Source organism: Pseudomonas poae, assembly GCA_028869255.1.
In the GTDB taxonomy this organism is placed as follows: Bacteria; Pseudomonadota; Gammaproteobacteria; order Pseudomonadales; family Pseudomonadaceae; genus Aquipseudomonas; species Aquipseudomonas poae_C.
In genome coordinates this window covers 5,005,708-5,055,000 of the sequence record CP110972.1, presented here as the reverse complement: position 1 = coordinate 5,055,000, position 49,293 = coordinate 5,005,708, and the positions used below count along the sequence as shown (strand labels likewise).

Sequence of the window (49,293 nt, the reverse complement as noted above, 5' to 3'; positions counted from 1 at the left end):
AATACTACTGACTGACCGATAGTGAACTAGTACCGTGAGGGAAAGGCGAAAAGAACCCCGGAGAGGGGAGTGAAATAGATCCTGAAACCGTATGCGTACAAGCAGTGGGAGCCCACTTTGTTGGGTGACTGCGTACCTTTTGTATAATGGGTCAGCGACTTATTTTCAGTGGCGAGCTTAACCGAATAGGGGAGGCGTAGCGAAAGCGAGTCTTAATAGGGCGTCTAGTCGCTGGGAATAGACCCGAAACCGGGCGATCTATCCATGGGCAGGTTGAAGGTTGGGTAACACTAACTGGAGGACCGAACCGACTACCGTTGAAAAGTTAGCGGATGACCTGTGGATCGGAGTGAAAGGCTAATCAAGCTCGGAGATAGCTGGTTCTCCTCGAAAGCTATTTAGGTAGCGCCTCATGTATCACTGTAGGGGGTAGAGCACTGTTTCGGCTAGGGGGTCATCCCGACTTACCAAACCGATGCAAACTCCGAATACCTACAAGTGCCGAGCATGGGAGACACACGGCGGGTGCTAACGTCCGTCGTGAAAAGGGAAACAACCCAGACCGTCAGCTAAGGTCCCAAAGTTATGGTTAAGTGGGAAACGATGTGGGAAGGCTTAGACAGCTAGGAGGTTGGCTTAGAAGCAGCCACCCTTTAAAGAAAGCGTAATAGCTCACTAGTCGAGTCGGCCTGCGCGGAAGATGTAACGGGGCTCAAACCATACACCGAAGCTACGGGTATCACGTAAGTGATGCGGTAGAGGAGCGTTCTGTAAGCCTGTGAAGGTGAGTTGAGAAGCTTGCTGGAGGTATCAGAAGTGCGAATGCTGACATGAGTAACGACAATGGGTGTGAAAAACACCCACGCCGAAAGACCAAGGTTTCCTGCGCAACGTTAATCGACGCAGGGTTAGTCGGTCCCTAAGGCGAGGCTGAAAAGCGTAGTCGATGGAAAACAGGTTAATATTCCTGTACTTCTGGTTATTGCGATGGAGGGACGGAGAAGGCTAGGCCAGCTTGGCGTTGGTTGTCCAAGTTTAAGGTGGTAGGCTGAGATCTTAGGTAAATCCGGGATCTTAAGGCCGAGAGCTGATGACGAGTTAACTTTTAGTTAACGAAGTGGTTGATGCCATGCTTCCAAGAAAAGCTTCTAAGCTTCAGGTAACCAGGAACCGTACCCCAAACCGACACAGGTGGTTGGGTAGAGAATACCAAGGCGCTTGAGAGAACTCGGGTGAAGGAACTAGGCAAAATGGCACCGTAACTTCGGGAGAAGGTGCGCCGGTGAGGGTGAAGGACTTGCTCCGTAAGCTCATGCCGGTCGAAGATACCAGGCCGCTGCGACTGTTTATTAAAAACACAGCACTCTGCAAACACGAAAGTGGACGTATAGGGTGTGACGCCTGCCCGGTGCCGGAAGGTTAATTGATGGGGTTAGCTAACGCGAAGCTCTTGATCGAAGCCCCGGTAAACGGCGGCCGTAACTATAACGGTCCTAAGGTAGCGAAATTCCTTGTCGGGTAAGTTCCGACCTGCACGAATGGCGTAACGATGGCGGCGCTGTCTCCACCCGAGACTCAGTGAAATTGAAATCGCTGTGAAGATGCAGTGTATCCGCGGCTAGACGGAAAGACCCCGTGAACCTTTACTATAGCTTTGCACTGGACTTTGAATTTGCTTGTGTAGGATAGGTGGGAGGCTTTGAAGCGTGGACGCCAGTCTGCGTGGAGCCAACCTTGAAATACCACCCTGGCAACTTTGAGGTTCTAACTCAGGTCCGTTATCCGGATCGAGGACAGTGTATGGTGGGTAGTTTGACTGGGGCGGTCTCCTCCTAAAGAGTAACGGAGGAGTACGAAGGTGCGCTCAGACCGGTCGGAAATCGGTCGTAGAGTATAAAGGCAAAAGCGCGCTTGACTGCGAGACAGACACGTCGAGCAGGTACGAAAGTAGGTCTTAGTGATCCGGTGGTTCTGTATGGAAGGGCCATCGCTCAACGGATAAAAGGTACTCCGGGGATAACAGGCTGATACCGCCCAAGAGTTCATATCGACGGCGGTGTTTGGCACCTCGATGTCGGCTCATCACATCCTGGGGCTGAAGCCGGTCCCAAGGGTATGGCTGTTCGCCATTTAAAGTGGTACGCGAGCTGGGTTTAGAACGTCGTGAGACAGTTCGGTCCCTATCTGCCGTGGACGTTTGAGATTTGAGAGGGGCTGCTCCTAGTACGAGAGGACCGGAGTGGACGAACCTCTGGTGTTCCGGTTGTCACGCCAGTGGCATTGCCGGGTAGCTATGTTCGGAATAGATAACCGCTGAAAGCATCTAAGCGGGAAACTAGCCTCAAGATGAGATCTCACTGGAACCTTGAGTTCCCTGAAGGGCCGTCGAAGACTACGACGTTGATAGGTTGGGTGTGTAAGCGCTGTGAGGCGTTGAGCTAACCAATACTAATTGCCCGTGAGGCTTGACCATATAACACCCAAGCAATTTGCTGACCTGAGAAGGCACCAGATTGCGGTGTGTGAAGACGAAATGAACCGAAAGTTCGACGCTTACAAACACCGAAAGCTATCACATACCCAATTTGCTGAAGCGAGGCCAGCTGGTCACGACTCAGTACCCGAATTTCTTGACGACCATAGAGCATTGGAACCACCTGATCCCATCCCGAACTCAGTAGTGAAACGATGCATCGCCGATGGTAGTGTGGGGTTTCCCCATGTGAGAGTAGGTCATCGTCAAGATTAAATTCCAGAACCCCTGTTTGCTAACGCAAACAGGGGTTTTGTTTTGGGCGGTCGGAAAGCCAAACAGCGCCGAATCCGCCGACAAATTTGCACAGTTATTTCTGAACCAGACCACTAGAATAGGCACCTAACCTTTTTTAGAGCCCGAGCCCTATCTATGCCCGATCCGGTTGATGCCCTTGAGGTGTCGGATTTACCACTGGACGATCTGGTGGCGTGCCATGAGTGCGACTTGCTGATGCGCAAACCAACGCTCGCCCTCGGCGAAAAAGCCCAATGCCCACGTTGCGGTTACGAGCTGTACGCTCACCGCCACAATGTCGTTGAGCGCAGCCTTGCCTTGGTACTCGCCGCGCTGTTGCTGTACATCCCCGCGAACTTTTTACCCATCATGCAGCTCAATTTACTCGGGCAGTCCTCGGAGGACACCGTGTGGAGCGGCGTTGTCGGCCTGTTTGATACGGGTATGCAAGGCGTCGCTGCCGTTGTGTTCCTGTGCAGCATGGGGATTCCCTTGCTCAAACTGCTCTGCCAACTGGCCGTACTGCTCAGCATTCGCTGGAAGATTGGCCGCAGCTATGGATTGCTGCTGTACCGCATCTACCATCACATGAAAGATTGGGGGATGTTGGAGGTCTACTTGATGGGCGTACTGGTGGCTATCGTAAAGCTCGCCGACATGGCCTCCATCACGATTGGCCTGGGCTTGGTCTGCTTCGTGAGTCTATTAATGGTTCAGGTACTGCTTGAGGTGGTGATGTCGCCCCACCAGATCTGGCAAGCGCTGTCAGGAGAGGATGATCATGCGGGCGATTGATGCAGGCATTCTGATTTGTACCGAATGCCATGAGTTGAACAAGCAAGAGCCGGACACCGATGAGCAACTCTGCACCCGTTGCGGTGCGCTGATCCATGCCCGCCGTCCTAACAGCCTCACTCGTACCTGGGCGTTGTTGATCACGGCGGCCATTCTGTATATCCCGGCCAATTTGTTACCCATTATGACTATCAACTCCCTTGGCCAGGGCGACCCCAGTACCATCATGGCCGGGGTGATCCAACTGGTGCAGCACGGCATGTTCCCGATTGCCGCAGTCGTGTTCATCGCCAGCATCCTGGTGCCGACCTTCAAGCTGGTGGGCATTGGTCTGCTACTGTTCTCGGTGCAGCGTCATCAGCCGCTGTCCGCGCAACAACGCATTGTGATGTATCGCTTTATCGAATTCATTGGCCGCTGGTCCATGCTGGATATCTTCGTGATCGCCATTCTGGTGGCGGTTGTAAACTTTGGGCGGCTTGCCAGTGTCGAGGCCAACCTCGGCGCTGCGGCGTTCGCCAGTGTGGTCATCTTGACGATGCTTGCCGCAGTAACTTTCGATCCCCGACTGATTTGGGATAACACGGAGTCGGACGACGACCATGAGTGATTTGCCAAAAGCTAAAACCCGCCCGGCCTCCAACTGGTCGGCGATTTGGGTGTTGCCCCTGATTGCGCTGATTATCGGCGGCTGGCTGGGATGGCGCGCCTATTCCCAGCAGGGCATCGAGATCCAGGTCCGCTTTGAAAGCGGCGAAGGTATCCAGGTCAATAAAACCGAGGTGGTTTACAAAGGCATGCCCGTGGGCAAAGTCAAAGCCCTGGCCCTGGACGACGAGGGCAGTAATCGCGGGGTTATTGCCACCATCGAGATGAATAAGGACGTCGACCAGTACCTCAAGACCAATACGCGTTTCTGGCTGGTCAAGCCGAGTGTCAGCCTGGCCGGCATCACCGGCCTGGAAACCCTGGTGTCGGGTAATTACATCGCCGCCAGCCCAGGTGACGGTGAACCCACTCGCAAATTCAAGGCGCTCTCCGAAGAGCCGCCTTTGTCCGACGCCAAGCCCGGCTTGCACCTGACCATCAAGGCTGATCGCCTCGGCTCGCTGAACCGTGGCAGCCCGGTGTTCTACAAACAGATCCAGGTTGGCCAAGTCAAAAGTTACCTGCTCTCCGAAGACCAGAGTACCGTCGAGATCAAGGTCTATATCGAACCGACCTACGCTAATCTGGTGCGCAAACACACACGTTTCTGGAACGCCAGCGGCATCAGCATCGACGCCAACCTGTCCGGTGTGAAGGTGCGCAGCGAATCCCTGTCCAGCATCGTCGCCGGCGGTATCGCTTTCGCCACGCCGGAGAATCGCAAGGACAGCCCGCCGACCGACCCGAGCCTGCCGTTCCGCCTGTACGAAGATTTCGACGCCGCCGCCGCGGGTATCAAGGTCAAGGTCAAACTGACTGACTTCGAAGGTCTGCAAGCCGGGCGCACCCCGGTCATGTACAAAGGCATCCAGGTCGGCAGCCTGAAAACCTTGAAGATCGACCCGGACCTGTCCAGCGCCAATGCCGAGCTGACCCTCGACCCATTGGCCGAAGATTACTCTGGTGCATGACACCCAGTTCTGGGTAGTCAAACCTTCCATCTCCCTGGCCGGTATCACGGGCCTCGAAGCCTTGGTTAAAGGTAACTACATCGCCATTCGCCCCGGCGACAAGGGCAGCGCCCCGCAGCGTGAATTCGTGGCGCGTGCCAAGGCGCCACCGCTTGATCTGCGTTCCCCGGGCCTGCACATGGTGCTGTTCACCGATAATCTCGGCTCCCTGGATGTCGGCAGCCCGATCCTCTACAAGCAGGTCAAGGTCGGCTCGGTACAGAGCTACCAGTTCTCACGCAAAAACAAACAGCTGGTGATCGGCGTTCATATCGAGAAGGAATACGAAAACCTGGTCAACGGCTCGACGCGTTTCTGGAATGCCAGCGGCGTCACCCTGACCGGCGGCCTTACCGGTGGCATTCAGGTAAAAAGTGAGTCCCTGGCGAGCCTGATGGCCGGCGGTATTGCCTTTGAAACCCCGGAGCCGAACGTGCCGCTGAAAAAGCGCATCCCGCGCTTCCGGCTGTTCGCTGACCGCGAGGCTGCCAACCAACATGGCACCCTGGTGACGATCAAGGTCGACCGCGCCGACGGCATGCGCTCCGGCACGCCGGTGCGTTTCAAAGGCTTGGATGTGGGCAAGATCGAGAGCGTCGACCTCAGTGCCGACATGCAGTCGGTGTTGCTAAGTGCCCGTATTACCCAAGTCGCCGACCGCATTGCCCGGGTTGGCAGTCAGTTTTGGGTGGTCAAGCCTGAGCTGGGCCTGATGAAAACCGCCAACCTCGAAACCCTGGTTACCGGGCAATACATCGAAGTGCAACCGGCGGCGAAAAATGCCGGGCCGCAGAAAAGCTTTGTCGCGCTGGACCAGCCACCCGAAGCCGCCCACCAGGAAGCAGGTCTGAGTCTGGTACTCAGCGCCGCACGCCGTGGTTCGCTGAAGGAAGGCGTACCGGTTACCTACCGTGAAGTTACCGTGGGCAAGGTCACCGGTTACGAGTTAGGGCAGACCGCCGACCGCGTACTGATCCACATCCTGATCGAGCCTAAATACGCACCGTTGGTGCGCGGTGGCAGCCGATTCTGGAACACCAGTGGTTTTGGCCTGGACTTCGGCCTGTTCAAGGGCGCGACGGTGCGTACCGAGTCCCTGGAAACCCTGGTCGCCGGTGGTATCGCCTTCGCCACGCCGGATGGCGAGCGCATGGGCAACGCTGCTCGCCCACAGCAGACGTTCCCGCTGTTCGACAAGTTTGAGGATGAGTGGCTGACTTGGGCGCCTAAGATTCCGCTCGGCAAATAGACCGAGGCGCGACCTTCGCGAGCAAGCCCGCTCCCACACTCGACTGCATTCCTGCAGGATAAACGCAGTGACCTGTGCGAGCGGGCTTGCTCGCGAAGAGGTCGGCACAGGCAACACAAAAAAGGCCCCTGGATTCTCACCCAGGGGCCTTTTTACATTTCAGTACAGCCGATCAAACCTCATCCAGCTCCGGCTCGTCCGCCTGTACATTCACCGTGGCTTTCACCACATCATGGCGACGGATGTACTTCCAGTCCGCCTCATCAATGTAGATACCATTCGGCCCGCTGCCGCCTTCCAGGTCGATCGCCACCTGGGCGGACACCTGCGGCTTCACACTGGCCAGGATCGGCACAAAGCCCAGTTGCAAACTGGTTTCCAGCAGGGCTGCCTGGTTCTTCTCGTCGATATCCGCTGCCTCATCGAGGTAGTACGGCAAGCGCACACGCCCGGCCTGGTCACGGTCCATCAAGTGCAGCAACAAATACATGTTGGTCAGCGCCTTGATGGTCATGGTGGTGCCGTTGGACGCGGCGCCATCGATGTCGGTGTGGATCACCGGCTGGCCATGCACCTTGGTGATTTCGAAGGCCAGTTCGAACAGATCCTTGAGGCCCAACTGGTTATGGTTGGCGGCCACCAGGCGGGCCAGGTATTCCTTGGCCTCTTCGTTCTTGTTGTCTTGCTCGGCGCTTTGGCTGAGGTCGAACACCGACAGGGTTTCGCCTTCTTCATACTGACCGGCACTGTGGATGATCTGGTCGATATGCTTGAGGGCTTCCTTGTTCGGTGCCAGCACAATGCGGAAGCTTTGCAGGTTGGACACCTGGCGTTTGTTGATCTCGCGGTTGAACAAGGCCAGCTGGTGTTCCAGGCTGTCGTAGTCGCTGCGGATATTGCGCAGGGTCCGCGCGATATCGGTGACCGCCGCACGGCGCGCCTTGCCGAGGGTCAGGGCTTCATCGGTACGGTGTGCATAGGCATTGATCAGCAGTTGCAGGCGGCGCTCTACATCATCCTCGCTGTCGAACTTGGCAACGCCCTTGAGACGCACCTGGGCGTACAGCGCTTCGATCTGGCCATCGGCACGCAGCAAGCCTTGCCAGCTGTCCTGATAGTCATTGAGCAGCGGCAGCAGGTTGTCCATGGAGTCGTCGACCGGGTCCATGAACGGCGTGCCGAACGGCAGGTCTGCCGGCAGCAACTGACGACGGCGCAACGCGTCATCCAGCGTGCGTTGCTTGGCTTCCATATCGCCGATCTGCCGGCCGACCAGTTGCAGCTTGGCCGACAGTTGTTGGACGCGCTCGGTGAACGCATCGCTGGAGCGCTTCAACTCATCCTGCGCGGCTTCCATCTGCGCCAGGTTTTCCAGCTTCTCGCCTTCTTCGGCGCTCAGGGTTTGGGCGCGGCGGAAGTCTTCGAGGGCTTTTTGCGCGTCCAGCACCTGCTGGTACAGCGCCTCGGTCTGGGTCTTGCTCGCGGCACGGTCAGAGGCTACCGCCTGCTGAGTCTTGAGTTGCTTGAGTTCTTTTTCCAGGCGCTCTTTCTGGTCGCGCAATGCCGCGCGATCCGCCAGCGCCTGCAATGCCGGTGGTTCGATATGGGAGATATCGATGGACAGCCCCGGCACTTCAAAACGCTCGCCTTTGAAGCCGTCGAGGATCTGCTCCAGGGATTTGACCCACTGGCCGTCCTCATCCAGCGTGATGCCATGCTCGCCCAATGGCAGGCTGAACAACGAACTGTTGAACAAACGCATCAGACGCTCTACATCCTGCTGTGAGAATTCTTCGCGCAGTTTGGCGTAGCTGTTGTTGTCCGCGTGGTCGAGCTGTTGCTTGACCGACTTCAGGCGTTTTTCCAGGTCGCGCAGGCGCTCATCCAGGTCCTCGGCGCTGAACTGCCGCGATTGCGCCAGGGCGCCGGCCAATTCATCGTGAGCATCCTTGGCCGCCAGCAGTTGCTGTTCCAGCACCTTCACGTCATCCACCAGCGCAAAGCGGTGCTTGAGCACCGACAGCTCGCCCAGCCAACGCTGGATGCCGCTGATTTCGCGCTCCAGGCGCATCAGCTCCTGGGTACCGCCACGCTGGTCGTTCTGCAGCGCGTCCTGCTCGTTGCGGTAATGCTCGGCCTGAATGGTCAGCTCTTCCTTGCGCGCACTCGCGTAGTCCGACCAAGTGCCGAGCAACGAATCCAGCAGCGGCGACAGGCGATGCAATTTGCCGCGCAATACATCGCGCAGGCGCACGCCATTGGCCAGGGCCTCAACCAACGGCCCGGCGGCTACCAGGAATTGTAGTCCTGCTCCATGCGTCGCACATCGCGGAAGGCTTCTTCGCACGCGGCGATGTAATCCACGCTACCCGAACGCAAGCTGTGCTCGAACGCATCCAGGAACAATTGCTTGAGCTTGGCCGCCGTGATTTCGCGCATGTGCAGCAAGTTGATAAACAGTGCGCGGAAGGTCTTCAGGCTCTGCTCGCTGGTGGAGCGCAGCGGAATCAGAGTCAGGTCCAGCGGGATCGACGTGTGGCCGCCCACCAGCAAGCGGCGCAACTCATCCGGCTTGAGTTCGTAGGCTTTCAGGCCCTCGCGCTCAAGGTTGGTGAACAGCTCTTTCTGACGCAGGCAGGTGTCGTTTTTCTGGTAGTGCGCCAGGTCCAGCTTGCCGGCATAAGCGAAGAACTGGTGACCGAAACCACCGCCCGGGCCGCGCCCGACCACGCCGATCACATGCGGGCCGTGGGGCAGCGAAACTTCCACGAGGATGTAGCTGGTGTCGGTGGCAAAGTAGAAGCGCCGCGATTGTTCCAGGGTGTACTTGCCGAAACTCATGTCCGACATGCGCGCCAGAATCGGGAACTGCAGGGCGTTGATCGACGCGGATTTACCCAGGTTGTTCGCGCCATACACCGACAGCGGCTCTTCCAGCGGGAACAGCCCCAAACTGTAACCAGCGGTGTTCAATAGGGCGAAGCGGCGGATGCCGTAGCGTTCCTTACTCATGCGTCGGTCTCCTGTTCTTCGGCAATGGCGCGGGCCAGGGCGTCTTCCTCGCTTTCGTCCGCGAAGTCACTCAAGTCCAATGGGTCATCGGTCTTCAGCAGTTTTTCATCGCTGTCTTCATCGATGATCACTGGCGCCGGCAATGGCAATACGCTGTGCACGCTGGCCGCGAGGTCGCGGTCTTGCTGCACCGACAGGCACACGTCGAGGAAACGGTGCATCGGCGGCAGGAAACGATAAATGCCGTTGTCTTCGCTGGCAAAACCCAGCTGGGTCATACGGCGCATGATTTTTTCTTCGAGTTCTTCCTGGGTCTGTACTTCGGCCTGGATAAACAGGTCGCGGTACTTTTCCAGCAGGGACGGCAATTCATCGCGGCCCAGGCTGCCACCGTCGAGCACGGCAATCGGGTCACGGCCCTGGTCAGCCAGATGCTCGACGATGATGAAAGTGAACAGCGCCAGGCGCTGGGCGGTCTTGTTCACCTGCGCGCTGGCGATGGCGGAGTCCGGCACGAAGTAGTAGAAACCCCGCGTGTCGCACACCAGCTCAAAGCCCAGGGCCTTGAACAGCGTGCGGTACTGGTCCTGGAAGTTCGACAGTTGCGCGTACAGCTCCGGGTCGCGACGGCTGACGTGGTAACCCTTGAACAGCTCGCGAAAAATCGGCGCCAGCTGGGACAGTTCGGATAGATCAAGATGCATAAGGTGTGCTCGCGGAATTCCCGGCGGCGTCGGAGCCGGCCGGGAGCAGGGCGAAGGAGCGCAGGCTGACCTGGTGCTCGTGTGTGTGGTAATCGCGGCGTTCCAGGCGTTCGCGCTTGAAGCGCTTTTCACGCGAGAGCCGTGAGAACCAGTACAGCAATTCGTCGGTGGCGCCGTCCGGTTCCTGCTCCAGCAGCCAGGTCATCAGGTCCGGCATCGGCAGTGCGTCTTCGCAGCGCTCGAGCATTTCCTTGACCGTGCGCGGTGCACGCTGGGCGTCGCCCTTGTGGGATTTGTGCGCCTTGGGGAAACGCGCCGGTTTCGGCTCGAAATTCGCCAGGGCATACACGTAGGCCTCGACCTGGCTGGCACTGCCGAGGAAGGTGCTTTGCGGCCGGGTGAACATCGGCATTGCCGCTTGGGGCACCGCGTCCAGACCTTTACGGCGAATCGCCGACAAGGCCAGCGCCGCGCCACGGGTCACGGCGTTATGCCGGCGCGCTTCTCGCGCAGCGGCAGCAGCAATTCGCGGGCGTGACGCAAGGTCAGCTGGGCGCTGGTTTGCATTTCGAGGATGCGCGCGTGGGTACGCAGCAGCATGTCGTCGTCCACCAGGTGGCCGAGGCGTTGCTGCTCGGTGAGCATGCGCAACAGCACATTCTCGACCTTGCGCACGCCTTGCTCGAAGGCGCCGTCGGCGTTTACCAGCTGGATCATCGGTTCGACATATTCGTCCCAGGTCGCCAGGACTTCGGCGTAACGCTGGCGCAACGGGATCTGCCGGTCGCTGGTCTTGGCGCGGTCGGCCACGGCTGCGAGGGCCTGTTCGTCGTTGGCGAGCTTTTTCAGCACGTCGCGTACACGCATATCCAGCAGGCGCAGTTGGCGGGCCAGGTCGTGGCCGTCACGGATGTCGAAGGCGTCCTGGATATAGCCGGCCAGGCGCTCGAGGTGGCGCAGGTAGGCTTCGATCTCCAGGCACAGGCCAAGCCGGTGCTCCTTGCGAAGATAGGCGAGGAAGTCGTGGATCTGCGCGTTGAGCTCGAAACGGTTCGGGCTCTTGGCGACAGGCACCAGGATATCCAGGCGAATCCACACGTCCAGCAGGCTGGTGATGTCCTGTGGCGTGCTGTCCAGTTGTTGGGCCGCCAGTTGTGCGCGCAGCTCGCCCAGGCTCAGGGTGCCTTGGTCGAAGTGTTCGCACAGTGGCTCAAGCAGGGCCCAGTGTTCGGCGAGGGCGCGCAAGACGCGCTTGGGTTCGATCATCGGAATGGCCGGCTGGTTGGCGATTAAAAGTCGCGATTGTACTGCATCAGGCGCGGGATTTATCCACAGCCGGTCAGTGCGCAGTGGGCGATTGTTAACGAACAGCGGTAGAATCCCCGCTCTTTAGTTATCCACAAGTGGCCGAGCTGTGCTTATCGAGTCCCGACGTCGCGCTTACTTGACTGCCATGCAGGTGGTCAACTGGCTGCCCCGCACCGAACTGCCGTTTGCCGCGCCCTCGCGGCCCGAGCTGCTGCAGGCGCTTGAGCCCTATGAGGCGTTCGACGTTTCGGGAGAGGAGGCGGCTGCGCCGGTCGCCGTGGTCAAACCGGTGCCCGAAGCGCGCCCGGTGGTGGAGCGAGCAAAGATCGAAGTGCCGCGCCCCTCGCCAATGGCCAAGCCCGTGGCGGTCGAAGAGGCCGCGCCGGTGGTCAAGGCCCCGGTGGTGCCGCCGCCGCGTTTTGCCCTGCAATTGCTGCGGGCCGGGCGCTGCCTGCTGCTGGTGGAATTGCCCACCGGTGAACGCTTCCAGACCCGCGACCCGGCCTACATGCTGCTCAAGGACATGCTGCGCGCCGCCGGCCTGCCCGACAGCCCGCAGATCGTCGGCGACCCGGTGCGCTGGCCACTGCTGGTACGCGGCAACATGGACCAGGGCCCGGAAGCGGCGCGGGATTTTGTGCAAGGCTTTGTCTCGGCGCGCCTGGAAGACGAACCCTGCGTGTGCCTGTGGCTGATCGGCCTGCCCGCCGTGCGGTTTGCCGGTGAAGCCAATGCCGAAGCCTGGTACCGCGAGCTGCAGGTCGAGGGCTTGGGTTCGGTATGGGCCCTGCCGGGTCTGGAATTATTAATGGAAGAGCCACAGCGTAAGGCTGATGTCTGGCAAGCCATGCGCCGGCTGATGGCGCGCTGGAAGAGTACCGATGAGTGAAGCTTTATCCTTCCGCCCGATGACCGAGGCGGACCTCGACGCTGTACTGAAGATCGAATACGCAGCATTCAGCCATCCCTGGACTCGCGGGATCTTTCTCGACGGGCTGGGCAAGTACCAGATCTGGCTGATGTTTGAAGGGGAACAGCAGGTGGGCCATGGGGTGGTGCAGATCATCCTGGATGAAGCGCACTTGCTGAATATCACCGTCAAACCGGAGAACCAGGGCCGTGGCCTGGGTTTGGCGCTGCTGGAGCACTTGATGTCCCGCGCCTATGCGGCCAATGCGCGGGAGTGCTTTTTGGAGGTGCGTGACAGCAATACTGGGGCATTCCGCTTGTACGAGCGCTACGGTTTCAACGAAATCGGCCGTCGCCGGGATTACTACCCCGCCGTGGGGGGCGTGAAGACGCGGTCGTCATGGCCTGCACCCTCGTCGACTGACCTCAACCCCTCTGTAATAGCTGATCCCTGTGGGAGCCGGGCTTGCCCGCGATGGCGGTGGATCATTCACCACCGCTATCGCAGGCAAGCCAGCTCCCACAGGTTCCCGGTTTTACAATGAATCTCAGCGGTTGCCGTCGACCGGATCAATATCCGCCAGTTCAGCCTCATCCAGCCCGTTTCCGCCGCCAATCTCATCTTCATCGACGATACTCAGGTCGAAGTCCGCCGGGTTGTCTTCACCCGCCTCGCGAGCATCGCGCGCGCCGTCCTCATGGATCAGCGTTTCGGGGCTCATATCGTCATCAGTTGACTCATGATCATCGGTCGAAGCCCCGGTCAACCCGGCCTCGCGCACCCGTTCGTCGGGCATCAGGTGCTCGCGCTCGCGACGCGGGATCTCTTCGCCGATTTCCGCCGTGGGCGCTTCCTCGTCAAAATCCAGCTCGCGCATCTCGCCCATGCGGTCTTCGTTGTCATCAATCGGTTCCGGCTGCGTAGCGCCGTAGGGACGTCGTGATTCAGTCATGGCCAATCCTCATACTGTGGGGCTTATAGTGTGTGGACAGGCTGCGCGCACCAAAGATTCAAGCTAATTTGCGCGTGGCGTGACCTGGACGAGGGGTTGTCAGTCACAAAACTGCGCATCATTCCTGAGGCTTTCCCTGATGAACGAACTACAAGACCTGCTTGATAACAACGAACGCTGGGCGGATGCGATCAAACAGGAAGATCCCGAATTCTTCGCCAAGCTCGCCCGCCAGCAAACCCCGGAATACTTGTGGATCGGCTGCTCCGACGCCCGCGTACCGGCCAACGAGATCGTCGGCATGTTGCCCGGCGACCTGTTTGTGCACCGCAATGTGGCCAACGTGGTGCTGCACACCGACCTCAATTGCCTGTCGGTGATCCAGTACGCGGTCGATGTGCTCAAGGTCAAACATATCCTGGTCACCGGCCACTATGGCTGCGGCGGCGTGCGCGCCTCGATGCAGGACCGCCAGTTCGGCCTGATCGACGGCTGGTTGCGCACCATTCGCGACCTTTACTACGAAAATCGCGAGCTGCTGGCTCAATTGCCGACTGAGGAAGAGCGCGTCGATCGCCTGTGCGAGTTGAACGTGATTCAGCAGGTGGCCAACGTCGGCCACACCAGCATTGTGCAAAACGCCTGGCACCGTGGGCAGAGCCTGTCGATTCATGGCTGCATCTACGGCATCAAGGATGGCCGCTGGAAGAGCTTGAACACCACCATCAGTGGCTTCGAGCAACTGCCGCCGCAATATCGCCTGCGCCCGTTGGGTGAAGCCTAGGGGCGTTTGCGCATTCGCCACTTGGCCATGAACGCCTGGCCCTCGGTGTTCAAGGGTTCCAGGCCCCCGGTGATCCAGCCCCGGCAGTTCAGCTCGCCGCACTGGCAGGCAAACTGCCGGAACAGTGCATCCTCGGTGCTGGCGTAGTCCAGGGTCAGCAGGGTGCCGGCGGCGATGGGCTGCACGGTCCAGAGCTCCAGGTAGGTGGTGTCGAAAAACACATTCGGGTTGCAGGAGTGCCGTAACAGGCCGCAGAACCAGCAATCGTACAAGTGGATGCGGGCCGACAGCTGCAACGTGTGGGGGCGTCGCTCGCCCACGGCGTAGCCGGAAACCTTGGCAATGCGCATGCGGTTGTCGAATTCCTTGCGAGCCAGCACCCCTGCGGCCTCGCCATCAGCGGTTTGCCTGACTTGGAAGTGCTCGGACGAGGGGTAACCGTGTTCGGCGAGTAGCGTCTTGAATGGGTACAGGCAATCACTCACAGCGGTTTTAGCCTTATCCATGGCCTGAGTTTTCATAACTCTCCTTGGTTGGGCTGCATCGACCTGCGAACGTGTCTGACTGCCAGTCTTGCAGCAGATGTGCCCGGCTCAAGACTTACCGAAGACGGAGCCGATTTCTACTGTTAAGTCTGACAGTAGAAATCGGTTTTTTTTTGTGCGCACTCAGAGTGCCGGCGCGCTGATGGCCGGTGCCGGGGCGGCGTTTTTCAGCTGTTTGAGCTGAGTCTTGATCGCGGGCGTGGCGCACTTGGCATTCGCCTGTTCCGGGGGCAGGTTGCGCACCGAGGTGTAGAACAGCTCGCAGGTCTGCTCTTTGCGCGTCACCTGCCAGGTGTTCATGCACGCCTTGAGCAATACATTCGGATCGCTGGCCGGTTTCTGGCCCATCCCCGCCTGCCAGCAGGCGGCGCTCAAATCCTGGCCCATCACCTTCAGGCCGGCCTCGTCGGCTTTTTGCTCGTTACCGTCATAGGTATCCGGGTCCGCCGCATACCAGATGTAACTTGGGTGGTTGGCGCCGAGGACCGAGACGGTTTTGCCGGCCGCCGGGCTGATCTGCGCCAGGCCCAGTACGCCGACAGTCTGCCCATATTGTTGCTTGATCCAATTGCGCACTGGGGCGCCGAACGCGACCATCGGTAGCGAGCCGTTGGCGTGCAGGCTCAGTTCCTGGACCATGCGGGTCTGATAGTCGGTGAAGTAGCTGTAGACGTTTTCCAGGTCCTTGCCCGCCGTGGACGGCGCGGCGATGGGGGCGATGTCGATGATGGTCTGGTAGGCCGGCGTTTCGGTGGCCGGCACGCCATTGTCGGTGAGCAGCGTGGCCCAGCGGTCGGTGGTGGCCGATTCCAGGTAGTCCTGGGCCTGGGTCAGCGAATAATCCGGTGGGAAGTGCAGCAACTCAATACTTTTGCGGTTTTCCAGGGCCATGCCCAGCGGCAGGAACAGGTACCAGTTGTAGGCCCACTTGCCATCGCTGTTGAGTTTGCTGGCGCCTTGATAGGCGAAGTCGGCGGTGTTGAGCAAGGCTGTCAACGGCTGGCCGTAGGTGTCGGGCACGCCGCTCAAGGTCGCCGATACCTGGCCGTCATGGGTTTTGACGCTGACCTTGGCCCGGCTGTAGCCGTCGCGCTGCAGGCTTTGGTTCAGGTAATGCTCGGCGGTCTGCTCCAGCGTCCATGGCCGAAAGCAGATCACGTTGCAGTTATTGGGGTAAGCGAACAACTGGGTGACGCGTTGCGTACTGCCCAGTGGCACCTCGATGTCGGCCTGTACGACCGCACTGGCCAGCAGTGCGGCCAGGGTGAAGGACAACCTGGTCGGTTTGAACATGCTTGATTCCTTGTCAGCGAAAGCCCGTCTGCGCGGGGTGAAAGCCCACCTTCACACAGTAGCGGCTGACCAGGAAAACCGCGTGCTAAATCGCCGGGCGTGTCGCTATTGGATAAGAAAACCTACGGGTTGAACTGTAAAGCGTTGCTCAGATCGCCCATGGGTTGCTGGCCGCGGGCGGTCATTGCGTCATCACGCTGCTTGAGGCCGTCCAGTTTCTCCAACTGGAACACCCGGGTAATCAGGCGCAGGATCGACGCAGTGTCGTACACCGTGTGGTCCACCGTGCCTTTGCGCGCAAACGGCGAAACCACGAGGGCCGGAATTCGCGTGCCGGGGCCCCAGCGGTCGCCTTTGGGCGGCGCCACGTGGTCCCACCAGCCGCCGTTTTCATCGACCGTCACCACGACCACCATGTTTTTCCACTGCGGACTTTCCTGCAGCACTTTCAAGGCGCGGGCGATATGGCGGTCGCCCGAGGCCACGTCGGCGTAACCGGCGTGCATATTCAGGTTGCCCTGGGGCTTGTAGAAACTTACGGCAGGCAGCTTGCCGGCCTGGGCGTCGGCGAAGAATTTGTTGGTGCTCGACTCGTCGCCCAATCCGCCGTCACGCAGGCGTTTGTCGCGCTCGGCGCGGTTCTGCGGCCCTTGCTGCTTGAAGTAGTTGAACGGCTGGTGGTGGTACTGGAAATTCGGAATCTTCGGAATGCCGCCCGAATCCTTGAACTGATCCAGGGTGGCTTGCCAGGCGCCGGCATACCAGGCCCAGTCGATATTCTTTTTCGACAGCTTGTCGCCGATGTGCTCGTGGGTTTGTGGCACCAGCACGTTGGGCAGGTCGGGCTTTGAGTAATCCGGGTTTTCCGGGTCGCGAATCCAGGTCGGCCAATAGGGCGGAGCCAGGGTGTTCACGCCGTAGCCATCCGGGGTCAGCGCGCTGGGGCCGAACTGCGGCGGGCCGGTCATGGCACTGGCGGGGGACTTGTCCAGCGGTTTCAGGCGTGTGTCGCTCGGGTCATCGCTTTGCAGCGTGGCGATCTGCGCTTTGGCCACCGACTGCGCGGCATTCGGATAAAACGGCGCGGTGGCGCTGATCAGGTATTGGTGGTTAAGGAACGAGCCGCCGAACGCGCCCTGGAAGAAGTTATCGCAGAGCACAAACTCCTTGGCCACATCCCACAGGCGCAGGGAATAACGGCTCTGGGCGTAATGGCCCATCACCAGGGCGCCGGAATCGCCCCAGGCCACAAAGCTGTCGTTCTTGCCGCCGTTGATCTGCATCTGGTTCTGGTAGAACACGTGCCACAAATCGCGGGTGACCAGGCTCAGAGGCAGGTCTTCGGCGTTCGGGCCCTTGAGGGCGAACGGCGCGTTGGGCAGCTTCTCCTGAAATTGCACTTCGCTGGGGTAGGTCACCCCGTCCACGCTTTGCGGGCCGACCTGCAGTACGCCGCCCCAGGTCGGGGGCAGGGTGGTCAGCAGGCTGCCATCGCGGTCGCGCTGTTGAGCGTCGGCGGCGGACAGCGCTGAAAGTGGCTTTTCCACCCCAGGGAAATCCGCAAACAAGTTGTTAAAGCTGCGGTTCTCGGCATAGATCACCACCACGGTTTTCACCTGGTCGTGCAGGGCCTTGTCCAGCTCCTGTGGCGTGAGCGGCCGCGCCACCGGTTTGCCCGGTGCTTCGCTGGTGTTGCCGCAAGCACTCAAGGTCGCGCCGACCCCCAGCACCGCCGCCCCCCCAGAAAGCGCCGGCGGCTGGTGTCTACCGGCGGTTGCGCTACGGAATCGGGAGAAGGGCGGTCTTCGTGCTCGTCACTCATTGCTGGGAGTCCTTGCTGGCGTTTTGTTGCAAGATATTTCGCAGGACGGTAGCAATGCAATGTGACGGAACGAAGACAGTGATGTGAGCCTGGTGCTCACAGCAGGCGCAGGGCCAATTGGCTGCCGGCGAGCAAATATTGCACTTGGGCCGCCAAGGCATCCTTGACGATGGCCTCACCGGTGTCGGTCAGCTTGGCTTTTTTTGCATCGATGACGCTGCTCTGCAACAACTGCATGGCCACGTCCATGGCTTTCTGGAAGGCCGTCACGTTGTTATGCAGACCAAACTCATTGATCACCGCCGCCATGCGGCAATCGGCGTTGTCGCGCAGGCCCTGGTATTCGAGGACCGATACGGTACCGTCCTGGTAAATAGCATTGATCAACTCTTCCAGCGATTTGGATAGGGGCGTCATCGGGGATTCCTTGGATGGCTGTGTGCGGTAATCCGAGGAAGGTTAATCAAAGGCGCTGGCGGCGGGAGTCAGGGGTTGTCACCGCATGGAGTGGGACAACCCCGACGCATGTCATCAGAAAATGCGTTAAGGCATCACCGGCGGCAAATACTTCAACGTCGTCCCCAGTGCCCACAGCAGGAACAGCACCAGCGGCGTGTGCACCAGCAACTGCACAAACGAAAACCCAATCAAATCCCGCGCCTTGAGCCCCAATACCCCCAGCAGCGGCAACATATAGAACGGGTTGATCAGGTTCGGCAGCGCCTCGGCGGCGTTGTAGATCTGCACCGCCCAGCCCAGGTGATATTGCAGGTCGTTGGCCACTTGCATCACGTAGGGCGCTTCGATGATCCACTTGCCGCCGCCCGACGGGATAAAGAAGCCCAGCACCGCCGAGTACACGCCCATCAGCAGCGCGTAGGTGTCGTGGGAAGCGATGGAGGTGAAGAAGGTCGAGATATGGTGCGCCAGGGTCTGGCCGTCGCCGCCCTTGACCACCGTCATCAGCGCGGCAATCGAGCCGTATAGCGGGAACTGGATCAGTACACCGGTGGTGGTCGGCACGGCGCGGGCCACTGCGTCGAGGAAGCTGCGCGGGCGCCAGTGCAGCAGGGCGCCGACCATGATGAACAGGAAGTTATAGGTATTGAGCCCCGAAATCGCACTGATCGCAGGCTTGGTCGAGAATTCATGAAACAACCAGCCGGCTGCCAGCAAGGCCAGCAGAATAGTCAGCAACGGGCTGTGTTCCAGCCACTCGCCCGGGCGGGTGGGTGCTTGCAGTTTGGGCAGGTTGAACGCGGGGTCGATGCCACAGGCTTTGGCATCACGCGCACTGTTCGGGCCGGGCGCGGTGGCGTAGGCGATGATCAGCGAGACCACGATCAGCGCCAGCAACATCACCCCGGATTGCCACAGGAAGATCGTGTCGGTAAACGGGATCACCCCGGTAATCGCCAGGATCGACGGCGGCAAGCTGGCCGGGTTGGCCTGCAACTGCGCGGCGGACGATGACAGCCCCAGCGCCCACACCGCGCCCAGGCCCAGATAGGCCGCAGCACCGGCAGCGCGGTAATCCATGCGCAAATCCGTACGCCGGGCCAGTGCGCGCACCAGCAAACCGCCGAACACCAGGGACAGGCCCCAGTTGAGCAGGGAGGCGACCATGGAAATCAACGCGACCCAGGCCACCGCCGAGCGGCCGTTTTTCGGGATGCGCGCCAGGCGGTCAATCAGCTTCACCGCCGGTGGCGAACTGGCGACCACGTAACCGCCAATGACCACAAAGGCCATCTGCATGGTGAACGGGATCAGGCTCCAGAACCCGTCACCAAACGCTTTGGCGGCTTCAGTGGGGGCGGCGCCCATGCCCAGGGTCGCCACGGCGACGATGATCACGGCGAGGGCGGCAAACACCCATGAGTCGGGAAACCAGCGTTCGGCGAAGTTTGAACAGCGCAGGGCAAATCGGGCATAGCGGCTTTCTTCGATAGCATCGGCCACGAGTCTTTCCTCTTGTATTTATTATGGTGATGGCAGTTTTACGGCATGTTCCGCTACAGCCATTGATATGGGAATGCAGTTATCTTCATCGATCCATGAGGAAAACAAATATATCTGCCGTGATTGCCAGGATGGGGTACACCTCATAACCTGCACGCCATTTTGTTTGTCTGCCGAGCCTACACATGACTGCCACCTTTCCTACACAGGCGCAGCGTTTTTCCCGTTCCGACTACAAAACCCTGGGTCTGGCCGCCCTAGGCGGCGCCTTGAAATCTACGATTTCATTATCTTCGTATTCTTTGCGCTGACCCTCAGTCAACTGTTCTTCCCGCCGGAAATGCCCGAGTGGCTGCGCCTGCTGCAAAGCTTCGGGATTTTCGTGACCGGTTACCTGGCACGCCCGCTGGGCGGCATCCTGATGGCGCACTTTGCCGACCACCTGGGCCGCAAGCGCGTATTCAGCCTGAGCATCCTGATGATGGCCTTGCCTTGCCTGCTGATCGGGATCATGCCGACCTACGCGCAAATCGGCTATTTCGCACCGCTGATTCTGCTGGCGCTGCGCGTGCTGCAGGGCGCAGCAGTGGGCGGCGAAGTGCCCAGCGCCTGGACCTTCGTCGCTGAGCACGCACCGCGCAACCACCGTGGCTACGCCCTGGGCTTCCTGCAAGCCGGGCTGACCTTCGGCTATCTGCTTGGCGCACTCACTGCGACCTTGCTGGCGCAAGTATTTACCCCAGCGGAAATCCTCGATTACGCCTGGCGCTTGCCGTTCCTGCTCGGTGGTGTATTCGGCGTGATCGGCGTGTGGCTGCGCCGCTGGCTCAGCGAAACCCCGGTATTCCTCGAAATGCAGGCTCGTCGCCAGGCTGCTGCTGAAATGCCACTGCGCACCGTATTGCGTGACCACCGCGCCGTGTTGCTGCCGGCGATGATCCTCACTTGCGTACTCACCTCAGCCGTGGTGGTGCTGGTGGTCATTACCCCGACCATGATGCAGAAAACCTTCGGCATGAGCCCCGGCCACACCTTCGCCTTGAGCGCGCTGGGCATTGTGTTCCTGAACATCGGCTGCGTGCTTGCGGGCCTGCTGGTAGACCGAATCGGCGCCTGGCGTGCGGTGCTGGTTTACAGCCTGCTGCTGCCGGTGGGGGTTGCGATTCTGTACGCCAGCCTGATCAGCGGCGGCATGTGGCTGGGTGCGGCATACGCCGTGGCGGGCCTGAGCTGCGGGGTGGTGGGCGCGGTACCGTCAGTGATGGTCGGCCTGTTCCCGGCGCCGGTGCGGGTGTCGGGGATTTCCTTCACCTACAACATTGCCTACGCGCTGTGGGCGAGTACCACGCCGCTGTTGTTGATCGCGCTGATGCCGACCAGTCCGTGGATTTGCGTGGGGTATTGCGTGGTGATGGGGGCGGTGGGGGTGGGGGAGTGTGGCGCTGTTTGGTAAGCGCCACACCTTGGCCGGCTGAGACTCAGGTCAAAAAGTGCCACAGCACCAGCGTACCTACCAACCCGACCACCGAAACAATCGTCTGCAACACCGACCACACCCAGATCGTCTGCTTCAGCTGCAGGCCGAAGTACTCACGCACCATCCAGAAGCCGGCGTCGTTGACGTGGCAGAAGAACACTGAGCCCGCGCCAATCGCCAGCGCTACCAATGAACTCTGCGTAGCGGCCAACCCGGCCATCATCGGTGCGAGGATGCCCGCCGTTGTGGTGGTGGCCACGGTTGCCGAGCCGGTAGCCTGGCGCAACGCCACGGCGATCAACCAGGCCAGCAGCAGATAGGGCATGTGTGCGCCTTCGGCGACCTTGCTGATGGTCTGGCTGACGCCGGCGTCCAGCAAGGTTTGCTTGAGGCCGCCGCCGGCGCCGATGGTCAGTAGCAGCACGGCGATGGGCGCGAGGGCTTTGCGCAAGGTGTTGCCGACGTCGCTTCGCGGCATACCGGCGGCCCAGCCCAGGCAGATCACGGCGGCGATGACGGCCAGGCCGAGGGCGATCAACGGTTCGCCGAGGAACTTCAAGGTCAGGCCGACGGTGCTTTCTGCCGGCAGCGCGACTTTGGCCAAGGTGCTGCCGAGCATCAGAATCACTGGCAACAGAATGATCAGCAACGACACGCCAAAACTCGGCTGGCGCGGCGCCTTGGGCGGTGCGCTGAACAGCGCGCCGATGTCGGCCGGCTCATCCACGTGCAGGCGCTTGGACAGCCAGTTGCCATAGAGCGGGCCCGCGAGGATCACCGCCGGTACGGCCAGGCAGAAGCCCAGCAACATGGTCAGGCCGAGGTCGGCGTGCAGCGCGCCCACCGCAATCAGCGGCCCCGGGTGCGGCGGCATCAAGGCGTGCAGGGTGGTCATGCCGGCCAGCGCGGGGATGGCGATTTTCAGCAGCGGCTGGTTTGAACGTTTGGCCATCACAAAGATGATCGGCACCATCATCACCAGGCCCACTTCGAAGAACAGCGGCAGGCCGATCACCATTGCCACCAACGCCATCACCCACGGCAATGACTTGCCCTTGCCCAGCCCGAGCAAGGTCGTGGCAATGCGGTCGGCCGCGCCGGATTCCGCCATCAGCGCGCCGAGCATCGAGCCCAGGGCGATGATGATCCCGGCTTCACCGAGGATCGCCCCGGCGCCTTTGCTGAAGGCCTTGGCGACTTCTTCCGGCGGCAGCCCGGCGCCGACCCCGGCGATGAACGTGCCGATCAGAATCGACAGGAACGGCGGCAGCTTGGTCGCGCTGATCAGCACGATGATGCTGGCGATGGCCAGCAGAACGCAGAGCATGAGGCGGGTGTCGTGAACCATCCACGCGGCAGTCGATAACTCCAAAACGGGACTCCTTATCGAACAGGTTAGCTAAATTGTTTCTTTTTGTTTCCTGCTCGAAAAGCATACCTGATACAACCGTGCCAGAGCATTCCTGTGCGATTTTGGTGCGCGCAATCTAACGCCGAGCTGGCGCACGGATGACAAATCTGTAACCCATGCCCGGGGATTTGGCTTATAGCTCTATGCTCAGCAGCCCCCCTTTTGAGGACATTTCATGAGTGCAGGACATAGTCATGCCCAAGTACGCGCCGGCCACGAACGCAAGTTATGGTTTGCCCTGGGGCTGACCGCCAGCTTCATGATCGCCGAGGTGATCGGCGCATTCGTCACCGGTAGCCTGGCGCTGTTGTCCGACGCCGCGCACATGATGACCGACGCCCTGGCCCTGGCGATTTCGCTGGTGGCGATCCAGGTCGCCAAGCGCGCAGCCGACCGCAAGCGCACCTTTGGTTATGCGCGTTTCGAGATTCTGGCGGCGGCGTTTAATGCGCTGCTGCTGTTCGCCGTGGCGTTTTACATTCTGTATGAGGCCTATCAACGGCTACAGGCGCCCGCTGAGATCCAGTCCACCGGCATGCTGGTGATTGCAGTGCTGGGGCTGATCGTCAACCTGATTTCCATGCGCCTGCTCAGCGCGGCCAGCGGTGAAAGCCTCAATGTGAAGGGCGCCTACCTGGAAGTCTGGAGCGACATGCTTGGCTCCATCGGCGTGATCATTGCGGCGCTGGTGATCATGCTGACCGGCTGGGGCTGGGTCGACTCGCTGGTGGCGGCGGCAATTGGTTTCTGGGTATTACCGCGCACCTGGACCCTGCTCAAGGAAAGCCTGAACGTGCTGCTGCAAGGCGTGCCGGACGGTATTGATATCGACCGGGTGGAGCAGGCCATTCGTGGGGTGCCCGGGGTCAAGGACGTGCATGACCTGCACATCTGGGCGCTCACCAGCGGCAAGAATGTGCTGAGCACGCATCTGGTGGCGGATTCGGCGCTGAGCACGGAGCAGAAAATTCTTAGCCAGGTGACGGAATTGCTGCACGAACAATTCGATATTTCCCACGCCACAATTCAGGTCGAAGGCGACGGTTTCGCGCATGACGAACATGACGAGGTGCACGCCTGATCCTGGCTAACAGATTTGTAATGTTCTGCCCACCGAGCTGATAAGTACCGAAAGCTACATTGCCCCCGCTGGGAAAGCTCAGCGACTTCATGGGCGTGGAACTCTCGTTATGGCAATTTCCGTTAGAACACTCTTGGGCGTGGCGGCGTTGTGGGTAACCGCCAGCGCCGCCCAGGCACAAACCCTTACGCTCGATTCAGCGCTGCAAACCGCCTTCGCCAACAACCCGGACCTGGCCGCAGCGCAATGGGAAATCGACATCGCCGCGGGCGGTCGCCAGCAGGCCGGGCTGATCCCCAACCCGGTGGCTTCCTGGGATGCTGAAGACACGCGACGCGATACCCGCACCACCACCCTCAAACTCAGCCAGACCCTGGAGCTGGGCGGTAAACGCGGTGCGCGCATTGATGTGGCCACGCGTGCCAGGACGCCGCCGCACTGGGCCTGGAACAGCGTCGCAACCTGTTGCGCGCCGAGGTTATCGACAGCTATTACGGCGCCCTGCGTGCTCAGGAGCGCCTGACGCTGGCGCAACGCTCCCTGACGCTTGCCGAGCGCGGCCTGGTGGTCGCCAAGGGGCGCGTCACTGCGGGTAAGTCCTCGCCGGTAGAGGCCACACGCGCCCAGGTGCAACTGTCGGAGATCCGGCTGGAACTGAACCGTGCGCACGCCGGCCTGACCGACGCCTATCGCCGTCTCGCCGCCAGCACCGGCAGTGCCGGCCCTGACTTCCAGGCGGTCGCCACACAAGACCAGGCCGCACCGCCCTTGCCGGGCTCCGCGCAACTGCTGGCGCGCCTTGAGCAAACCGTGGAGCTGCGCCTGGCCGAACTGCAGATCCAGCAGAGTGAGGCCAGCGTGGGCCTGGAAAAGGCCCAGCGCATTCCTGACCTCGATGTGTCGATCGGCAGCCAGTACGACGCCGGCGTGCGCGAGCGGGTGAACCTGGTGGGTGTGTCGATGCCGATCCCGTTGTTCAACCGCAACCAGGGCAATGTGCTGGCTGCCAGCCGCCGCGCCGACCAGGCCCGCGACCTGCGTAATGCGACTGAGCTGCGCCTGCGCACCGAAACCCGCCAGGCCCTCGACCTGTGGCAGACCGCGAACACCGAAGTGCTCGCGTTCAACCAACAGATCCTGCCCGCCGCCCAAAGTGCGGTGGACAGCGCCACGCGGGGTTTCGAGATGGGCAAGTTCAACTTCCTCGATGTGCTCGACGCCCAGCGCACCTTGATTGCCGCACGCAACCAATACCTCACGGCGACCGCCCAGGCCACCGACGCCTGGGTGCGCATCGAACGGATTTACGGCGACCTCGCCCGGTTTTGATTTTTTCTGGAGTGCCTTATGAACAAACGACACGGCGTGGCGCTTGCCCTCGCCCTGGGCCTGATGCTGTCTGGTGTTGCACGTGCCGAGGAAGAAGAAGGTGAACTTGAACTTACCGAGCCGCAGCTCCAGGCCGCCGGTATTCAGCTCGCCCAGGCCCAACCGCGCACGCTCAGCACATTGCTGACGCTGCCGGGCGAGGTGCGTTTCGATGAGGACCGCACCTCACACATCGTGCCGCGTGCGGCCGGGGTGGTGGAGGCGGTGAAGGTCAACCTTGGCCAGTCGGTGAAGAAGGGCGAGGTGTTGGCGGTGATCGCCAGCCAGCAGATTTCCGACCAGCGCAGCGAACTCGCGGCCAGCGAGCGCCGGGTCGAACTGGCGCGCACCACGTTCCAGCGCGAACGCCAGCTCTGGAAGGACGAGATCTCCGCCGAGCAGGATTACCTGCTGGCGCGCCAGACCTTGCAGGAAGCTGAAATCGCCCTGAACAACGCGCGGCAAAAGATGACTGCGCTCAGTGGCAGCGCGGTATTGGTCGGTGGCAATCGCTATGAACTGCGTGCGCCGTTTGCCGGTGTGGTGGTGGAAAAACACCTGGGTGTCGGTGAGGTCGTCAGTGAAACCAGCAACGCCTTCACGCTCTCGGACCTGTCCCAGGTGTGGGTCACCTTCGGGGTATTTCCCAAGGACTTGAACAAGGTTCGGGTGGGTAAACCGGTGAAAGTCAGCTCCACCGAAATGGGCACCGAAGTGCTCGGCACCGTGGCCTATGTGGGCAACCTGCTCGGCGAGCAGACCCGTACCGCCACCGTGCGCGTGACCGTGCCCAACCCCGACGACGCCTGGCGCCCCGGGCTGTTTGTCAGTGTGCAACTGGCCACCGACACCTACCAGGCCAAGGTCACCGTGCCGCAGGAGGCGATCCAGACGGTCGAGGACAAACCTTCGGTATTCGTACGTACCGCGCACGGTTTCGTGACCCGCCATCTTGAACTGGGCGTGAGTGAAAACGGCCACGTCGAAGTGCGCCAGGGCCTGGAGGCCGGAGCGCAGGTGGCGACTGTCGGCAGCTTCATCCTCAAGTCAGAACTGGGCAAGGGCTCGGCCGAGCACGCCCATTGATCCTACGAGTGATTCCCCATGTTTGAGCGCCTTATCCAATTCGCCATCGAGCAGCGCATCATCGTGCTGCTGGCGGTGCTGCTGATGGCCGGTGTCGGCATCGCCAGCTATCAGAAATTGCCCATCGACGCAGTGCCCGACATCACCAATGTGCAGGTGCAGATCAACTCGTCGGCGGCCGGTTTTTCGCCGCTGGAAACCGAGCAGCGCATCACCTTTCCCATCGAGACCGCCATGGCCGGTTTGCCGGGCATGCAGCAGACGCGTTCGCTGTCGCGCTCCGGCTTGTCCCAGGTCACAGTGATTTTCAAGGACGGCACCGACCTGTTCTTTGCTCGCCAACTGGTCAACGAGCGCCTGCAAGTGGCGCGTGACCAATTGCCCGTCGGCATCGACACGCAGATGGGGCCGATCTCCACCGGCCTGGGGGAGATTTTCCTGTGGACCGTGGAAGCCAAAGAGGGCGCACTCAAGGAAGATGGCACGGCCTACACCCCGACGGACCTGCGGGTGATCCAGGACTGGATCATCAAGCCGCAACTGCGCAACGTGCCGGGCGTGGCCGAGATCAACACCATCGGTGGGTTCGCCAAGGAGTACCAAATAGCCCCCGACCCCAAGCGTCTGGCGGCCTACAACCTGACCCTGACGGACCTGGTGACCGCGCTTGAGCGCAACAATGCCAACGTCGGTGCGGGCTATATCGAACGCAGCGGCGAACAGCTGCTGATCCGTGCGCCGGGGCAAGTGGCGTCGATTGATGATATCGCCAACATCGTCATCACCAGCGCAGATGGCACACCGATTCGCGTGCGTAATGTGGCGCAGGTTGAAATCGGCCGTGAGTTGCGCACCGGTGCCGCCACCGAAAACGGCCGCGAAGTGGTGCTGGGCACGGTGTTTATGTTGATCGGCGAAAACAGTCGCACCGTGTCCCAGGCGGTGGCGAAAAAACTCGAGATCATCAATCGCACACTGCCCGAAGGTGTGGTGGCCGTCACGGTGTATGACCGCACCAATCTTGTTGAAAAGGCCATCGCCACCGTCAAGAAAAACCTCTTTGAAGGGGCGCTGCTGGTGGTCGCGGTGCTGTTCCTGTTCCTGGGCAATATCCGTGCGGCGCTGATCACCGCGATGGTGATCCCGCTGGCGATGCTGTTTACCTTTACCGGGATGTTCACCAACCGCGTCAGCGCCAACCTGATGAGCCTCGGCGCGCTGGATTTCGGCATCATCGTCGACGGTGCGGTGGTGATTGTCGAAAACGCGATCCGCCGCCTGGCGCATGCCCAGCAGCGTCACGGCCGCTTGCTGACCCGCAGCGAGCGCCTGCATGAAGTGTTCGCCGCCGCCAAGGAAGCACGCCGTGCGCTGATCTTCGGGCAACTGATCATCATGGTGGTGTACCTGCCGATTTTCGCCCTCACCGGGGTGGCCGGGAAGATGTTCCACCCCATGGCCTTCACCGTGGTGATCGCCTTGCTGGGTGCGATGATTCTGTCGGTGACCTTCGTGCCGGCGGCGATTGCGCTGTTCGTTACCGGCAAGGTCAAGGAAGAAGAAAACCTGGTGATGCGCACCGCACGCCGCGCCTATGCGCCGGTGCTGGACTGGGTGATGACACGCCGCCCATGGGTGTTCAGCCTGGCGGTGTTGACCATCCTCGCCTCGGGCGTGGTGGCCAGCCGCATGGGCAGCGAATTTATCCCCAGCCTCAGTGAAGGCGATTTTGCCCAGCAGGCCTTGCGCGTACCCGGCACCAGCCTCACGCAATCGGTGCAGATGCAGCAGCAGCTGGAAAAAACCTTGATGGCCGAGGTGCCGGAAATCGAGCGCGTGTTTGCCCGTACCGGCACCGCCGAAATCGCCTCCGACCCGATGCCGCCGAATATTTCCGACAGCTACGTCATGCTCAAGCCGAAGGAGCAATGGCCGGATCCGAAGAAGTCCCGCGAGACGCTGATTGCCGATATCCAGCGCGCCAGTGCGATTGTGCCGGGCAGTGCGTATGAACTGTCGCAACCGATCCAGCTGCGTTTCAACGAGCTGATTTCCGGGGTGCGCAGTGATGTTGCGGTGAAGGTGTTCGGTGATGACATGACGGTGCTCAACCGCACCGCCGGGGAAATCGCCGAGACCTTGCAAAAGCTTGCGGGCGCCTCGGAAGTGAAGGTGGAACAGACCTCCGGCCTGCCGGTGCTGACCATCAATATCGACCGTGACAAGGCGGCGCGGTTTGGCCTGAATGTCGGCGATGTGCAGGACACCATTGCCGTCGCCGTGGGTGGGCGCCAGGCCGGTACGCTGTACGAAGGTGACCGCCGTTTCGATATGGTCGTGCGTTTGTCCGACGCGTTGCGCACCGATATCGACGGCTTGTCGCGGCTGTTGATTCCGGTGCCGGCGCTGGCCGGCAATGCGGCCGGGCAGTTGGGCTTTATTGCCCTGTCCCAGATCGCCAGCCTGGACCTGGTACTCGGCCCCAACCAGATCAGCCGCGAGAACGGCAAGCGCCTGGTGATCGTCAGCGCCAACGTGCGTGGGCGGGATATCGGCTCGTTTGTGGAAGAGGCCGAGGCTGCGATTACCGCGCAGGTGAAAGTGCCGGCGGGTTACTGGACCACCTGGGGTGGCCAGTTCGAGCAGTTGAAGGAAGCCTCCGAGCGCTTGCGCATCGTGGTGCCGGTCGCCTTGCTGCTGGTGTTTGGCTTGCTGTTTATGATGTTCAACAACCTCAAGGACGGCTTGCTGGTATTTACCGGGATTCCGTTCGCGCTGACCGGTGGGATCATGGCCCTGTGGCTGCGGGATATTCCGCTGTCGATCTCGGCGGGCGTGGGTTTTATTGCGTTGTCCGGCGTGGCGGTGTTGAACGGGCTGGTGATGATCGCGTTCATCCGCAACCTGCGCGAGGAAGGGCGTTCGCTGGCGGTGGCGATCAACGAGGGCGCACTGACCCGACTGCGCCCGGTGCTGATGACCGCGCTGGTGGCTTCCCTCGGGTTTATCCCCATGGCGCTCGCCACCGGCACCGGCGCCGAAGTGCAGCGCCCGTTGGCGACGGTGGTGATCGGCGGGATTATTTCTTCTACGTTGCTGACGTTGCTGGTGTTGCCGGCGTTGTATCAGTGGGCGCATCGCAAGGAAGAGGAAAGCACCTGACACAGAAAGCCAGGCGGTCAGGGCAGGGGAAACGTCAGGCTGAAGCGCGTAAAACGGCCGGGCTGGCTGCTGACGTCGGCATGCCCCTGATGCAGGCGCATGATCGACTGCACAATGGCCAGCCCAAGGCCGGTGCCGCCTTCGGCGCGGGTGCGGCTGCTGTCGGCGCGGTAAAAGCGTTCGAACAGGTGCGGCAGGTGGTGGGCTTCGATACCTCGGCCCGGGTTACCGACCGAGAGCGACACGCGCAGGGCGTAGGTTTCCACCAGCAGCAAAACGGTGGAGCCATCAGGGGTATGGCGAATCGCGTTCGACAGTAAGTTGGAAATCGCCCGCTGGATCATCAGGCGATCGCCCGTCACCCAGGCGTCGCCGCTCAGGCTGAGCGTGACGTGTTTATCCTCGGCGCTCAGGGCGAACAGTTCCATCACCCTTCGCGCTTCCTCGCCCAGCGACACTTGGCCAAACCCGGCCCGCGCCGCGGGATGGCTGACCTGCGCCAGAAACAGCATGTCGGAGACGATACGTGACAGGCGCTCCATTTCCTCGGTGCAGGATTCGAGGCTCGCCTTGTACTCCTCCGAGGGGCGCTCGCGGGACAGAGTCACCTGGGCCTTGCCCATCAAGTTGGTCAACGGGGCGCGCAGTTCGTGGGCCAGGTCGTCGGAGAACTGCGACAGTTGCTGCACGCCGGCGTCGAGGCGATGCAGCATGAAGTTGATGCCTTCGGCCAGTTCGCCCAACTCCTTGGGCAGGTTGTCGCGTGATAAGCGGTGGGTCAGGTCCTGGGTGCTGACCTTGGCCGCCACCCGGCTGAATTGCTGGAGCGGGGCGAGCCCGCGCTGCACCAGCCACCAGGCGCCCATGCCGATCAGGATCAATAACATGGGCAGCGCGATCACCGTGGAGCGCAGGTAGGCGCTGAGCAGCGCCTCGTCATCGGAGCGGTCCAGCGACAGCAGCACGCGCACGTTTTCACCACCGCGCAAGGGCATCAGGCGCGTGGCGCTGAGGATGCGGTTGCCACGCCCGTCCGCCCAATTCAGGTAGGCCAGTGTGTTGCCGGCGGGCACGTCCATCAACAGTGGTTGCTGGGGCTTGGCGCCGACACTCAGCAGCACCGGCGCGCCGGGCGCTGTGCCGATGATGGTCAGGTAGATATTGTCGTGGCCCATCACCAGATCCAGCAGCGAGTGGGGGCGGGCGGCGATGTCGTGGGGTTTCAGGTCTTGGCCGAGGCTGTGTTCCAACTGCTCCATCTTGTTTTCCAGGCCCTTGCGCGCAAGCTTGTCCAGTTCATGGGTCAAGGCCAGGTAGGCCAGGGTCGCCAGCAGCACGACCAGGCCGGCGCCCATCAGGCTGACCGTCAGCCCCAGGCGCATCGAGAGGCTGCTGGTCCTCATTGGCGCGCCTCCAGTACATAACCCACGCCGCGAATGGTGTGGATCAGCTTGACCTCGCTCTGGTCATCGACCTTGCCGCGCAGGCGGCTGATGGACACTTCCACCACGTTGGTGTCGCAGTCGAAGTTCATGTCCCACACCAGGGATATGATTTGCGTGCGGGTCATCACCTCGCCGGCCTGGCGCATCAGCACATGCAGCAGGGCGAATTCCTTGGTGGTCAGGTCGATGCGTCGGCTGTCGCGATAGGCACGGTGCCGGCGCGGGTCCAGTTCCAGGTCCGACACACGCAGCACGTCCGGCAGCGGGATATGCTCGCTGCGCCGCAGCAGGGTGCGCACGCGGGCCAGCAGTTCGGGAAACTCGAAGGGTTTGACCAGGTAATCATCGGCGCCCATGTCCAGGCCCTTGATCTTGTCGGCCAGCCGGCCGCGGGCGGTCAGCATCATCACGCGCTGGTTGCCGTCGCGGCGCAATTGTTCCAGCACTTCCCAACCGTCGGTGTTGGGCAAATTCACGTCGAGGATTACCAGCTCATAGGTGTGCTGCCTGGCCAGGTGCAGGCCATCGATGCCGCTGGCGGCGCAGTCGACGACGTAACCACTTTCGGTCAGGCCTTGCTGCAAGTAGTCGGCGGTTTTCTGCTCGTCCTCAACCACAAGGATACGCATAGGGAATTACCTTCAAGGGAAACGAAACGGGCATGACCTCATAGAGGCATTAAGTAGGCTTTAGGACTTTTCTGGGCGCTGGACTCTGAACGCTGAAGTCGCTTCAGGGTCAAGCCGGGTGCGGCGATTAGCCGCTGAATCGGTGCACAAAAAAAACGCCCCATGCGGGGCGTAAAAATCATCTCTGTTCCAAAGGAGCTATACAAAAGCCGCAGAGATGAGTTGTGTTCGACACGCAGTATAAAAGTGCAACTTAACGTGAACGTGAGGCCAATATTACAGTTCTGAAAGACTTGAACGTGTGAACAGGTGTAGCGGAACGGCAAGTGAATGTAAGCGCGACTTAAAGAATCGCCAGTGGGTATTCGATAATGACTCGAACTTCTTCAAGGTCGGATTCAAATGAACTTGAGCGCACGCTCGCCTGGCGAAGTCGCAATGACAGGTCTTTCAAGTTACCGCCCTGCACCACATATTTGGCTTCGATATCCCGCTCCCAGCGGCGTTGATCGGTAAGCGGATCGCCGGCGCCATCGCGGCGCATATACACCGCGTTGGCATTGCTGTAATCGGCGCCGGTGCCCTTGCCGTAGCGGGCCATGAAAGACAGGCCGGGAATGCCGAATGGCTGCATGTCGAGGTCGTAGCGCAGCATCCACGAGCGCTCCTTGGGGGAGTTGAAGTCGCTGTACTGGATCGAGTTATTGAGGAAGATCGAGTCCGATTGGCGCAGGTAATCGAAGTCGTCATCGCCGTTGTTGCGCTGGTGCGACACGGCCAGGCTGTGGGCGCCGACTTTTACCCCGACTCTGGCGCTCCAGATGTTGTTATCGAACTCGCCCAGCAGCTTTTTGCCTTCGTCCACGGCCTTGTAGTAGTTGAAATCGCCGAACAGGGAGATGTCGTCGTTCAGCGGGTAACTGGCGGCGCTGCCGAAGTAGTATTGGTCCCAGGCGTCCTTCAGGCGGCTGCTGTACAGGCTCACACTGAGGTGTTTATTCACGGTGTAGTCGCCGCCGAAATAGCTAACCCAGGGCGAGTCGACCTTGCCTGCATAGAAGGTCGCAAAGCCTTTGTTCATGCCGCTTTCAGTGGGTTGGCTCATGCCGCTCAGGCGTCCGCCCTGCAGGCTCAGGCCCTCAACGCTGGTGTTCTGCAAGGTGACGCCGCGAAAGCTTTCCGGCAGTACGCGCGAATCGCCGTACGCCACCACGGGCGTGACCGGGAACACGTCCCCGGCCTTGATCACGGTGTCCAATACACGCAGTTTCGCCGCGCCGCCGACTTTGCTGTAGCTGCTTTCGGGATGGTTGTCGCTGTCCACCGGCAGCACACCGAACGAGCCCTTGCCGCCGCTGCGGCCGGTGCCGGAGTCGAGTTTCAGACCATACATGGCAAACGCATCCAGGCCAAACCCCACGGTGCCTTGGGTGAAGCCGGATTCGAACTTGCCGATCAACCCCTGCGCCCAGGCTTCGGAATAGCCATTGCCGGTAGGGCTGGACTGGCCCTTGCGGTCATCGCGGTTGAAGTAAAAGTTGCGCGCCAGCACGTTCACGCTGCTGCCTTCGATAAAGCCTTCGGGCTTGTCCTCCACCGCCACGGCTGCCAGGGGCAGTGCGACCAGCAATGAAAAGGGAAGGGTGTAGTAAGCAATGCTCATGTTTCGCTCCTCGGTATTGGCAGTTATCAGCTCTTATAGAGGTGGGCGTTCTTATTGATCTGGCCCGGGCTGATAGTTGCAAACGGCGGATAACGAATGGGTGGCGTGAACATTACAATTCTGGAAGCTCAGGGCCACCTAACAAATAAGTAATGTTCCAGTGACGCTGGCGTCAGGGTTGGTTTATTAGTCTCGTGACTCAACTTTCAGATGAGGAACTTGTGATGAACTTCTATAACGTTGGCCTGGGTGTGTTCGCGGCAATCTTGTCATTCGGCGCAATGGCGGAAGGTGGCGGGGATCGCACGTTTGCACTGATGATGGAGCGCAATGAAAAGGCCATGCAGGCTTACGCCCAAAGAAACGGCAAACCCGCGCCCGAGGTGCAGGCGTATCGCTATGGCATGAGCCTGGACATTGCCAAGGTGGTTAACGTGACGCCGCCGATCAAGTCGTGCCAAGCAGTGCCCTCGCGCATGACCTATGAAGACTCCAGCGGCAAGCTCACTACCTTGGAGTATCAAGTGATGGGCATATGCCGAAACAATGGTAGTTAATGGATCCAAAAAAACAGCTGGGCGCGGTGCACAAAAGCACTTCAGAAAATGCCGGCAGCGCCGATGCAGGTCAGATCATATCTCCCCAAATGACCATCGGTGCCCAATGTTCAACACCCGTTTGAAGCAGGAGCTGTCGGCTCTTCGCGAAGAATTGTCCAGCTTGCAACAGGTTAAGGAGAGCCTGGAAAGCGAAATGCTGTGCCTCACGCTGGACGCCGAAGGCCGTGTGGAATGGGCTAACGCCAACTTCCTGGAGGAACTGGTCTACCAGAGCGGTCAGATCCTGGGCCGGGCGATTGAAGACCTGGTGCCGGCGCACGTGCGCAAGGATGAGTTCCAGCAACGCTTCAAGAATGCCCTGGTGCGCGGTGAACACTTCGCCGGCACCGTGCGCCTGATGCGCGGCAATGGCAAGGAAGCATGGCTGCGCTCGATCGTGCAGCCGGTGCGCAGTTCGGGCGGGCGCATCAAACATTTTTCGATTTACTCCAGCGACCTCACCCGCACCATCGAAGCCTCCCGCGAGCATGAAAACCTGATCACCGCGCTGGTGCGTTCCACGGCTGTGATCGAGTTCGACCTGGGCGGGCACGTGCTCACCGCGAACGACCGCTTCCTCGGCGGCATGGGGTACAGCCTGGCGCAGATCCAGGGCAAACATCACCGCATGTTCTGCGCGCCGGAGGAATACAACAGCGCCGAATACCAGCATTTCTGGCAGCGTTTGAACGCCGGTGAGTTTGTCGCAGCGCGTTTCAAACGGGTCGACAGCCATGGCCGCACCGTGTGGCTGGAGGCCACCTACAACCCGGTGATGGATGCCAATGATCGGTTGTACAAAGTGGTCAAGTTCGCCACGGTGATCACCGACCAGGTCAACCAGGAACAGGCCGTCGCCGAGGCCGCCAACATTGCCTACAGCACCTCGTTGCAAACCGACAGCAGCGCCCAGCGCGGCACCACCGTGGTGACACAGGCCGTGGATGTAATGCGTGACCTGGCCCAGCACATGCAACAGGCCGGCGATGGCATCGAAGCGCTGAATGCTCAATCCCAGGTGATCGGTAGCATCGTCAAGACCATCAGCGGCATCGCCGAGCAGACCAACTTGCTGGCGCTCAATGCTGCCATTGAAGCGGCGCGTGCCGGTGAGCAAGGGCGGGGTTTTGCGGTGGTGGCTGATGAGGTGCGCCAGCTGGCGTCACGTACCAGCAAAGCCACCGAGGAAATTGTCGGCGTGGTGCGTCAGAACCAGGACATGGCTCGCGATGCGGTGAGCCTGATGAACGACGGCCGCCTGCAGGCGGAGCAGGGGCTGGCGCTGGCGGCGGAAGCCGGCACGGTGATCGTGGAGATTCAGGACGGCGCGCAGAAGGTGGTCAGCGCAGTAGGGCAGTTCGCCAACCAGCTGTCGAGCTGATCCGTAGGGCTTGTGCTTGAGGTATCGTAGGTTTTTTCCCGTTTGAAGAGCCGATCCTCCATGAGCCCTACCCACCGTCGCCCCGTTCCGTTATCCAAAGCTTACCGCTTGCTCAACCATGGGCCTACGGTGCTGGTGAGTGCGGCCCATAACGGCCAGCGCAATATCATGGCCGCCGCGTGGGCCATGCCACTGGATTTCGAGCCGCCCAAAGTCGCTGTCGTGCTGGACAAGGCCACCTGGACCCGCCAACTGCTGGAAGGCGCCGGCACTTTCGTGCTGCAGGTGCCCTGCGTGGCCCAGGCGGATCTGGTGCAGACGGTCGGCAACATCACCGGCTCCGAAACCGACAAATTCGCCGCCTACGGCCTGCAAACCTTCACCGGTGAACACACCGAAGCGCCCCTGCTCGAAGGTTGCGTCGCCTGGCTGGAGTGCCGCCTGTTGCCGGAGCCGCACAACCAACAAACCTACGATCTATTCCTCGGTGAAGTGGTCGCGGCCTATGCCGACGAGCGCGTGTTCAGCGACGGGCACTGGCATTTCGAAGGTCATGATGAGTTGCGCACCTTGCACCATGTGGCGGGTGGGCATTTCCTGGTGATCGGAGATCAACTGCAAGCTTCAAGCTTGAAGCCGCACGCTTGAAGCTCACCACTGCGCTCGCCCGAGCGCTTCGGCAAACGCCATCAACTTGGGCGAATACTGCCGTGACGGCGGATAGACCAGCGAAATAGCCCGGCTGCGGCCGGCAAATGCCTCCAGTAGCGGCACCAGGCGCCCAGCCGCGAGGTCGTCGCGTACGGCAAAGTCCATTACTTGGGCGATGCCGAACCCCCCTACGGCGGCGTCCACCATCGCGTCGCCGATATCAAAGATCAGCCGCCCCGCCACACTCACGTCCTGCACCTTGGCGCCCCGCATGAATTGCCAATCCACCAGGCGGCCGTTGCGCAAATTGCGCACGGTAATGCAGTTGTGGTCCTTGAGTTCTTCAATGCTCTGCGGCGTGCCGAACCGCGCCAGGTAAGCGGGGGAGGCGACCGTGACCCAGCGCAGCGGCGCCAGCGATCGGGCGATCAGGCGTTGGTCCTGGATTTCGCCGGTGCGCAGCAGGGCGTCGAAGCCCTCGTCGACGATATCCACCAGGCGGTCGGTCATCACCGCTTCGATGTGCAACTCGGGGTAGCGCAAGGTTAACTCGCCGATCACCGGCATCACCACCTTGCGTCCGAACAGCGATGGCGTGCTGATCTTCAGCAGGCCGCAGGGGGTGGCGCGGCGGTCGAGCATCAGCTTCTCGGTCTCGGCCAGTTCGGCCAGCAAAGGCGCGCTGCGCTCGTACAGCATCTGCCCGTCGGGTGTGAGGCTGACGCTGCGGGTATTGCGTTGCAGCAGGCGCACGCCCAGCTGGGTTTCCAGGCGGGAGATGGCGCGGGATAAGCCGGATTGGGTCAGTCCCAGGTCACCGGCCGCCCGGGTGAAGCTGCGGGCGTCGGCCACGCGGACCAGCAGACGAACAGCGTTCAGATCCATGATTTAAGTCATTACTGAAAGAGTAGTAGGGCTATTTATCATCTAGTCAGCATAAAAGACACTGGCGTTCTCTCATTTTCGGACAGGACGCTGTGATGTCTCCCTCTCGACCCTCAGGCTGGATGCTGATGCTGCTGGCCACGGCGCAACTGATCATCGCCCTGGATGCGACCATCGTGTTTGTGGCTTTACCGCAGATCGGCGCGCACCTGGATTTCTCTGCCCAGCAATTGCAGTGGGTGGTGAGTGCCTACAGCGTGGCATTCGGCGGCTTTCTGTTGCTGGGCGGCAGGGCCACGGATCTGCTCGGCAAGCGCCGTTTGTACCGGGTTGGCCAGTCGCTGTATGCGTTGGCCTCCCTGGCGGCGGTGCTCGGCGGCAGCGCGGTGTTGCTGGTATTGGCGCGGGCGGTGCAAGGCGTGGGCGGGGCGCTGTTGTTCCCGGCGACGCTGGCATTGATCAACACCCACTATGCCGAAGGCCCGGCACGTAACCGGGCGTTTGCCGTGTGGAGCGCGGCGTCGGCGGCCGGCCTGGCACTGGGTGCATTGCTGGGCGGTGTGTTGACCCAGGCGTGGGGCTGGGAGGCGGTGTTCCTGGTGAATGTACCGTTGGCGGGGGGCTGTGCCTGGGCGGCGCGTTACTGGATTCCGGCCGATGGCGAGCGTGCGCGCGGGCGCAACTTCGATATCAGCGGCGCGCTGAGCGTGACCGTTGGCGGCACCTTGCTGGTGTTTTCCTTGGTCCAGGGACCGGAGTGGGGCTGGACTGCGCCGCTGACATTGGGCTGCATCGCCCTGGCCGTGATGCTGCTCGGGCTGTTCGCCTGGATCGAACATCGCGGCCGCGACCCGCTGATGCCGCTGCGTTTGTTCGCCTACCGCGAGTTGCGGATGGCCATGGTGCTGACGGCAATATTCATGAGCAGCTTTGGCGTGCAGTACTACTTTCTGGCGCTGTACTACCAGCAGGTCTACGGCTACAGCGTGTTGCAGGCCGGGTTGGCGTTTTTGCCGGCGACCCTGGTGTGCACGTTCGGTATCTGGTTGGCGGAGCGCTCGCTGGTCAAGTTGGGGCTGCGCAATACCCTGGTCAGCGGGCAACTGGCGGGCGCAGTGGGCATTGCGCTGGTGTGCTGGGCGTTGCCAACCGGCGTGGGGTTCTGGTCGCTGCTGCCGGGAATTTTCATCTTGAGCATCGGCCAGGGCATGACCTGGACGGCGATGTGGGTGGCGGCGGGGTTGGGCATTCGGCCAGGCGAGCAGGGCGTGGCGGCGGGCATGGCGTCTACCAGCCAGCAGATTGGCGGGGCGCTGGGCCTGGCGGTGCTGGTGTCGGTGGCCAATGCCGGCGGGATCGAACTGGCATTGTGGTGGAGCGCCGCGATTGCTTTGGCCGGTGCCGTGCTGGCGCTACGCCTACGGCAGTCGTGCGGGCTACCCGTGTTGGACCCGGCCTGACATCTTCACCCAACGCGACGGCGGCATGCCGTAGGTGCTGCGAAATTGCCGGGTCATATGGCTCTGGTCGGTGAAACCTGCGGTCAGTGCCGCGTCCACCAAGGATTGGCCCTGTGCCAGCAGGCTGCGCACCAGGTCCAGGCGGCGCATGGTCAGGTAGCGGTAGGGGCTGGTGCCGAACAACAAGCGAAAATCCCGCGACAACGCCCAGCGGTCACGGCCGCAGTGGTCGGCCATTTCATCCAGGGTGATGCTGCGGCCCAGGGCGCTGTGGATAAATTCGCGGGCGCGCTCGGCGGCGACGTAGTCGAAGGATTTGCGGCTGATGATCGCCCCCGATGCGGCGTTCAGCGCTTGGGCCAGGTCGAACAGCGCGTCCTGCTCCTGCATCGGATCAATCGGGCAGTCCAGGCTTTGCAGCAAGACCTCGCTGGCGCGAAACAGTCGAGGGTCCGTCGACAGCCCGTTGTGGATAAACGGCAGCGGCTTGCCGCCGAGAATCTGCTGGATCAGTGCCGGTTCCACATAAATCATGCGGTACTTGAAACCCTCCACGCTGCTGGCGCGGCCGTCGTGGCTTTCATCGGGATGAATCACCATGGTTGCGCCGGGCATGCTGTGGGTCATGCAGCCGCGGTAGTGATAGCTCTGCACGCCAAATAACGTGCGCCCGATGGCGTAGGTGTCATGGCGATGCGGGTCGAACGCGTAGCCGGCAAAGTACGCCTCGATACGGTCCAGGCCGCTGGCGTGGGGCGCGCGGTGCAGCCAGTCGAGGGGGGAAATGGGATGGCCCATGGTGGCTTGTCACATGTGAAGGTGGAAATACGTTAACCGAGTCTGCATCCCGTGTCTGCCGAGGTCTTGTACGATTGTGCAGGTTGAAGGCGAAGCCTATGATCGGTGTTCGTGCCTTGCGCTGATGGAGCTGCCTCATGGACTTTCTCAACCCCGCCTATGTGGCGCCGCTGGTCTCGCTGGCCCTGCTGTGGACGGTGGCGGTGGTGACGCCCGGCCCCAACTTCTTCAACACCGCGCAATTGGCCGCCAGCGTTTCGCGCCGTCACGGCGTGATGGCATCGGCGGGCGTGGCCACCGGTACCATCATCTGGGGGCTGGCGGGTGGCCTGGGCATCAAGTCGCTGTTTACCGCCGCGCCGATGTTGTACCTGGCGTTCAAGATCATCGGCGGCTGCTACCTGATCTATCTGGGGCTTAAATTGTTCAAGCGTTCGGCACCCGCTGCGGGCCAGGCCGTGTTGCCCGATGAGCCGCGACGCTCGTTATTCTCCGCTTGGCGCTTCGGGTTGTTGGGCAACCTGTCCAACCCCAAGGCGGCGCTGTTCGTCGCCACGGCCTTCGCCTCGACCATGCCGCCGTCACCGTCGCCGGCATTGCTGAGCCTGGCGGTGATCACCATGGCCACTTTGTCGTTCAGCTGGTATTCCAGCGTGGCCCTGGTGTTTTCCAGCGAGCGCATGGCCAACCTCTACAGCCGCTCGCGCAAATGGCTCGATCGTTTTGCCGGTGGTTGCTACCTGTTGTTCGGTGCACATCTGGTGGCGAATCGCTGACGGCTCATGGTAAGAAGCCTTACTTTCAACAGTGAGGCCGGGTCATGAGCAAGGTGCGGGTAGGTATTATTTTTGGTGGCCGTTCGGCCGAGCACGAAGTCTCGTTGCAGTCGGCGCGCAATATCGTCGATGCACTGGACCGCTCGCGCTTCGAGCCGGTGCTGATCGGCATCGACAAGGCCGGCCACTGGCACCTCAACGACACGTCGAACTACCTGATCAACCAGGAAAACCCGGCCCTGATTGCGCTGAATCAATCCAACCGCGAATTGGCGGTGGTGCCCGGCAAAGCCAGCCAGCAAGTGGTAGAAACCGCAGGCAGCGGCCTGCTGGAACATATTGATGTGATCTTCCCCATCGTCCACGGCACCCTCGGCGAAGACGGCTGCCTGCAAGGTTTGCTGCGCATGGCGGATCTGCCGTTTGTGGGCTCGGATGTGCTGGGCTCGGCAGTCTGCATGGACAAGGACATCAGCAAACGCCTGTTGCGCGATGCCGGTATTGCCGTGGCGCCGTTCATCACCCTGACCCGTCGCAACGCGGCGCGCACCTCCTTCGATACGGCGGTGAGCACCCTCGGCCTGCCGCTGTTCGTCAAGCCCGCCAACCAGGGTTCCTCGGTGGGCGTGAGCAAGGTCGGCAATGAAGCCGAATATCGCGCTGCCGTGGAATTGGCCCTGGGTTTTGATGAAAAAGTGCTGGTGGAGTCCGCCGTCCAAGGCCGTGAAATCGAATGCGCCGTGCTGGGTAACGAAAACCCCATCGCCAGCGGTTGCGGCGAGATCGTGGTGAGCAGCGGCTTCTATTCCTACGACAGCAAATACATCGACGACCAGGCCGCCCAGGTGGTGGTGCCGGCGGCTATCAGCCAGGCTGCCAGCGAGCGCATTCGCCGCCTCGCCATCGACGCCTTTGAAGTGCTGGGTTGCGCCGGCCTGGCACGGGTCGACGTGTTCCTCACCGACGACGGTGAAGTGCTGATCAACGAAGTCAACTCACTGCCGGGTTTCACCCGCATCAGCATGTACCCCAAGCTGTGGCAGGCGGCGGGGATGAGCTACAGCGAATTGGTGAGCCGCCTGATTGAGCTGGCGCTGGAGCGGCATGCGGCGCGCAAGGGGCTGAAGATCACCCGCTGAAAGGCTCATGCCTTGAAGCGAACCGTTGTGGCGAGGGAGCTTGCTCCCGTTGGCTTGACGCGCTCTTTCAGGAAAAACTCAGTGGCTGGTTTTGGGGCTGCTGTGCAGCCCAACGGGAGCAAGCTCCTCGCCACAAAGGAGCGGTTCGTTCGTCAGGCTTTATGAGCAATCCACGAATAGAGTAAGTGCACGCCTCACATCGAACGGAAACCATGGTCGACGCCGAGAGTGTCTGCCTGTTGCACTCAATCGCCGAGCGCTTCGCCTTCACGCCTCGGGTCGGCGCCGCCGCTGAGCGCTACCTTACCCTGAGCATTGCGCGTGCGAACGATGGCCTGGATGCCGCTGGTCATGTCGATCTCGCTCAGCGCATGGCCCTTGTCCCTCAGCGCCTGTTTCAACGCGGGGCTGAACAGGCCCGCTTCCAGCTCGGTAGCGCCATTGCGGCTGCCGAAATTGGGCAGGCTGATGGCGGCTTGCGGGGCCAGGTTCCAGTCCAGCATCGCCACCAGGGATTTGCTCACGTACTCGATGATCTGCGAGCCACCCGGCGAGCCCACTGTGGCCAGTAGCCCACCACTTTTGCGGTCGAATACCAGGGTCGGCGCCATGGCCGATCGCGGGCGTTTGCCGGGCTCGACGCGGTTGGCAACCGGCTGGCCATGTTCTTCGGGGATGAACGAGAAGTCAGTCATCTGGTTGTTCAGCAAAAAGCCCTGGACCATCACATGGGAACCGAATGCGGCTTCCACCGTGGTGGTCATCGACACGGCGCCCCCCAGATCATCCACGGCCACCACCTGCGAAGTCGAGATACGCAGCGGCGAGCGGTCCGGCGCGTAGGCCACCTGGATGCCTGCCGGCGTACCCGGTTGGGCGATGCCCATGCTGCGCTCGCCGATCAGTGCGGCGCGGCTGGCCAGGTAATCCGGGGCGACGAGACCGGCGACCGGCACTGGCACAAAGTCGGCGTCGGCCACGTATAAACCACGGTCGGCAAAGGCCAGGCGCCCGGCCTCGGCCATCAGGTGCACGGCTTCGGGTGTCGGCTCTAGGCCGGCGGCTGTGGCGCTTTTTACGGGTTTCATCGGCGCGATGGCCAAGCCTGGGTTGCTGGCTTCCAGCGCCTGCAAGGTGCCGAGGATCTGCGCCACGGCAATCGCGCCCGACGACGGCGGCGGCATGCCACACACCTTCCATTGCTTGTAGTCGGTGCACAGCGGCGTGCGCTGTTTGGCGGTGTAGCCCTTGAGGTCCGCCTGCGACAGGCTGCCCGCATTGCGATTGCCCTGTACCTTGCGTGCGATCTCATCGGCAATCGGCCCGTGGTACAGCGCGTCCGGGCCCTCTTTGGCGATGCGCTTGAACACGGCGGCCAGCGCCGGGTTTTTCAGCAACGTGCCGGTGGCCTTGGGTGTGCCGTCGGCATTCAGAAAATAAGCCGCCATTTCCGGGGATTGAGGGATGTAGCGGTCAGCCGCGATCAGCGCATGCAGGCGCGGGGAAATCGCGAAGCCTTGCTCCGACAAACGAATCGCCGGCTCAAACAGCTTGGCCCATTGCAGGTGCCCGTTCTGTTTGTGCGCCATCTCCAGCGCACGCAATACGCCTGGCGTGCCGACCGAGCGCCCGCCAATCTGCGCCTCGGGAAACGCCATCGGCGTGCCGTCCGCTTTAAGAAACAAGCGCTCAGTCGCCCCGGCCGGTGCCGTTTCGCGGCCGTCATAGGCGTGCACGGTGTTGCCATCCCACAGCATGATAAACGCGCCGCCGCCGATGCCCGAAGACTGGGGCTCCACCAGGGTCAACACCGCCTGCATCGCAATCGCTGCGTCAATTGCCGAACCGCCCTGGCGCAACATCTCACGGCCGGCTTCGGCCGCCAGCGGGTTGGCGGCGGCGGCCATATGGCGTTCGGCGTGGCGGGTGGCGAGGTCGGTGCGATAGCCCGAACCCAACTCCGGTGCCGGAGGTTGTTCGTTGACGGGGGTGTGGCAGGCAGCCAGGGCGAGGGCCGCAGCAAGCATCGACAGTTGACGGCAAGAAATCGAAAACACGCGCTGAACTCCGTTCATTTTGAGAATGATCTGTTGTCCTTGGGTTACTGCTTTTTACAGGTAAATGTGAACCGTCGCATGACGGGTTTCAGCCCAGGCGCAACACCATCGCCCCGGCGGCGATGATGCAGGCCGCGACGATACGCACGCGGGTCAGTTGTTCTTTGAGCACCAGCGCCGAGATCACCACGCCAAACAGGATCGACGTTTCCCGCAGCGCCGACACCGTGGCGATGGGGGCTGCCGTCATCGCCCAGAGCGCCAGGCCGTAAGAGGCCAGCGTGCCAGCGCCGCCGACGATTCCAGCGCGCCAGTTGCGCCTCAGGTAACGGCAGAATTCCTGTCGTCGGGTGCCCAGCGCCCATGCGGCCAGCGGGATTGCGGTGAGCAGGAATATCCACAGTGTGTAGGCCGCAGGCGCCGCGGATTTGCGCACGCCCAGTCCGTCGACAAGGGTGTAGGCAGCGATCACGCCCGCGTTGATCAGGGCCAGGATCAGCCCTTTGCGCTGCCCCGTCGAAGGCGCTGCAGCCATGCTCAGGATGCCGATGGAGATCACCGCAATGCCAACCCAGGCAAACACTGACAGCGACTCCGATAACAGGAACACGCCCACTGTCGCCACCAGCAACGGCGCAGTGCCGCGCATGATCGGGTAGGTCTGGCTCATATCGGCGATTCGGTAAGTCGCGGCGACCAGGACGAAATACAGCACCTGCAAAATCACTGAGGCGCCAATGAACGGCCAGCTTTCTTTTGCCGGGAGTTGCAGAAACGGAATGACGACCAACGCCAGCAGGGAGGCAAACGCGGTGATCATGCAGGTGGTCAGCAGCTTGTCCACGCCGCCTTTGACCACCGCGTTCCAAGTGGCGTGGAGCGCGGCGCCCAGCATGATGATTGCGAACACATCCAAGCTCATGAATGGAGTTCCTGTGGGGCTCAAGGTTGCTTTGTGGAGGTGGAGCGTTGCGAGTATGCCGCAGTACTTTTCTGCGGGCATAAAAAAACGGCTTACCTTTCGGTAAGCCGTTTTTAGTACTTGGTGGTGCTGAGTCCTTCGGGGCGTTTGGGGCGCAGCTTTAGCAAATTGTTCGTGCAGTCGAACTGGGTCAGCGCGGCCAACGAGTCGGGGCATTGCAGGTCAGTGAAGCGGGGCAACTGGATATCTCCCGGCTCGCGGCGACGGGAGTAACTGCAAGCTTGGACGCGTCGCCAGTGATTGTCTGCTGGCGAGCGGTTTATACGGAAGAGAGACGTCGCTATATTTTTGTTGCCCAAGGTGAGTCGCACAGACTCACTATCAGTTCTGATAGTTCATTTGATAGTTGAAGTATGTTTCCATACCGGCGGGGTGGAGGTCGGTAAGTACGTCGCACTTAAACTGCGCAGGGAGGCGGGTTCAATGGATCAGGTTTTTACGGCTGCGCGTAATACACGAATGTTCTTCATTTATCGGGCTGTGTCTCGACTGTATTTTTATCTGCCGGTGCTGGTGCTTTATTTCTTTGTGCAGGGCGAATCGTTTTTTAAGATTGGCGTGTTGCTCTGTGTGTATTCCTTGAGTGTCATGGTATTTGAACAGCCCACCAGCAAGTTGATTGAGTATTTTGGCGCCAAGCGCATCATCGTTGTCGGCGAGGTGCTTAAGGCATGCGGGCTGACGTTGTTGGTTTATGGGGCGCAGACTTCATACTCTATTATTGCGCAGCTGCTCACAGGCGCCGGTTATGCCTTGGCCGCCGGCGGTGACGCCTCATTGATGTCTCGCTCTTTGATCGATGCTGAACAACAGGCGAAAGTGCAAAAAAAGGCCCATGTAATCGTTCTGGTATGTGTCATCACTGCCAGTGTCGTTGGTGGTGTGCTTGCTCAACTTTATGGGGCTCGCACCGCGCTCTTGATCAGTATTGTTCCGCCACTGCTGGCGGCACTGTCTGCGTGTTTATTTATTGAACCTTGTACCGGCAAGGGACAGTCACCCCTTACCACCACGAGTGCCGGATATATATGGTTGGCGCGTTCGCCCGCCTTGTTGACGAGTGTTTTGAGCTACGGCACAACGCGGGCTATTTTCATGTCGATGTTTGTAGCCTTCATCCCTATCACTTACTTGATCCTGTTCAAGGTCCCGCTGGCTGTATTTGGTGTGGTGATGGGTGTCTATACCGTTGTTTCAATTCTCACGGCGAGTTACAGCACCGCCATTTGTCAGCGGTTCGGTGAGCGCCTGACGGTGATGCTTTCCTATACTTTTCTGACGTTGGCTGGCGGCGTCCTGATGTACCAAGGGCCTGTGCCTCAGTTGCTTTACCTATCGCCCATACTGATGGGGTTTTCGGCCGGTATCACGCGGCCCCTGGCCGTTGTGCAATTCAATCGACTGACGGATTTGCAAGGGGCCGGCCGGGCGCTGACGCTTGGGGAATCGGTCAATGCGGTGGTAACGCTGGCACTGATATTGACTATTTGTAACGTCATGGACGTGTATGGAGTCGAAACCGGATTAGTTGTACTCGCGGTGTCAGTTGCGACGCTGGCGGGGTTAATGCTTACCTGTCTGTATGGGGTCGCCTGGCGCAACAACACCTGCGAAACAATCATCAATTAACCGTCAGGGCCTGGAGGTTCGACACCATGTTGTTGATTATTGATAACTACGACTCTTTTGTATTCAATATCTTGCAGTGGCTTGATTACCCGGCTGATCAGATAAAAGTCTTGCGCAACGATGATATAAGTTTGAAGCGGCTCACTGTTGCGGACGTTGAGGCCGTTATTATTTCGCCCGGTCCCATGAGTCCCGGTGAAGCCGGGTATTCAAACGAGGCGGTGCGCTTATTTGGTGAGTCCGGTATTCCGGTACTTGGCATCTGCCTGGGGCATCAGTGTATCGGTCATGTCTATGGCTGTGTCGTCGGGCGTCATCCACGGCCGGCACATGGTAAAGAGGCAATAGTCGAACTCCAGCGTTCAGCGCTTTTTAACGGTCTGCCTGAACGGATAACGGTAGGTCGTTATCATTCTTTACATGTTGAAATGCACGGTGTTGATCACCCGCAATTGAAAGTCACCGCCACGCTGGACGATGGAACGGTCATGGCGTTGGAGCATCGCCACTATCCAATCTATGGTGTGCAGTTTCATCCGGAGTCTGTCTTGACCGGAGCGCCAGGCAAAACAGTGCTGTCCAACTTCTTAACTATTGCTGGGCTCAAGCCACGCTCTAAGGTCACGCCGGCGGTTTCTGGCTTTTAAAAAGAGAGGTCTCTATGCTGATTGAAAGCTGCATTACAGACGCGTTTATTTTTTATAAAAAGTTGCGACTGATAGAACACCGTACCGGGCTACTTGAAAGTTTAGGGCCGTGTGTGGACGGGCATTCGTCCTATACGTTGATCGGCGCGTGCGCTCGCAGTGTATTAACTGTGACGGAGGGTAAGGCGAGCCTTTTGGATGTGGCGACCGGGCGCGAGGAGATCATTCACGATTGGAAGGCAGTCGTCGATGCCTGGGCGCCTCTGGGCGGTCCTGTCTTGTGCCAGCCCTATCAAACTGGTTGCATGGGCTACATCGGGTATGACCGCAAGAATGATTTTGAATACTACGTTCCACATATTGCTCAAGACACCGCGATGCCTGATGTATGCCTTGTCCGCTACGGGGCGGTGCTGGTGTTTGATCGCGTGGCGACGACGGCCACTTGGGTGGTCGATGACGAAGCGCTGGTTGAGCGGGTCGCCGTGTTTGAAGCGCTGGCGCGATCCGAGGTGACCCAGGACGGTTCTGCTTTTGTCCTCTGTGGAGATGTTGTTTGCGACACCCCCGAAGACCAATATCAGCAAAGTATTGAGCGCATCATCGAGTACATCAAGGCCGGTGATGTATTTCAGGTCAATTTCACCAGCCGTTTTTGCGGCAGTTACCTGAGCGATGTCATCCACCTTTATGAAGCGTTGCGTATTCGCACGCCCAATCCCTATTTCGCCCTTCTGGACTTTGCCCAACCGTTAATTTCAACCTCTCCCGAGCGCTTCCTTTCGATCGAGGCTGGGCGCATCACGGCCAGTCCGATCAAGGGCACCCTGAGGTGCGAAATCAACGGTCAGGATCAACGCGCGGCGCTGCTTGGTTCGGCGAAGAATCGTGCCGAAAACGTCATGATCGCGGACCTGATGCGCAATGACCTGGGGCGAATTTGTGAGCAGGGTACGGTGCAGGTCGAGGCACTCTGCGCGATTCGACGTTTCAATCAGCTTTACCATCTGGAATCGACCATCGCGGGCACGTTGCGTGATGACGTGATGCTGTCCGACGTGCTGGCGGCAACGTTCCCCTGCGGCTCGATCACCGGCGCGCCGAAAATTCGCGCGGTCCAAATTATCGAGGAGCTGGAGAGTCATCGCCGTGGGCCTTATTGCGGCGCAATCGGTTTTTTTGGGCGCCAGGGTTGGGTCCAGACCTGTGTAGGCATCCGCATTATCTACTTCGACAGCGGCCAACTGTATTTCCATGCGGGTGGCGGCATCGTCGTCGACTCGGATGCTGCGGAGGAGTACGCCGAGATGAGCCTCAAGGCCGAGTCGATCAAGTCGACTATCGAGTCCTTCAACGTGATGAACGATGTACGGGCAAGGATCGACGAGATCGACGATCAACTGTTTGAAGTCGTGCACCGGCGCTTCGAGGTGATCAAAGAGGCGTGTCGTATCAAGGTGCAATACGGCGTACCGGTGGTTCAGCAGTCCCGGATGGAGCAGATGATTGCGTTCCGCAAGTTGCGTATGCAGGACGATAAGGAAATCCCGGAGACCTGTATCACCGACCTTTACGCCGTCCTCACGGAACACTCGATGCAACTCGAGCATCGCGCCAAACCTTGATCTGGAAGCCCCATGCAAACAGCACTGAAATCTGAGAAACGGCCACACACCGGGGCGGATGCCTTCGCCCAATGGTTGCGTGACCAAGACGTGGAACTGGTGTTCTCCGTGATGGGAAACCAGGTCAATGACATCGCGTTTGCGCTGCAGCACGTCGGGATCCGCTTGATCACCTGCCGCCATGAGGGCACCGCCACCATGATGGCGGAGGCTTATGCGCGGTCGTCCCGGCGTATCGCAATGGTGCTGGTCATTCCGGGGCCAGGTGTGAGTAATACCGCCAGTGGTTTATTGGAAGCGCAGATGACGGCCTCACCGGTACTTGTCGTTTCGGTGCGCCAGCCGGCGCGCTTCCCTGATCGGCCGGCGGACAAGCTGTTTCACGGTCTGAAGCATTGCCAATTCACTCAGGCCATCACCGGCTTCAGCGCGACAGTCACGTGTGAGTCGGACTTCGATATTCACCTGCGCCAGGCCTATCGAACGTTGCACGGGGACCGTCCGCGTCCCGTTTTCCTGGAGTTCACCGTGGACTTCCTGCGCGGCGAACTTGGCCCGAAGTCGGTGCAATCAAGCCCTGTTGTTGCGTGCGTCCCCAACGCGGGGCGCTTGCACGACGCAGTTCGACTCATCAGCTCTTCACAGCGTGTGCTGATCATTGCTGGGCGGGCGGTGATTGCTGCGGGCGCTGAAGCAGCATTGCTAGGGTTGGCAGAGCATCTGCAAGCGCCGGTGTTGACCACGACGCTGGGCAAAGGCGGTTTCCCCCGAGCGTCATGCTTTATACCTCGGCAAGTTGTACGAGCCGGCCTGCCGGGACCTGATTGCCGATGCGGATCTGGTGATTGCGATTGGCACGCGATTCAGCCAGGTCGATACGGATGATTGGCGTATCCCGCTGTCAGCGCCGCTGATTCAGATCGACCCGGACACAGAGCAGTTCAACAGTGTGTATGCCTGCGATGTTGCTCTGTGTGGTGAGCTCAAGCAGACCCTTGGATTGCTGCAAGGCATGCTGGCGCAAACTATCAGTGGATGGGACCTGGCCGCCTTGAGCCGTGACGTCGGGCTGTTGCGCGGGCCTGCGCCGCTTGTTGCATCACTGCTGCATGAGCTGTTGTTACCAGGCGACATCATTGCCGTTGACGTTCACGAGCAAGGTTACCCACTGGTCGAACATTTGCTGCTGGATCAGCAGGCCTTCCTGTTTTCTGGCACATCGCTGTGCCTGGGTTATGGCATTCCCGCTGCGATCGGTGCGCGCCTGGCTCACAAGCAGGGCCGTGTCATGGCGTTCTGTGGCGATGGCGGTTTCCTGATGTCCAGCTGCGAGTTGGCCACCGTGGCCCACTACGGGCTGGCGATTGTGTTCGTGATCGTCAACGACCAGGCCTTCGGCACGATCAAGAATCATCAGTTGGAACATTTTGGCGCGACCGCCGGTGTCGAGTTGACTAACCCGGACTTCAAGGCGTTAACGCACTCTTTTGGTTTTGATTACCGGGCCATCAATCACCATGAGGATTTGCACCCGGTGTTGTGCTGGGCACTCGACCAGACCCGGCCGACAGTGATTGA

Annotated in this window: 33 protein-coding genes, 2 rRNA genes and 7 pseudogenes (2 of these 42 cut by a window edge); 24 read left to right on the top strand and 18 right to left on the bottom strand. The window is 60.6% G+C overall.

What is annotated here, in order from left to right; genetic code table 11:
* The 5 genes and pseudogenes from LRS56_23035 to LRS56_23015 all read left to right on the top strand — a co-directional run.
* Positions 1–2,473, top strand: a 23S ribosomal RNA gene (locus LRS56_23035) (it extends 419 nt beyond the left edge of the window).
* A 156-nt stretch (positions 2,474–2,629) separates the two neighbouring features.
* Positions 2,630–2,745: ribosomal RNA gene (rrf, locus tag LRS56_23030) — 5S ribosomal RNA — on the top strand.
* 160 nt (positions 2,746–2,905) lie between these two features.
* Positions 2,906–3,565: a paraquat-inducible protein A gene (locus tag LRS56_23025; GenBank protein ID WDU61650.1), complete on the top strand. Its 660-nt coding sequence runs from the start codon at positions 2,906–2,908 to the stop codon at positions 3,563–3,565.
* Positions 3,552–4,175, top strand: a complete 624-nt coding sequence (locus LRS56_23020) for a paraquat-inducible protein A (GenBank protein ID WDU61649.1) — start codon at positions 3,552–3,554, stop codon at positions 4,173–4,175. The genes LRS56_23025 and LRS56_23020 overlap by 14 nt, the downstream gene beginning before the upstream one ends.
* Positions 4,168–6,472: pseudogene (locus LRS56_23015) on the top strand (MlaD family protein). The gene LRS56_23020 and the pseudogene LRS56_23015 overlap by 8 nt, the downstream one beginning before the upstream one ends.
* A 172-nt stretch (positions 6,473–6,644) precedes the next feature.
* Here the strand turns inward: LRS56_23015 and mksF are convergent.
* The 3 genes and pseudogenes from mksF to mksB all read right to left on the bottom strand — a co-directional run bounded on the left by mksF (position 6,645) and on the right by mksB (position 11,454).
* A pseudogene (mksF, locus tag LRS56_23010) lies at positions 6,645–9,484 on the bottom strand (Mks condensin complex protein MksF).
* Positions 9,481–10,188, bottom strand: coding sequence for an Mks condensin complex protein MksE (gene mksE / locus LRS56_23005; protein WDU61648.1), 708 nt, complete (start codon positions 10,186–10,188; stop codon positions 9,481–9,483). The pseudogene mksF and the gene mksE overlap by 4 nt, the downstream one beginning before the upstream one ends.
* Positions 10,178–11,454, bottom strand: a pseudogene (mksB, locus tag LRS56_23000) (Mks condensin complex protein MksB). Before mksB ends, mksE begins: the two are co-directional and overlap by 11 nt.
* 187 nt (positions 11,455–11,641) lie before the next feature.
* On the opposite strand from mksB, the gene LRS56_22995 reads away from it, so the two are divergent.
* Positions 11,642–12,385, top strand: coding sequence for an energy transducer TonB (locus LRS56_22995; protein WDU65802.1), 744 nt, complete (start codon positions 11,642–11,644; stop codon positions 12,383–12,385).
* Positions 12,378–12,829: pseudogene (gene rimI / locus LRS56_22990) on the top strand (ribosomal protein S18-alanine N-acetyltransferase). The gene LRS56_22995 and the pseudogene rimI overlap by 8 nt, the downstream one beginning before the upstream one ends.
* 124 nt (positions 12,830–12,953) lie before the next feature.
* On the opposite strand, the gene LRS56_22985 reads toward rimI, so the two are convergent.
* Positions 12,954–13,358, bottom strand: coding sequence for a serine kinase/phosphatase (locus tag LRS56_22985; protein ID WDU61647.1), 405 nt, complete (start codon positions 13,356–13,358; stop codon positions 12,954–12,956).
* Positions 13,359–13,497: 139 nt separating this feature from the next.
* Between LRS56_22985 and can the strand changes: the two genes are divergently transcribed.
* The gene (can, locus tag LRS56_22980) at positions 13,498–14,142 is read left to right on the top strand and encodes a carbonate dehydratase (protein WDU61646.1); all 645 of its coding nucleotides are present in this window, start codon (positions 13,498–13,500) and stop codon (positions 14,140–14,142) included.
* On the opposite strand, the gene LRS56_22975 is transcribed toward can, so the two are convergent.
* The 5 genes and pseudogenes from LRS56_22975 to LRS56_22955 form a co-directional block, all read right to left on the bottom strand.
* Complete coding sequence (locus tag LRS56_22975; GenBank protein ID WDU61645.1) at positions 14,139–14,663, bottom strand: SET domain-containing protein-lysine N-methyltransferase; 525 nt, start codon at positions 14,661–14,663, stop codon at positions 14,139–14,141. The two genes, can and LRS56_22975, sit on opposite strands and share 4 nt — an antisense overlap.
* A gap of 147 nt (positions 14,664–14,810) precedes the next feature.
* Positions 14,811–15,980, bottom strand: coding sequence for a hypothetical protein (locus LRS56_22970; protein WDU61644.1), 1,170 nt, complete (start codon positions 15,978–15,980; stop codon positions 14,811–14,813).
* Positions 15,981–16,102: 122 nt separating this feature from the next.
* A pseudogene (locus LRS56_22965) lies at positions 16,103–17,802 on the bottom strand (acid phosphatase).
* A 96-nt stretch (positions 17,803–17,898) separates the two neighbouring features.
* Positions 17,899–18,219 carry a hypothetical protein gene (locus LRS56_22960; GenBank protein WDU61643.1) on the bottom strand — a complete coding sequence of 107 codons (321 nt, stop codon included), beginning with the start codon at positions 18,217–18,219 and terminating at the stop codon, positions 17,899–17,901.
* A gap of 126 nt (positions 18,220–18,345) precedes the next feature.
* Positions 18,346–19,764 (bottom strand): TIGR00366 family protein, encoded by a 1,419-nt coding sequence (locus LRS56_22955; protein WDU61642.1) that lies wholly within the window; start codon positions 19,762–19,764, stop codon positions 18,346–18,348.
* Between the two features lie 185 nt (positions 19,765–19,949).
* On the opposite strand from LRS56_22955, the pseudogene LRS56_22950 reads away from it, so the two are divergent.
* A pseudogene (locus LRS56_22950) lies at positions 19,950–21,239 on the top strand (MFS transporter).
* Positions 21,240–21,242: 3 nt separating this feature from the next.
* Here LRS56_22950 and LRS56_22945 read toward each other — a convergent pair.
* Positions 21,243–22,613, bottom strand: a complete 1,371-nt coding sequence (locus LRS56_22945) for a gluconate:H+ symporter (GenBank protein WDU61641.1) — start codon at positions 22,611–22,613, stop codon at positions 21,243–21,245.
* Between the two features lie 214 nt (positions 22,614–22,827).
* Between LRS56_22945 and LRS56_22940 the strand changes: the two genes are divergently transcribed.
* From LRS56_22940 to LRS56_22925, 4 genes and pseudogenes are all read left to right on the top strand, one after another.
* Positions 22,828–23,733: a cation diffusion facilitator family transporter gene (locus LRS56_22940; protein WDU61640.1), complete on the top strand. Its 906-nt coding sequence runs from the start codon at positions 22,828–22,830 to the stop codon at positions 23,731–23,733.
* A 109-nt stretch (positions 23,734–23,842) separates the two neighbouring features.
* Positions 23,843–25,062 (top strand): annotated as a pseudogene (locus LRS56_22935) (TolC family protein).
* Positions 25,063–25,080: 18 nt separating this feature from the next.
* On the top strand, positions 25,081–26,187 hold the full coding sequence (locus LRS56_22930) for an efflux RND transporter periplasmic adaptor subunit (GenBank protein WDU61639.1): 1,107 nt from the start codon (positions 25,081–25,083) through the stop codon (positions 26,185–26,187).
* 18 nt (positions 26,188–26,205) lie between these two features.
* Positions 26,206–29,349: a CusA/CzcA family heavy metal efflux RND transporter gene (locus LRS56_22925; GenBank protein WDU61638.1), complete on the top strand. Its 3,144-nt coding sequence runs from the start codon at positions 26,206–26,208 to the stop codon at positions 29,347–29,349.
* 17 nt (positions 29,350–29,366) lie between these two features.
* On the opposite strand, the gene LRS56_22920 is transcribed toward LRS56_22925, so the two are convergent.
* From LRS56_22920 to LRS56_22910, 3 genes are all read right to left on the bottom strand, one after another.
* Positions 29,367–30,752 carry a heavy metal sensor histidine kinase gene (locus LRS56_22920; GenBank protein ID WDU61637.1) on the bottom strand — a complete coding sequence of 462 codons (1,386 nt, stop codon included), beginning with the start codon at positions 30,750–30,752 and terminating at the stop codon, positions 29,367–29,369.
* Complete coding sequence (locus LRS56_22915; protein WDU61636.1) at positions 30,749–31,423, bottom strand: heavy metal response regulator transcription factor; 675 nt, start codon at positions 31,421–31,423, stop codon at positions 30,749–30,751. Before LRS56_22915 ends, LRS56_22920 begins: the two co-directional genes overlap by 4 nt.
* 343 nt (positions 31,424–31,766) lie before the next feature.
* Positions 31,767–33,086 carry an OprD family porin gene (locus LRS56_22910; GenBank protein ID WDU61635.1) on the bottom strand — a complete coding sequence of 440 codons (1,320 nt, stop codon included), beginning with the start codon at positions 33,084–33,086 and terminating at the stop codon, positions 31,767–31,769.
* A gap of 224 nt (positions 33,087–33,310) precedes the next feature.
* On the opposite strand from LRS56_22910, the gene LRS56_22905 reads away from it, so the two are divergent.
* From LRS56_22905 to LRS56_22895, 3 genes are all read left to right on the top strand, one after another.
* The gene (locus tag LRS56_22905; GenBank protein WDU61634.1) at positions 33,311–33,643 is read left to right on the top strand and encodes a DUF2790 domain-containing protein; all 333 of its coding nucleotides are present in this window, start codon (positions 33,311–33,313) and stop codon (positions 33,641–33,643) included.
* Positions 33,644–33,749: 106 nt separating this feature from the next.
* On the top strand, positions 33,750–35,066 hold the full coding sequence (locus tag LRS56_22900; GenBank protein ID WDU61633.1) for a methyl-accepting chemotaxis protein: 1,317 nt from the start codon (positions 33,750–33,752) through the stop codon (positions 35,064–35,066).
* A gap of 60 nt (positions 35,067–35,126) precedes the next feature.
* Positions 35,127–35,714, top strand: a complete 588-nt coding sequence (locus LRS56_22895) for a flavin reductase family protein (protein ID WDU61632.1) — start codon at positions 35,127–35,129, stop codon at positions 35,712–35,714.
* Positions 35,715–35,717: 3 nt separating this feature from the next.
* On the opposite strand, the gene LRS56_22890 is transcribed toward LRS56_22895, so the two are convergent.
* The gene (locus LRS56_22890) at positions 35,718–36,602 is read right to left on the bottom strand and encodes a LysR family transcriptional regulator (protein WDU61631.1); all 885 of its coding nucleotides are present in this window, start codon (positions 36,600–36,602) and stop codon (positions 35,718–35,720) included.
* 122 nt (positions 36,603–36,724) lie between these two features.
* Here LRS56_22890 and LRS56_22885 point away from each other — a divergent pair, with 122 nt between their 5' ends.
* Positions 36,725–38,062, top strand: coding sequence for an MFS transporter (locus LRS56_22885; protein WDU65801.1), 1,338 nt, complete (start codon positions 36,725–36,727; stop codon positions 38,060–38,062).
* Here LRS56_22885 and LRS56_22880 read toward each other — a convergent pair.
* Positions 38,039–38,860: an AraC family transcriptional regulator gene (locus tag LRS56_22880; protein WDU61630.1), complete on the bottom strand. Its 822-nt coding sequence runs from the start codon at positions 38,858–38,860 to the stop codon at positions 38,039–38,041. The genes LRS56_22885 and LRS56_22880 overlap by 24 nt on opposite strands.
* Positions 38,861–38,997: 137 nt before the next feature.
* On the opposite strand from LRS56_22880, the gene LRS56_22875 reads away from it, so the two are divergent.
* Entirely contained in the window at positions 38,998–39,636 is a 639-nt protein-coding gene (locus LRS56_22875) for a LysE family transporter (protein ID WDU61629.1), read from the top strand.
* 44 nt (positions 39,637–39,680) lie between these two features.
* Positions 39,681–40,775 (top strand): D-alanine--D-alanine ligase, encoded by a 1,095-nt coding sequence (gene ddlA / locus LRS56_22870; protein WDU61628.1) that lies wholly within the window; start codon positions 39,681–39,683, stop codon positions 40,773–40,775.
* A gap of 245 nt (positions 40,776–41,020) precedes the next feature.
* Here ddlA and LRS56_22865 read toward each other — a convergent pair whose 3' ends face one another.
* The 3 genes from LRS56_22865 to LRS56_22855 all read right to left on the bottom strand — a co-directional run bounded on the left by LRS56_22865 (position 41,021) and on the right by LRS56_22855 (position 43,993).
* Positions 41,021–42,850 carry a gamma-glutamyltransferase family protein gene (locus tag LRS56_22865; GenBank protein WDU61627.1) on the bottom strand — a complete coding sequence of 610 codons (1,830 nt, stop codon included), beginning with the start codon at positions 42,848–42,850 and terminating at the stop codon, positions 41,021–41,023.
* A 70-nt stretch (positions 42,851–42,920) separates the two neighbouring features.
* A complete protein-coding gene (locus tag LRS56_22860; protein WDU61626.1) occupies positions 42,921–43,754 on the bottom strand; it encodes an EamA family transporter in 834 nt (277 codons plus the stop codon).
* Positions 43,755–43,867: 113 nt separating this feature from the next.
* Positions 43,868–43,993, bottom strand: a complete 126-nt coding sequence (locus LRS56_22855) for a hypothetical protein (GenBank protein ID WDU61625.1) — start codon at positions 43,991–43,993, stop codon at positions 43,868–43,870.
* Positions 43,994–44,237: 244 nt separating this feature from the next.
* Between LRS56_22855 and LRS56_22850 the strand changes: the two genes are divergently transcribed.
* The 5 genes in view from LRS56_22850 to LRS56_22830 are tightly spaced (at most 26 nt apart) and all read left to right on the top strand, a layout consistent with a single transcriptional unit that may run on beyond the window.
* Positions 44,238–45,443, top strand: a complete 1,206-nt coding sequence (locus LRS56_22850) for an MFS transporter (protein ID WDU61624.1) — start codon at positions 44,238–44,240, stop codon at positions 45,441–45,443.
* 26 nt (positions 45,444–45,469) lie between these two features.
* A complete protein-coding gene (locus LRS56_22845; protein WDU61623.1) occupies positions 45,470–46,090 on the top strand; it encodes an aminodeoxychorismate/anthranilate synthase component II in 621 nt (206 codons plus the stop codon).
* 14 nt (positions 46,091–46,104) lie between these two features.
* Positions 46,105–47,715, top strand: coding sequence for a chorismate-binding protein (locus tag LRS56_22840; GenBank protein WDU61622.1), 1,611 nt, complete (start codon positions 46,105–46,107; stop codon positions 47,713–47,715).
* Positions 47,716–47,727: 12 nt separating this feature from the next.
* Positions 47,728–48,600, top strand: coding sequence for a thiamine pyrophosphate-binding protein (locus LRS56_22835; protein WDU61621.1), 873 nt, complete (start codon positions 47,728–47,730; stop codon positions 48,598–48,600).
* Positions 48,512–49,293: the 5' portion of a thiamine pyrophosphate-dependent enzyme gene (locus LRS56_22830; protein WDU61620.1), read on the top strand. It continues 25 nt past the right edge of the window; 782 of the gene's 807 nt are visible here — the first part of the coding sequence; the start codon lies at positions 48,512–48,514; the stop codon falls past the right edge of the window. Before LRS56_22835 ends, LRS56_22830 begins: the two co-directional genes overlap by 89 nt.

What these genes read in the sequence shown, in the direction of transcription:
- LRS56_22845 (WDU61623.1), top strand. Translation starts at nt 45,470, where the DNA reads ATGTTGTTGATTATTGATAACTACGACTCTTTTGTATTCAATATCTTG.
- LRS56_22885 (WDU65801.1), top strand. Translation starts at nt 36,725, where the DNA reads ATGCTGATGCTGCTGGCCACGGCGCAACTGATCATCGCCCTGGATGCG.
- LRS56_22900 (WDU61633.1), top strand. Translation starts at nt 33,750, where the DNA reads ATGTTCAACACCCGTTTGAAGCAGGAGCTGTCGGCTCTTCGCGAAGAA.
- LRS56_23020 (WDU61649.1), top strand. Translation starts at nt 3,552, where the DNA reads ATGCGGGCGATTGATGCAGGCATTCTGATTTGTACCGAATGCCATGAG.
- LRS56_22835 (WDU61621.1), top strand. Translation starts at nt 47,728, where the DNA reads ATGCAAACAGCACTGAAATCTGAGAAACGGCCACACACCGGGGCGGAT.
- LRS56_22880 (WDU61630.1), bottom strand. Translation starts at nt 38,860, where the DNA reads ATGGGCCATCCCATTTCCCCCCTCGACTGGCTGCACCGCGCGCCCCAC.
- LRS56_22995 (WDU65802.1), top strand. Translation starts at nt 11,642, where the DNA reads ATGCAGGTGGTCAACTGGCTGCCCCGCACCGAACTGCCGTTTGCCGCG.
- LRS56_22850 (WDU61624.1), top strand. Translation starts at nt 44,238, where the DNA reads ATGGATCAGGTTTTTACGGCTGCGCGTAATACACGAATGTTCTTCATT.
- LRS56_22915 (WDU61636.1), bottom strand. Translation starts at nt 31,423, where the DNA reads ATGCGTATCCTTGTGGTTGAGGACGAGCAGAAAACCGCCGACTACTTG.
- LRS56_23025 (WDU61650.1), top strand. Translation starts at nt 2,906, where the DNA reads ATGCCCGATCCGGTTGATGCCCTTGAGGTGTCGGATTTACCACTGGAC.
- LRS56_22865 (WDU61627.1), bottom strand. Translation starts at nt 42,850, where the DNA reads ATGAACGGAGTTCAGCGCGTGTTTTCGATTTCTTGCCGTCAACTGTCG.
- LRS56_22840 (WDU61622.1), top strand. Translation starts at nt 46,105, where the DNA reads ATGCTGATTGAAAGCTGCATTACAGACGCGTTTATTTTTTATAAAAAG.
- can (WDU61646.1), top strand. Translation starts at nt 13,498, where the DNA reads ATGAACGAACTACAAGACCTGCTTGATAACAACGAACGCTGGGCGGAT.
- mksE (WDU61648.1), bottom strand. Translation starts at nt 10,188, where the DNA reads ATGCATCTTGATCTATCCGAACTGTCCCAGCTGGCGCCGATTTTTCGC.
- LRS56_22925 (WDU61638.1), top strand. Translation starts at nt 26,206, where the DNA reads ATGTTTGAGCGCCTTATCCAATTCGCCATCGAGCAGCGCATCATCGTG.
- LRS56_22930 (WDU61639.1), top strand. Translation starts at nt 25,081, where the DNA reads ATGAACAAACGACACGGCGTGGCGCTTGCCCTCGCCCTGGGCCTGATG.
- LRS56_22975 (WDU61645.1), bottom strand. Translation starts at nt 14,663, where the DNA reads ATGAAAACTCAGGCCATGGATAAGGCTAAAACCGCTGTGAGTGATTGC.
- LRS56_22895 (WDU61632.1), top strand. Translation starts at nt 35,127, where the DNA reads ATGAGCCCTACCCACCGTCGCCCCGTTCCGTTATCCAAAGCTTACCGC.
- LRS56_22960 (WDU61643.1), bottom strand. Translation starts at nt 18,219, where the DNA reads ATGACGCCCCTATCCAAATCGCTGGAAGAGTTGATCAATGCTATTTAC.
- LRS56_22860 (WDU61626.1), bottom strand. Translation starts at nt 43,754, where the DNA reads ATGAGCTTGGATGTGTTCGCAATCATCATGCTGGGCGCCGCGCTCCAC.
- LRS56_22920 (WDU61637.1), bottom strand. Translation starts at nt 30,752, where the DNA reads ATGAGGACCAGCAGCCTCTCGATGCGCCTGGGGCTGACGGTCAGCCTG.
- LRS56_22890 (WDU61631.1), bottom strand. Translation starts at nt 36,602, where the DNA reads ATGGATCTGAACGCTGTTCGTCTGCTGGTCCGCGTGGCCGACGCCCGC.
- LRS56_22910 (WDU61635.1), bottom strand. Translation starts at nt 33,086, where the DNA reads ATGAGCATTGCTTACTACACCCTTCCCTTTTCATTGCTGGTCGCACTG.
- LRS56_22985 (WDU61647.1), bottom strand. Translation starts at nt 13,358, where the DNA reads ATGACTGAATCACGACGTCCCTACGGCGCTACGCAGCCGGAACCGATT.
- LRS56_22875 (WDU61629.1), top strand. Translation starts at nt 38,998, where the DNA reads ATGGACTTTCTCAACCCCGCCTATGTGGCGCCGCTGGTCTCGCTGGCC.
- LRS56_22905 (WDU61634.1), top strand. Translation starts at nt 33,311, where the DNA reads ATGAACTTCTATAACGTTGGCCTGGGTGTGTTCGCGGCAATCTTGTCA.
- LRS56_22940 (WDU61640.1), top strand. Translation starts at nt 22,828, where the DNA reads ATGAGTGCAGGACATAGTCATGCCCAAGTACGCGCCGGCCACGAACGC.
- LRS56_22970 (WDU61644.1), bottom strand. Translation starts at nt 15,980, where the DNA reads ATGTTCAAACCGACCAGGTTGTCCTTCACCCTGGCCGCACTGCTGGCC.
- ddlA (WDU61628.1), top strand. Translation starts at nt 39,681, where the DNA reads ATGAGCAAGGTGCGGGTAGGTATTATTTTTGGTGGCCGTTCGGCCGAG.